At 58.4% G+C, this 57,671-nt stretch carries 48 protein-coding genes and 1 other RNA gene (2 of these 49 cut by a window edge); 13 read left to right on the forward strand and 36 right to left on the reverse strand.

The window, feature by feature from the left end; translation table 11 throughout:
- Both NLU14_RS09205 and NLU14_RS09210 read right to left on the reverse strand, forming a co-directional pair.
- Window positions 1-328: the 5' portion of a transglutaminase TgpA family protein gene (locus tag NLU14_RS09205; protein WP_275705932.1), read on the reverse strand. 1,751 nt of this gene lie to the left of the window's left edge; 328 of the gene's 2,079 nt are visible here — the first part of the coding sequence; the start codon lies at window positions 326-328; its stop codon lies off the left edge, out of view.
- Window positions 325-1,368 (reverse strand): DUF58 domain-containing protein, encoded by a 1,044-nt coding sequence (locus NLU14_RS09210; RefSeq protein WP_275705933.1) that lies wholly within the window; start codon window positions 1,366-1,368, stop codon window positions 325-327. Before NLU14_RS09210 ends, NLU14_RS09205 begins: the two co-directional genes overlap by 4 nt.
- A gap of 226 nt (window positions 1,369-1,594) precedes the next feature.
- Here NLU14_RS09210 and NLU14_RS09215 point away from each other — a divergent pair, with 226 nt between their 5' ends.
- Window positions 1,595-2,227, forward strand: a complete 633-nt coding sequence (locus NLU14_RS09215; RefSeq protein WP_275705934.1) for a hypothetical protein — start codon at window positions 1,595-1,597, stop codon at window positions 2,225-2,227.
- Between the two features lie 141 nt (window positions 2,228-2,368).
- On the opposite strand, the gene NLU14_RS09220 is transcribed toward NLU14_RS09215, so the two are convergent.
- The gene (locus NLU14_RS09220; RefSeq protein ID WP_275705935.1) at window positions 2,369-3,319 is read right to left on the reverse strand and encodes a DUF6160 family protein; all 951 of its coding nucleotides are present in this window, start codon (window positions 3,317-3,319) and stop codon (window positions 2,369-2,371) included.
- Between the two features lie 173 nt (window positions 3,320-3,492).
- Window positions 3,493-4,059, reverse strand: coding sequence for a hypothetical protein (locus NLU14_RS09225; protein WP_275705936.1), 567 nt, complete (start codon window positions 4,057-4,059; stop codon window positions 3,493-3,495).
- A gap of 163 nt (window positions 4,060-4,222) precedes the next feature.
- On the opposite strand from NLU14_RS09225, the gene NLU14_RS09230 reads away from it, so the two are divergent.
- Window positions 4,223-5,527, forward strand: a complete 1,305-nt coding sequence (locus NLU14_RS09230; RefSeq protein WP_275705937.1) for an anthranilate synthase component I family protein — start codon at window positions 4,223-4,225, stop codon at window positions 5,525-5,527.
- 58 nt (window positions 5,528-5,585) lie between these two features.
- Here the strand turns inward: NLU14_RS09230 and thrH are convergent, their stop codons facing one another.
- Window positions 5,586-6,197 (reverse strand): bifunctional phosphoserine phosphatase/homoserine phosphotransferase ThrH, encoded by a 612-nt coding sequence (thrH, locus tag NLU14_RS09235; RefSeq protein ID WP_275705938.1) that lies wholly within the window; start codon window positions 6,195-6,197, stop codon window positions 5,586-5,588.
- Between the two features lie 200 nt (window positions 6,198-6,397).
- Between thrH and NLU14_RS09240 the strand changes: the two genes are divergently transcribed.
- The gene (locus NLU14_RS09240) at window positions 6,398-7,120 is read left to right on the forward strand and encodes a phosphoadenylyl-sulfate reductase (RefSeq protein WP_275705939.1); all 723 of its coding nucleotides are present in this window, start codon (window positions 6,398-6,400) and stop codon (window positions 7,118-7,120) included.
- 5 nt (window positions 7,121-7,125) lie between these two features.
- Here the strand turns inward: NLU14_RS09240 and cysB are convergent, their stop codons facing one another.
- A complete protein-coding gene (cysB, locus tag NLU14_RS09245) occupies window positions 7,126-8,103 on the reverse strand; it encodes an HTH-type transcriptional regulator CysB (RefSeq protein WP_275705940.1) in 978 nt (325 codons plus the stop codon).
- Between the two features lie 278 nt (window positions 8,104-8,381).
- Here cysB and NLU14_RS09250 point away from each other — a divergent pair, with 278 nt between their 5' ends.
- The gene (locus NLU14_RS09250) at window positions 8,382-11,111 is read left to right on the forward strand and encodes a winged helix-turn-helix domain-containing protein (protein WP_275705941.1); all 2,730 of its coding nucleotides are present in this window, start codon (window positions 8,382-8,384) and stop codon (window positions 11,109-11,111) included.
- A 259-nt stretch (window positions 11,112-11,370) separates the two neighbouring features.
- Here NLU14_RS09250 and dinG read toward each other — a convergent pair whose 3' ends face one another.
- From dinG to NLU14_RS09275, 5 genes are all read right to left on the reverse strand, one after another.
- Window positions 11,371-13,560: an ATP-dependent DNA helicase DinG gene (gene dinG / locus NLU14_RS09255; protein WP_275705942.1), complete on the reverse strand. Its 2,190-nt coding sequence runs from the start codon at window positions 13,558-13,560 to the stop codon at window positions 11,371-11,373.
- A complete protein-coding gene (locus NLU14_RS09260) occupies window positions 13,560-14,321 on the reverse strand; it encodes a general secretion pathway protein GspB (RefSeq protein WP_275705943.1) in 762 nt (253 codons plus the stop codon). Before NLU14_RS09260 ends, dinG begins: the two co-directional genes overlap by 1 nt.
- Window position 14,322: 1 nt before the next feature.
- The gene (locus tag NLU14_RS09265; protein WP_275705944.1) at window positions 14,323-16,038 is read right to left on the reverse strand and encodes an ExeA family protein; all 1,716 of its coding nucleotides are present in this window, start codon (window positions 16,036-16,038) and stop codon (window positions 14,323-14,325) included.
- Window positions 16,039-16,136: 98 nt separating this feature from the next.
- Window positions 16,137-17,624, reverse strand: coding sequence for a DUF3336 domain-containing protein (locus NLU14_RS09270; RefSeq protein WP_275705945.1), 1,488 nt, complete (start codon window positions 17,622-17,624; stop codon window positions 16,137-16,139).
- Between the two features lie 10 nt (window positions 17,625-17,634).
- Window positions 17,635-18,426, reverse strand: coding sequence for an MlaA family lipoprotein (locus NLU14_RS09275; RefSeq protein ID WP_275705946.1), 792 nt, complete (start codon window positions 18,424-18,426; stop codon window positions 17,635-17,637).
- A 92-nt stretch (window positions 18,427-18,518) separates the two neighbouring features.
- On the opposite strand from NLU14_RS09275, the gene NLU14_RS09280 reads away from it, so the two are divergent.
- A complete protein-coding gene (locus NLU14_RS09280; protein ID WP_275705947.1) occupies window positions 18,519-18,926 on the forward strand; it encodes an acyl-CoA thioesterase in 408 nt (135 codons plus the stop codon).
- A gap of 25 nt (window positions 18,927-18,951) precedes the next feature.
- On the opposite strand, the gene NLU14_RS09285 is transcribed toward NLU14_RS09280, so the two are convergent.
- The 3 genes from NLU14_RS09285 to NLU14_RS09295 form a co-directional block, all read right to left on the reverse strand.
- Complete coding sequence (locus NLU14_RS09285) at window positions 18,952-20,073, reverse strand: beta-ketoacyl-ACP synthase III (protein ID WP_275705948.1); 1,122 nt, start codon at window positions 20,071-20,073, stop codon at window positions 18,952-18,954.
- Between the two features lie 161 nt (window positions 20,074-20,234).
- Complete coding sequence (hrpA, locus tag NLU14_RS09290) at window positions 20,235-24,161, reverse strand: ATP-dependent RNA helicase HrpA (RefSeq protein WP_275705949.1); 3,927 nt, start codon at window positions 24,159-24,161, stop codon at window positions 20,235-20,237.
- A gap of 9 nt (window positions 24,162-24,170) precedes the next feature.
- Complete coding sequence (locus NLU14_RS09295) at window positions 24,171-25,844, reverse strand: long-chain fatty acid--CoA ligase (protein WP_275705950.1); 1,674 nt, start codon at window positions 25,842-25,844, stop codon at window positions 24,171-24,173.
- Between the two features lie 196 nt (window positions 25,845-26,040).
- On the opposite strand from NLU14_RS09295, the gene NLU14_RS09300 reads away from it, so the two are divergent.
- Window positions 26,041-26,526 carry a MaoC/PaaZ C-terminal domain-containing protein gene (locus NLU14_RS09300; protein ID WP_275705951.1) on the forward strand — a complete coding sequence of 162 codons (486 nt, stop codon included), beginning with the start codon at window positions 26,041-26,043 and terminating at the stop codon, window positions 26,524-26,526.
- A 38-nt stretch (window positions 26,527-26,564) separates the two neighbouring features.
- On the opposite strand, the gene NLU14_RS09305 is transcribed toward NLU14_RS09300, so the two are convergent.
- The 22 genes from NLU14_RS09305 to NLU14_RS09410 form a co-directional block, all read right to left on the reverse strand.
- Window positions 26,565-27,512: an AgmX/PglI C-terminal domain-containing protein gene (locus NLU14_RS09305; protein WP_275705952.1), complete on the reverse strand. Its 948-nt coding sequence runs from the start codon at window positions 27,510-27,512 to the stop codon at window positions 26,565-26,567.
- Complete coding sequence (locus NLU14_RS09310; protein ID WP_275705953.1) at window positions 27,505-27,999, reverse strand: ExbD/TolR family protein; 495 nt, start codon at window positions 27,997-27,999, stop codon at window positions 27,505-27,507. Before NLU14_RS09310 ends, NLU14_RS09305 begins: the two co-directional genes overlap by 8 nt.
- Window positions 27,996-28,511 (reverse strand): ExbD/TolR family protein, encoded by a 516-nt coding sequence (locus tag NLU14_RS09315; RefSeq protein WP_275705954.1) that lies wholly within the window; start codon window positions 28,509-28,511, stop codon window positions 27,996-27,998. Before NLU14_RS09315 ends, NLU14_RS09310 begins: the two co-directional genes overlap by 4 nt.
- A 16-nt stretch (window positions 28,512-28,527) precedes the next feature.
- A complete protein-coding gene (locus tag NLU14_RS09320; protein WP_275705955.1) occupies window positions 28,528-29,172 on the reverse strand; it encodes a MotA/TolQ/ExbB proton channel family protein in 645 nt (214 codons plus the stop codon).
- A 16-nt stretch (window positions 29,173-29,188) separates the two neighbouring features.
- Complete coding sequence (locus NLU14_RS09325) at window positions 29,189-29,527, reverse strand: hypothetical protein (protein WP_275705956.1); 339 nt, start codon at window positions 29,525-29,527, stop codon at window positions 29,189-29,191.
- Window positions 29,528-30,001: a tetratricopeptide repeat protein gene (locus NLU14_RS09330; RefSeq protein ID WP_275705957.1), complete on the reverse strand. Its 474-nt coding sequence runs from the start codon at window positions 29,999-30,001 to the stop codon at window positions 29,528-29,530. It abuts the gene before it with no gap.
- Window positions 29,988-32,786: a tetratricopeptide repeat protein gene (locus tag NLU14_RS09335; protein WP_275705958.1), complete on the reverse strand. Its 2,799-nt coding sequence runs from the start codon at window positions 32,784-32,786 to the stop codon at window positions 29,988-29,990. The genes NLU14_RS09330 and NLU14_RS09335 overlap by 14 nt, the downstream gene beginning before the upstream one ends.
- Window positions 32,783-34,435, reverse strand: a complete 1,653-nt coding sequence (locus tag NLU14_RS09340) for a tetratricopeptide repeat protein (protein ID WP_275705959.1) — start codon at window positions 34,433-34,435, stop codon at window positions 32,783-32,785. The genes NLU14_RS09335 and NLU14_RS09340 overlap by 4 nt, the downstream gene beginning before the upstream one ends.
- A 9-nt stretch (window positions 34,436-34,444) precedes the next feature.
- Window positions 34,445-34,957, reverse strand: coding sequence for an AraC family transcriptional regulator (locus NLU14_RS09345; protein ID WP_275705960.1), 513 nt, complete (start codon window positions 34,955-34,957; stop codon window positions 34,445-34,447).
- A gap of 353 nt (window positions 34,958-35,310) precedes the next feature.
- On the reverse strand, window positions 35,311-36,489 hold the full coding sequence (locus NLU14_RS09350; protein ID WP_275705961.1) for a vWA domain-containing protein: 1,179 nt from the start codon (window positions 36,487-36,489) through the stop codon (window positions 35,311-35,313).
- A gap of 22 nt (window positions 36,490-36,511) precedes the next feature.
- The gene (locus NLU14_RS09355; protein WP_275705962.1) at window positions 36,512-37,354 is read right to left on the reverse strand and encodes an AAA family ATPase; all 843 of its coding nucleotides are present in this window, start codon (window positions 37,352-37,354) and stop codon (window positions 36,512-36,514) included.
- Between the two features lie 109 nt (window positions 37,355-37,463).
- A complete protein-coding gene (locus tag NLU14_RS09360; RefSeq protein WP_275705963.1) occupies window positions 37,464-39,389 on the reverse strand; it encodes a hypothetical protein in 1,926 nt (641 codons plus the stop codon).
- 34 nt (window positions 39,390-39,423) lie between these two features.
- Window positions 39,424-39,768, reverse strand: a complete 345-nt coding sequence (locus NLU14_RS09365; protein ID WP_275705964.1) for a hypothetical protein — start codon at window positions 39,766-39,768, stop codon at window positions 39,424-39,426.
- Window positions 39,768-40,214: a YcgN family cysteine cluster protein gene (locus NLU14_RS09370; RefSeq protein ID WP_275705965.1), complete on the reverse strand. Its 447-nt coding sequence runs from the start codon at window positions 40,212-40,214 to the stop codon at window positions 39,768-39,770. The genes NLU14_RS09365 and NLU14_RS09370 overlap by 1 nt, the downstream gene beginning before the upstream one ends.
- A complete protein-coding gene (locus tag NLU14_RS09375) occupies window positions 40,211-40,504 on the reverse strand; it encodes a YcgL domain-containing protein (protein ID WP_275705966.1) in 294 nt (97 codons plus the stop codon). Before NLU14_RS09375 ends, NLU14_RS09370 begins: the two co-directional genes overlap by 4 nt.
- Window positions 40,501-41,649, reverse strand: a complete 1,149-nt coding sequence (locus tag NLU14_RS09380) for a ribonuclease D (protein WP_275705967.1) — start codon at window positions 41,647-41,649, stop codon at window positions 40,501-40,503. The genes NLU14_RS09375 and NLU14_RS09380 overlap by 4 nt, the downstream gene beginning before the upstream one ends.
- Window positions 41,650-41,666: 17 nt before the next feature.
- A complete protein-coding gene (gene recR, locus NLU14_RS09385) occupies window positions 41,667-42,269 on the reverse strand; it encodes a recombination mediator RecR (protein WP_275705968.1) in 603 nt (200 codons plus the stop codon).
- Window positions 42,270-42,281: 12 nt separating this feature from the next.
- Window positions 42,282-42,605: a YbaB/EbfC family nucleoid-associated protein gene (locus tag NLU14_RS09390; protein ID WP_250091179.1), complete on the reverse strand. Its 324-nt coding sequence runs from the start codon at window positions 42,603-42,605 to the stop codon at window positions 42,282-42,284.
- 50 nt (window positions 42,606-42,655) lie between these two features.
- The gene (dnaX, locus tag NLU14_RS09395) at window positions 42,656-44,560 is read right to left on the reverse strand and encodes a DNA polymerase III subunit gamma/tau (protein ID WP_275705969.1); all 1,905 of its coding nucleotides are present in this window, start codon (window positions 44,558-44,560) and stop codon (window positions 42,656-42,658) included.
- 110 nt (window positions 44,561-44,670) lie between these two features.
- A complete protein-coding gene (locus NLU14_RS09400) occupies window positions 44,671-45,402 on the reverse strand; it encodes a substrate-binding periplasmic protein (RefSeq protein ID WP_275705970.1) in 732 nt (243 codons plus the stop codon).
- A gap of 164 nt (window positions 45,403-45,566) precedes the next feature.
- An RNA gene (gene ffs, locus NLU14_RS09405) (signal recognition particle sRNA small type) lies at window positions 45,567-45,663 on the reverse strand.
- 70 nt (window positions 45,664-45,733) lie between these two features.
- On the reverse strand, window positions 45,734-46,432 hold the full coding sequence (locus NLU14_RS09410; protein ID WP_275705971.1) for a 2OG-Fe(II) oxygenase: 699 nt from the start codon (window positions 46,430-46,432) through the stop codon (window positions 45,734-45,736).
- Window positions 46,433-46,575: 143 nt separating this feature from the next.
- Here NLU14_RS09410 and NLU14_RS09415 point away from each other — a divergent pair, with 143 nt between their 5' ends.
- The 7 genes from NLU14_RS09415 to NLU14_RS09445 form a co-directional block, all read left to right on the forward strand.
- Complete coding sequence (locus tag NLU14_RS09415) at window positions 46,576-47,469, forward strand: D-hexose-6-phosphate mutarotase (protein ID WP_275705972.1); 894 nt, start codon at window positions 46,576-46,578, stop codon at window positions 47,467-47,469.
- Between the two features lie 17 nt (window positions 47,470-47,486).
- On the forward strand, window positions 47,487-48,302 hold the full coding sequence (locus NLU14_RS09420; RefSeq protein WP_275705973.1) for a lysophospholipid acyltransferase family protein: 816 nt from the start codon (window positions 47,487-47,489) through the stop codon (window positions 48,300-48,302).
- Window positions 48,302-49,255, forward strand: coding sequence for an SDR family oxidoreductase (locus tag NLU14_RS09425; protein WP_275705974.1), 954 nt, complete (start codon window positions 48,302-48,304; stop codon window positions 49,253-49,255). Before NLU14_RS09420 ends, NLU14_RS09425 begins: the two co-directional genes overlap by 1 nt.
- 61 nt (window positions 49,256-49,316) lie before the next feature.
- A complete protein-coding gene (gene prsK / locus NLU14_RS09430; RefSeq protein ID WP_275705975.1) occupies window positions 49,317-51,449 on the forward strand; it encodes an XrtA/PEP-CTERM system histidine kinase PrsK in 2,133 nt (710 codons plus the stop codon).
- A 120-nt stretch (window positions 51,450-51,569) separates the two neighbouring features.
- Window positions 51,570-52,943, forward strand: coding sequence for a PEP-CTERM-box response regulator transcription factor (prsR, locus tag NLU14_RS09435; RefSeq protein ID WP_275705976.1), 1,374 nt, complete (start codon window positions 51,570-51,572; stop codon window positions 52,941-52,943).
- A 54-nt stretch (window positions 52,944-52,997) separates the two neighbouring features.
- Window positions 52,998-55,703: a tetratricopeptide repeat protein gene (locus NLU14_RS09440; protein WP_275705977.1), complete on the forward strand. Its 2,706-nt coding sequence runs from the start codon at window positions 52,998-53,000 to the stop codon at window positions 55,701-55,703.
- Window positions 55,704-55,868: 165 nt separating this feature from the next.
- Window positions 55,869-57,671, forward strand: the 5' portion of a protein-coding gene (locus NLU14_RS09445; protein WP_275705978.1) for a PA14 domain-containing protein. The gene runs 162 nt beyond the window's last position; the window shows 1,803 of its 1,965 coding nt (coding positions 1-1,803); it begins with the start codon at window positions 55,869-55,871; the stop codon falls past the right edge of the window.

Below are 57,671 nucleotides of genomic sequence, written 5' to 3' on the forward strand. Positions count from 1 at the left end.
TCAACCCCACCGCCAGCACAAAGAACGAGGCGGCTGTTTCAACGGTAAAGCGCCCCTGCACCGTGGCTATATAGACAGCAACCAGCACCAGCATGATTCCGGTGCGCATCCACCTGCCCGGCAACCTGACACGCCCGGACTGGGCCAGCCAGCGCCAGCCGGCAAGCACGGCACAACTGGCCATCAGCCAGATCGGTAACCGGTCCCATTGGGGCACCAGTAACAGCGCAAAGCTTGCAATCAGCCAGATCAATGCCCGGCCAGACACCAGTTCGGCTGGCTGCGTTGATACGGCAGCGCGAGAACGGTTTAAAAGCCGGCGAATCATGCCTGGCCCTCCCCGACAAAAGAGGCAGAGCCAGCCGCTTTTCCGTTTTCATTGGCGCGGGTGCCATGGGGCAACGGCCCTCCTTCCCGGGGCTGCTCCAGGCCAAAAATAGCCAAGGCCTTCAGGCACCGGTTGGCATGGGCGGCGCCGGTATCCGGCCCAATCACCTGCCCCGGCAGATTCAGCCCGAAACGGCTGTTGGTCCTGGCCCGCTCCATAACCTGATGAGCCAGGTAAGCCAACCGCAGTTCCCGGTCCACACCCTTGAAGGCATCGAAATCCAGCCAATGGGGGCTGCCCTGCTCGCCTTCCCAGTCAGTGATCATCATTTCCCCGGTGCGGGCGTAGCGCTTCCACTGCACGCGCTGGCTGAGATCCCCCTCCCGCCAGGGCCGGATATCCGCATGGTCATTACCATCCACCGACCGGGCCTGGGACTGCTCCTCCCCGTCCTCAACGGTGCTGATCACATCCGGTGCCGCTATCGGGTTCGGATAGACAATGCCGGAAGTGACCGGGCGCAACCACGACCAGGCTTTGAACAAGCCAAATGGAAACCGGGTTTCAACCAGGATACGTTCCGGCTGCAGGTAACCGCGCTGGTAGGACGGTATCGCGAGAGTCACATCCTCCTGCTGGCCAGACGCAATGTGCTGTTGGTTAAGCTGGCTGTCGTCGCAGGCCAGAGAAATCGCCAGGGAATCATGGCGGGGTGAAACGGCCCGCAGTCGGAAGGGAATCATATCCCCCGCGAAGCCCTCCCCGGCCTGGATCACGGTTAACTCAAGGCCGGAAAGATTTCGATGGGTCTGGTGCATGGCCGCCACAACCACCGCACCCAGCAGGAAGGTCAGCAGGTAAATCAGGCTGTTCTGATAGTTAATGCCGGTAATCAGCATGATCAGCAGCAGGCCACCAAACACCACACCTGCGCCTGTGGGCAGGATAAAGATATTGCGCTGCCCGAACACCCGCTGGTCAGCCCGCGGAATCCGCTGGTTAACCCAGCGCTGCCAGCGTGAACGAAATGCCTTCAACATAAATGCCCTGTTACTAACCTGGATGGACCATGCCCTTCATATAAACATGTTTGTCCGGTTTTACAGAAGAATACTGACCATAGTCGAATTCTGATCACAAACACCGCAGAATCGCCTTGAAATCCACACCCATGAGCAGAATACTGCTTAATAAGGAGCATACTGACCGCAGTAGATATTCAGCAGCGCCTCAATTTCGCGTTTGGATACGGCAAGAGGCTACGTCATGAACCGCCGAACACCCCTTTATATCGCCCTGGCTGGTACCGCCAGCCTGGCTGCATCATTCGCACCGCCACTAATGGCAGGCGTACAGACCCTGACGTCCGACGAGATGGTTGAAACCTATGTGAAGGATTCCGCCGTTATCGTGGTGCCCAAAGATCGGCAGAAGACAGAAGCAGACCGGCAGCGCATCATCCGCTCCCTGACCATATCTCCGGGCGAGCCGGTGCTGACAGAAGCGGAAGAGGAAGCCTACCGCGAAGCCCTTGAGCGTTTCCAGCGGGAAGGCAAAAAAGGGGCACTGGAAAGCGCGGAAGAGGAATTTCTGCGGCGCGCCCTGCTTTTGCCCCAGGAAGAACTGGCCCGGGCACAACCACCGGCGGAGTTCACGCCAACCATTCCACCGATTATCTTCGGACAACAGGCAGAGATACCGGATGAGCCTTTTACCCAAACCTTCCTCAACGACCAGTTGGGTGTCGGGTTTGATGGGCAGAACCTGAACTTCTCCATCGGCAACCCGCCGGGAATTGATAACATCCAGGTGCCCCATGGCATCAATGAGGGCCCGGTTACACTGACACCCCGGCCAGGTGGCGGGTTTGATCTTTCTATCGCGGTGCCTGATCGGTAAGGCTATCGCTACCACCCCGAAACAGAAAGAGCGGTGACCCTTGGTGAGTCACCGCTCTTTTTTTACGCCTGTACTTTTCTCGGGCGTAAAAAAACGCCCCGCAGTACGGGGCGCCCACACCAGAGGTGTTATCCCATCAGCTTAGTGACCGTAAACAGCCAGCTTGGTGTTGCTGATGTGCAGGTTGTCGATACCGATGGTACCGATGTTTGCACCGCCGATAACAGTTTCGGCAACGTTGATGTCCATCAGGACGTCATCAACATCGATGCGCAGTGCGCCAGTCGCTGCTGAATTCGTGCCTAGACCATCGCCCTTGTAGATGTCCAGACCAACAATGGCAAAGCCGGCCTGAGCCAGAGCTACCTTGGTCTGTTCTTCCGCAGTCGGAGCAGCAGCATCTTCTGCGAAGATCGCGAGAAGACCATCTTGACCCAATTCAACTCCACCAGCTTCAGAGCTATTGATAGTCATTCCTCGAACACCTATGCCGAGGAACTCGACATCAAAGTTCATTTCATTCACGGTGAACGCGGCATCTATGTTAAGAGTACCGGTGCCGGCTTGGCCGTTTACATCGTCAGTATCAACTCGAATGTCGAGTTGACCAAGCAGACCCCACGCGTCCATATTAGAAACAAGAACCGTATTCTCGCCTCCGTTACCTTCAAGCTCCATAGAACCGGCTGTGAAACCCCAGTCAATGGGCACTGGGTCAGAGTTCGGATCAGCGGGGTCACTCAGTTGCTGAGAGCTCACGTGAATGACCGCATCACCGTCATCTTCAACATCAATATCGATCCGCAGTTCATCCAACAGAGTGCCAGCACCTGTAGCTGAAGCATAAGCAGCTGCTGATGCTGAGCCACTTGTCAGCGCACCGCCCAACTCGATGTCCTTCACAGCGAAGGTGCCTTCGTCCGTGTAGGTGAACTGACCAATGCTTACCTGGGTTTCCAGCTCGATGGTTACACCAGCCTGACCGGTGACGTTACCCATCATGCTGTCGTCCATCGCCTGCAGCTCGGCTTGAGCGGCGAAGGGCGCAGCGGCAACGGCTGTTGCCAGTGCAAGTTTCTTCAGGCCTTTCATATTGTTCTCCTTGATTGAACTTATTGTTATCCGGTTGAACTTTTTAACTTTGTTGTGAGGCTCAACCTCACCACTCCATTTAAGATTGTTTTACACTCTGGTTCCGTGAATGCATTCACAAATTGTCACAAAACAACGCAGCCCGTAATATATCTGGAAATATTCTTTTAATATCAATTACCTGAAGAATCACTTTCACCTTTGTCATCGTAGAATATCTGGAACGGCTTTTCCTGGGACATGGGCTCTCCAAAACTGGCTTTCCCATTTTTGAGGTCGAGAGGAATCAGTTTGAAGCCCGATATGCCAAGACGGTGCTCATGCTCAAGAACCAGAGCGCGGATGGTTTCTCCATCTTTTTCCACGCTTCCGGGATAAGCGATCACGGATGCATGAATTTCGCCACGTCGGGCAATGGATTTGAGCCCGGCCCGATACATCAGCACCTTCACCTGGCCTGGTGCTTTCTCGGCTTTTTCTTCCAGCCTCATTTGCTGCACCTTATCGGATTTCATTACCATGAAAGCCATCGGGCGGAAGATGCCGGCTTCTTCGAGTTCAGCACCTGCTTTTTTTATCACCGCATCGGTCATTTCCTTGAGATGCCGCTGAGCAACTGCAACCACCGCTGCCAAATCCTTGTCATCCAGCTTGCCATCCGAAAGCACATGATCCTCTCGATCAATCGCATCCTGCGCCAAAGCTCCTGCTGGAATCGCAAAACCGACGATAAGTGCCAAGACAAATCGCTTACCAATGCCGTTACAAGTCTTCATACTGGTTACTGCCCTCGGGATTATTGTTTAAAATGCACCGGCCAAAGCCTTTCCAAGCCCGAAAATCGGTGACTTGCCGCACAGGCTACCGTGAACCCATGCAAGATTTTGTTAAGTATGTAACATCGTGAAAACATTAAGTGCGGAAGAGGCTGAAAGCCTGGTTTCACAGATCACCGGCCAACATGGGTTTATCGATTACACCGACGCCGGCAGGCAGCGGCGGATTGTTACGGCGTTCCCGCTAAAAAGCTGGCAGGTGCCCAGGGATGAACTGGCTTTTTCGAAGCTGACAACTGACATCGGGCACGCCTGGGAGGAATTCGCCTCGGGGGCAGATCAGGCAACAGCCGGCGGTGTCATGGGCACCCTGTTCTACGAGGCCGGAAACCACACGGTGCCGGGGTTTTCCGGCCAGCTCGGGAGCGACGACGGGGACTATGGCTATATTGGTCTCTATCTTTGGCAACTGACCATCGATACTTCCGGCACCCAACTACCGAGGCTGGACTTCCACCCCGATTGCGCCAGCCAAACCATGGAGCGGGTCCTCCACCTCGCCGGCCAGGATCTTGATCGCCCTGCTCCCTTCGTCATGAGCCAGGGTTTCAGGGCGGACCAGCCTGCCGAGCACTACCGCGACGGTGTGTCCGAGGTACTGCGCTACATCCATGCCGGGGACTGCTACCAGGTCAACCTGTCCAACAAGTACACCGGCGGCTATCAGGGCGAACCGTACACGGCGTTCCAGGCCTTATGCCGGGCCGTACCTGTTCCCCACGCGGCGTATATAAACGCAGGCCCCTACCAGGTACTCAGCATTTCACCGGAGCTGTTCCTGAGTATCGAACAGGGCCGAAGGGTCGTCAGTAAACCCATCAAGGGCACCAGACCCCGGGATTTGAAGTCGGCCGAGAATGACCAGCGCATTGCCGACTCCCTGGCCGCGGCCGAAAAGGACCGTGCCGAAAACCTGATGATCGTGGACCTGATCCGCAACGACCTGTCGCGGTTCTGCGAGCCCTTTTCCGTTTCGGTGCCGCAGCTGTTCAGTATCGAGAGCTACGAAAACGTCCATCAACTGGTCAGTACCGTGGAAGGCAGGCTGCAGGCGGACATCACACCGCTTCAAGCCCTTCTCTCCGCCTTCCCTGGCGGTTCGATTACCGGTGCTCCCAAGCGCCGGGCGATGGAAATCATCGACAGCCTGGAGCCACATCGCCGGGGGCCCTATTGTGGATCCGTCTTCCGCTGGGATTTTTCCAATAACCTTGGGAGCAATATTGCGATCCGCACCTTGATGACGGATTCCGAGGGAAAGATTCACTGCTGGGCGGGGTGTGGGATTGTCGCGGACTCGGCCCCGGAGGATGAATACCAGGAATCCGTGGACAAAGTACAAAAGCTGATGAACGTACTAGAGGCCCTGTAAGACGGGAAACCAGGAAAGCCGGGACAACACCCGCCCCGGCCGGGCCGGGCCGGCGCGATCAGTTGTGGATGGCGCTGGCCTTCAGGAACTCACCCTTCAGCTCCTCAAAGGTATGAACCGCCGGGAACTGTGGAAACTCCTCAATCACATTCTTCGGCGCATGGAACAGGATGCCCGCCTCCGCCTGGCCCAGCATGGTGGTGTCGTTGTAGGAGTCGCCTGCCGCAATCACCCGGTAGTTCAGCAACTGGAACGCCCGCACGGACTGGCGCTTGGGGTCACGCTGGCGCAGCAGGTAATCGGTAATCCGTCCCTCGTCGTTCACTTCCAGCTTGTGACATAGCAGTGCCGGGTAGCCCAGCTTGGCCATCAGCGGCATGGCGAACTCATAAAAGGTGTCTGACAGGATCACCAACTGGAACCGCTCCCGCAGCCAGTCCAGGAATTCCCTGGCGCCGGGCAACGGGTCCAGCTCGCCAATCACTTCCTGGATCTGGGGCAGGCCGTAGCCGTGCTGGTCCAGCAGCTTCAGGCGTTGCTGCATCAGCACATCGTAGTCGGGAATGTCGCGGGTGGTCGCCTTGAGCTCCTCAATGCCGGTTTTTTCCGCAAACGCGATCCAGATCTCCGGGATCAGTACTCCTTCAAGGTCAAGGCACGCGAGTTCCACAATGGTCTCCTGATAAATTGAACGCTGGGCAGACCGGCGGAGCACCGCCGGGGATTGGAATCAGGCGGTATGATAAGAAAATCCGGGCCGGAATGCATCGTGGATCTGCCTGGCTATAACGATATATTCCGGCATTCCTTCAGACTGGCGCGTGTTAATGGTAGATTTATCACACATTTACACCCCAGGTGATCCTTTCAATGACGGATATTTCACAGCTACAGACGGAGCTTGAGGGCCAGAGCCCCAGGGCCATCCTCAAGGCCGCCCTGGCGAAGTACGACAACATCGCCATTTCCTTCAGTGGTGCCGAAGATGTCGCCCTGATCGAGCTCGCCCACAAACTGACTGACAACCTGCAGGTCTTCACTCTCGATACGGCCCGCCTGCACCCCGAGACCTACGAGTTTATCGACAGGGTCCGCGAGCACTACGGCATTAAAATCGAAATAATGTTCCCGGACGCCGAGGAAGTGCAGGATCTGGTCACCCGCAAGGGCATGTTCAGCTTTTACGAGGATGGCCACGGCGAATGCTGCGGTATTCGCAAGGTGAACCCATTACGCAGAAAGCTGTCCACCGTGGACGCCTGGATCACCGGCCAGCGCAAGGACCAGAGCCCCGGTACCCGCAACGATGTACCCGTGGTACAGATCGACGACGCTTTCTCCACAGAGGATAAACAGCTGGTGAAGTTCAACCCGCTGGCAAACTGGAGCTCAAAGGAAGTCTGGGACTACATCCGCATGACGGAGGCCCCCTACAACAAGCTGCACGAAAAGGGCTTTGTCAGCATTGGTTGCGAGCCCTGCACGCGCCCTATCCTGCCCGGACAGCATGAGCGCGAGGGCCGCTGGTGGTGGGAGGAAGCCACAAAGAAAGAATGTGGCCTGCACTCCGGGAACCTGATCGCCCGGGAATAAACCCGTCAGTAGGTCGGCAGATCGATGTCTTTGAACAGTTCCTCGATCTCCGCCCTGCTGCCCTGATGGGTGACGGCTTCGTCCACCCGCTCCTTTGTCAGGTGGGGCGCAAACCGCCGGATAAAATCGTACATATAGCCGCGCAGGAAGGTTCCCTTGCGGAATCCGATACGGGTTACGCTGGGTCGGAACAGCTTGCTGGCGTCCAGGGCCACCAGATCGGTGTCGTTGGCTTCGTCGAAGGCCATGCTGGCGATGATGCCAACTCCCAATCCGAGCCGCACATAGGTTTTGATCACATCCGCATCGGCGGCCGTGAACACCACTTTCGGGGTCAGCCCGTGGGCCTGGAAGGCTTCATCCAGTTTTGAGCGGCCGGTAAAGCCGAATACGTAAGTGACCAGCGGAAACTCCGCCAGATCCGGCAATGTCAGCTCCGGCTTCTTCGCCAGCGGGTGGTCCTTCGGTACGATGATGCTGCGGTTCCATTTATAGCAGGGCATCATGATCAGGTCGTTGAACAACTCCATGGCCTCGGTGGCAATGGCGAAATCCACGGCACCGTTGGCGGCCATTTCGGAAATCTGCATCGGAGTGCCCTGATGCATGTGCAAAGACACCTCCGGGTAGGACTCAATAAAGCCGCGAATAATGGGAGGCAGTGCGTAGCGGGCCTGGGTGTGGGTGGTGGCAATGCTCAGGTCGCCCTTGCGCTGGTTGCTGAACTCCTGCGCGATTTTCTTGATGCCTTCCACCCGGCGCAGGATCTCACCCGCCTCGCGGATAATGATTTCCCCACCGGGCGTGATCCGGGTCAGATGCTTGCCGCTGCGGGCAAACACCTCCAACCCCAGTTCATCTTCCAGAAGACGGATCTGCTTGGATATTCCCGGCTGTGAGGTGAAAAGGCTCTGGGCAGTGGCGGATACGTTGAGATCATGGTGCGCAACTTCCCAGATATAGCGCAACTGTTGTAATTTCATCTACCCTGTCGCTCCCCATAAGGCCCGGTAAAAACCGGGGCATGTATACGCTGGTTTATTGTAGAAGAATACGCATAAAAACGTGATTTTTCATTCTTATTGAGCATACAGAATCCCTTCCACCACAGTTTAGACCAAAATAGCGATAACGCCGCATGACGACGGGGTCGTTTGTCTTTACGGCCCTTGACTTAACGGTGACAAAGCACACAATCCGTTATCTGGTTAATTCGTTAACCAGGCGGGACACTACCCATTCACCGGCATTCAGGGAAACAATGCTGCTAACCACCAAATTCCTCAGACCAACCGCCGACCCCCGCTCGGTGCAACGGGAGCGCCTGTGCGCCCTGCTGCAACCGGAAAGTGTCAAGCGGCTGAACCTGGTGGTGGCTCCGGCAGGCTTCGGCAAAACCACGCTGGTCAGCCAATGGTGCTCCCAATCCCCTTCCACCGTCGCCTGGCTGTCCCTGGATGAACACGACGACGATCCCCGTCGCTTCTGGCAATACGTCGTGGGTGCCTTTGAACACAACGGCCTGTTGGGACTTGAGGAATGCAGGCTGCAGCTGAGCCACTGCAGCCTGCAGGAGCTGGAAGGCCCGATTACCGCACTGATTAACGTCCTGGCCGCGGACGGGGCACCCTGGACACTGGTGATCGACGACTATCATTTTATCCGCGACCCACAGTTACAGCGCCAGGTTTCCTACTTTATTGATTACCTGCCTCCGGACATCCTGGTGACACTGGCTTCCCGAACCGAACCCGCACTGCCGCTTTCACGCTGGCGGGTACGTCGTTGGGTGGAAGACATTCACCCGGGCCTGTTGGCGTTCTCCGAGGAGGAGTGCCAGCGTTTTTTCCACGACACTATGGGGCTTGAGATCTCCGAGCAGGAAGTGCGCAGGATCTGCAGCAAAACCGAAGGCTGGGTGGCGGCGATGCAGCTATCAGCCCTTTCCGGCGGCAGCATCGACGAACGCAAGCCGGATGAAGGTGGCAAACAGCGAATCGACCTGGACGAGCGTCGCATCAGTGATTACGTGCTGACGGAGGTCCTGGAACAGCAACCGGCGCCGGTGCGGGAGTTCCTGCTGGATACCGCCTGCTGCCCACGGCTTTGCGCTTCCCTTTGCGACGCGGTTCGTGGCACCACCAACAGTCAGGTGCTGCTGGAGCAACTGCTGCGGGAAAACCTGTTCCTGATCCCCCTGGACACGCGCAACGAATGGTTCCGCTACCATGACCTGTTCCGGGATGCGCTGCTGCAGCGGGCAAGGCAGTTCAAGGCGGAAGATACGGAAAAGCACTGGCAACGGGCCGTCAACTGGCTGTTGACCCACGGCCATGTCCAGGAGGGCATTTCCCAGATCGTACGGCATGAGGACTGGCACTGGCTGGCACAGGTCCTGGCGGAACATGGCAACAATCTGATCCACGGCGGTTTTCACCTGCCGGTTCTCAACTGGCTGGATTCACTGCCCGCCAACGTTCTGCAGGAAAGCCCGCAGCTGCAGATGTTGAGGGTGTGGGCCCTGTTCTTCGCCAATCGGGTAGACCTACTGGACCCACTCCTCGGTGATCTGGAAGACATGCTGGATAAGCGCGTGGCGGACTCCCACCCCGACGCCGAGGGCGCCCTGGGCTTGCAGAGCGAGATTTCGCTGATCCGCTCCTACCTTGCACGCTCCAAAAGCGATGACAAAAGCGCCAGCGACCTCACCCAGCAGGTATTGCGGGACATCGACCACACCCGGATTCCGCTGAAATCAGTGACCTATTACGGTGTGGGGCTGGACTACTACGGCAAGGGCGACCTGGCCGCCGCCGAAGACGCCCTGAAATCGGCCGTGCGTTACGGCGAACTGGAACGCAAGCCCAGTACCGTACTCTCGAGCGGTGGCCTGCTGGCCTGGATCCAGTACAACCGGGGCGATATCGACGAAGCCCTGGATACCTGCACCCGCGTGCGGCAGTGGGTCGATCAGCACCACAGCGACCCCCGCCAGCCGATGCTGATTTCATGCTGGCAGAACAGTGCCCTGATCGAGATTTACCGGGAGCGTAACGAATTCCAACTGGCCACCTCCTATCTCGCGCCTTTGCTGGACCACGTCAACAACGGTACCGAGCCCGGCCAGCATGTGGTTATCCAGTATGTTCGTGGTCACCTGGCCTTCAGCGAGGGCCGCTACCGGGAAGCCACGGAGGCGCTGGAAGACGCCGCCAGTGTGGCAAGGCGCCGACGGGAGCATATCCTGTTCGAACCCCCGGCCTGTTCCGCCATGCTGGCCCGTTGTTACCTGGCCACCGGGCATCTGGAGCTGGCAGGGGAATGGCTGGATCAGGTGAGTCATGACCGCTTCACCAACCCGCTGAACCGGGAACAGAACCAGATCAGCATTGCGCGGGTTCAGGTTGCCCTGGGCCACCCTGAAGCGGCCATGGCTACGCTGGTGCCCTTGCGTCTGAGCGCCGAGCACGACCAGCACTACCGCCACCTGGTGGAAATCCAACTGGTCTACAGCGAAGCGCTTTACGCCGAAGGCAAGATTAAAGAGGCAGAACAGATGCTGGCCCAGGCCGTCCAGCGGGCATCGGAAGCAGGCTTTATGAGACTGCTGGCGGAAGAAAGCCCGACCATCCGCCGGCTGTGCCTGGAACTGCCCACACTGAAAGCACCGGGGCGCTGGAACAGCCGGGTACTGAGCATGCTGACCGAGCAGGCAGAGACGAAAATTCCAGATTCGGCCTCACCAAAGGAGACCGAAGAGGAGGCCCCAACGGAGTCTGGCAACACCGATCTGCCAGAACCCCTGAGCCAGCGGGAACTGGAAGTGCTGGACCTGATCAACCGTGGCCTTGCCAACAAGGACATCGCCAGCACCATGGGGGTAGCGCCCACCACGGTGAAAGCCCATATCCGCAATCTTTATGGCAAGCTGGCTGTGGGGTCCCGTACCGAAGCCCTGGCGCGGGCCCGGGAGCTGCGGTTACTGGCGTAGACAGCAGACTCCTGGACAACATTCCGCTATCAGTTTGTGAGCCGCGTCACGTTTTCTGCGATTTTTGTACGCCCACTACGCCCTTTGGACGATCCGGATACGCCCCCTCCTCCCTTATGATTCTCCCAACGCTGAGGGAAACCTCGGTGAGAATTCTGAAACTTCAGGCCTTCAGACTTCTTGTTCCGCGTTGTTTCGACGCCCCGGGTTCATTAAGGACCCACTCTACAAGAGCCACTCCTATGGGTTGGCTCTTTTTTTATGGCTCGATGATACGCCGGAAAGGCGGCAGTGCATCCAGCAGCAACTGTCCGTAACGGCGGGCAATGATGCGCCGGTCCAGGATGGTAACGCGGCCGGTGTCGGACTCGGTCCGCAACAGACGGCCAACGGCCTGGACCAGTTTGATGGACGCATCGGGTACGGTGATCTCCATGAACGGGTTTCCGCCCCGGTGTGTCACCCACTCCGCCAGGCTGGCTTCGATGGGATCATCCGGCACCGAGAACGGCAGGCGGGTGATCACCACGTGGCTCAGGTACTTGCCGGGCAGGTCGATGCCCTCGGCAAAACTGGCAACGCCAAACAACACGCTGGGCAGCCCCTCATCCACCCGGCTGCAATGGCGGCGCAGAACCTCCCCTTTCGCCATGTCATCCTGGGTGGTGATCAGGTCCGGGTATTCCGGTGCCAGGGCGTCACGCACCAGTTGCATCTGGCGCCGGGACGTAAACAACACCAGGGTCGCCTTCTCTCCGGCCCAAAGACCCGGCAGCCGCGAAACCACCTGATCGGTAAAGCTGTCGTCCGTGGGCATGGCGGTCATGGCCGGCACTTCCACCGTTGCCATATCGCCGTAGCGGAAGGAGCTGGGAACCACCACAAAGCGGCTGGTTTCCGGCAGTCCCGCGCGGGATTTCAGGCGGTCAAACCGGCCCAGGGCCGTCAGGGTCGCGCTGGTCAGCACCGCGCCGTAAGCCCGGGACCAGAGCCTGGAATACAGTAGGTTATCCGCCAGTACGGGGCTGCTGTAGAGGGTAATGTCTTCGGCATGCTCCCAGCGCTGCCGGACTGCCCAGCGGGCGGCAGGTGGCCCGGAGCGTTTGTTCGACTTCGCCGCGTCCTCCTCATCCTTTTCCGGATCCTCCGCCGGTTGGCCCGGATTGTCACTCCAGGCCGCCCATAACCGCAGCTGGTCCTCGGCGCGGCTGTGGAAGGAGCCAATCACCGGATACCAGGATTCCGCCGTATCCCGGTCCACGTCGCTGGCCTTGCGTTCATCGAAGGCCGTCTGTAGTTCGTCCACCATAACGCCAAGCTGGCGAACCAGGGTTGCCGTTGCCACCCGGGTCTCCACCGCCAGCCCGGCCAGCACCTCCGGCAACGCCCCTTCCGGATAACGCCACTGGGCGGACCGGCGCTCTTCGTTGAACTCCCAGCCGGTGTTCTGTTCAGCTTCGTCGTAAACCTTCGCCAGGGAGATATCCACTTCCCGGGAAGCCGAGCTGATCCTGTCGATGGTTTTCGCGGCCTGGGTGCCGGGTGTCAGGAACGGCTGCATCTTGCCCAGCGCCTGGGACAGCTGTTTCAGCCATTGGCGTGTCGAATTCAGGGGCACCGAGGCTGCAAAATGATTCAGTGCCTTGTCCGGGAGGTGGTGGGCTTCGTCGAAGATAAACAATGCGTTTTCAGGCTCGGGCAGGATGGCACCCCCACCCAGGGCCAGGTCCGCCAGTACCAGGTCGTGGTTGGCGACGACAATATCCGCATCATCCAGATCCTTGCGGGCATCAAAGAAGGCACAACTATCGAAATAGCTGCAGTGGCGATTGGTGCACTGGCGGTGGTCGGTGGTGACCTGGCGCCACACATCGTCCGGTATCTGGTCGGGCCAGTGGTCGCGGTCGCCGTCCCACTTACGGGAACCGTAGCTCGCCAGCATGTCCTCGAAATAGGCCCGGGTGCCGGGCTCTTCCTTGCCGGGCCCATCCAGCAAAAATAAAGGCATGGTATCGCTGTCGCCGTTGCCCTCGTCATGCAGTCGCGCTTCCAGGCGGGACATGCACAGGTAACGGCCGCGGCCCTTGGCCAGGGTCCAGGTAAAGTCCAGATTGCTGTGTTTTTTAAGGTCCGGCAGGTCCTTGTGCACAATCTGGTCCTGCAGGGCCACGGTGGCGGTGGAGATCACCAGGGTTTTGCCCAGTGCCCGTGCAACGGGAATGGCGGCAATGAGGTACGCCAGGGTCTTGCCGGTACCGGTGCCGGCCTCCACCACACAGGTGCCCGCCGGCGAGGTGCGCTGGCCGTCGTTCTCGGTGATGTCGCCCATGTAGCGGGCAATCTCGGCGATCATCAGGCGTTGGCCATAACGGGCGCGGATATCCTTGCCGGCAAGCACATCGCGATAGGTCTGTTGTATCTGCTGTTTGACGTCGTCGGTAAGTGCCATTATTCCGGACTCACCCAGTTGCGGACCACGCCAACCCGGAACCGACGGCCGTCCATGCTCAGCTCCACCCCTTCCTCGGTAATGCGCTCAACGGTGATGCCGGAGAACGACTCCCCGGGCCGCAGATAGTTGTCGTTAATCATTACCCGCCTGGAAGACGGTTCGGACGCGTAGATATGGCTGTTAAAAATCAGGTCGGGCACCCTTTTCTGGAAAGAAAGTGGAAGTTCAACGAGGTGTGGCGCTCTTTGTGTGGCCGTGGTTTCATCATGGCTGGGGTTAACCGCGCTGGGAGTACGCGGCGTCGGGACGATTACCGTGGGCCGTTCCCTACCCTCCCCATCGCCGGTTTCCGCAACTGCCTCCATGGGCGCGTCCGCAGTCACTCCCGGCGTTGGAATTTCAATGGCACCCTCAAGCGTACCACTGCCCTGCGCTGGCGGAGCCTGATCTGGAGCGGTTGTTTGCCGGACTGGTTCGGGTTCGGGCTCAACAATCTCCGGTTCTAAAGCTGCTACCGGCGCCTCTGTGCCGGTTGGCGAAGCAGACGGTTCCGGTGCCTGCGCAGGCGAGCTCTGGGGCCAGAAGACCCAGGCCAACACGGCCGCATTGAGCACCAGGCCGATGGCCACCCACACCAGGACTGGAACCGACTTCTGCTTGGGCTTGTGGATCAATTGAACCTGCTGCCCAAGATCCGGTATCCGGCCCTGGCGTCGTTCAGTTTCTGACTTCCTGAGAGCATCGAGGATATAGGACATGTCAGTTAACCACCTTTCCAGACGTTAGCCGTGGAACGGGAGACCCCAGGTCGTTGTTCATCTGGATAATGGTCATGGCGCCTGCAATACCGTCCACCGTGAGGCCCTTCTGCTGCTGGTACCAACGCACCTGTTCTTCAGTGGGCATACGGTTGACGCGGTTCTCTTCTTCCCGGCTGCTGGCGTAACGGCTCGCCAGTTCCATCATCCGCGAGCCCATCCAGATCTGCTCCGAAACCCGGCCCGCACCCTGCTCGCTATCGCTCGCCCCCTGTGCCATGTGGTCAGGCGCTTCCCACAACACCGTAAACTCACCAAACCAGTAGGGTTCCAGGCTGGAAAAAGCCACGTCCTGGCGGCCGCCGGGCAGTTCAATGCTTGCACGATTGTCTTCGAGGCCACTCAATACCGCGTAGCGACTGTCGCCTTCTTCATTGCGCAATTGCAGGATGGCTGGCCGGTCCAGGTACTCCAGGCTGCGACGGGAACCTCGATTTTCAAGGCACCGCAATCCTTTGTCTTCGGCGAACTGGCAGGCAACAGGGTTTTGGGAAACCCGGTATTCCCACCCCCAAAGCCTGAACAGCTCCCGGAACGCCGCCGGCAATGCCACTGACTGGTCCGGGAACTTGAATTCCGGCAACGCCTCTTCCTGCTCCGATTCATCAGCATCAACGCTACTTTGCGGCACAGCGTCCAGCGGGCCAGGGACGGCCTCCTCGGGTTCAACCCGTTCAATGGCACCGATCAGGGGTTGGCTTTCATCGCCGGCGGACGCATCCGGAGTCATCCAGCCGGAGCCGGGGAGCCGGTCCAGTAACCAGGCGGTCATGATAAACGCCATCAGGATGCTCGCGGCCACTACCAGTATATGAGACTTGCCAGACATCGTCCCTGAGCGCCTTGAAGCACCGCCTCCACTCACTTCGCGGGCCGCATTGCGGATATGGGCAGCGGTAATCTGGTGCTCCCCTTCGGCGTAGGCTCCTAATAACGCGCGGTCGCTGATCAGATTAATCAATCGGGGCACACCCTGGCTGGCGCGGTACAACGACCGGGCCGCGCCTTCGGTGAAAATCTCACCCCGAAGGCCAGCCACGCTCAGCCGATAACGCAGGTAGGCTTCAATCTCTTCGCGGCCCAGGGCATCAAGATGATAACGGGCCGTCACCCGTTGATTCAGTTGCCGCAATTCCGGCAATGCCAGTATATCCTGCAGCTCAGGCTGGCCCAGCAGCACGATCTGAAGCAGCTTTTTCTCGGCGGTTTCCAGGTTGGTGAGCAGGCGCAACTGCTCAAGCACTTCCGCGGACAGGTTCTGGGCTTCATCGATCATCAGAACCTTGTGGCGGCCGGCGGCGTGGGCCTTCAGAAGGTCATCGTTGATCAGCCCCACCAATTCCTTGATGGATGACCCGACCGGATGGGGAATCTCGAGCTCGTCGCAAATGGAAGACAACAGCTCACGGGCGGACAACCTGGGATTCAGGATAAGAGCTATATCCACATGGTCCGGCACATTCTCAATGAAACAGCGGCTGACGGTGGTCTTGCCAGTACCGACTTCGCCGGTAATCACGATAAACCCGCCCTGCCCCTGCACGCCATACATCAGGTGCGCCAACGCTTCCTTGTGGCGCTCACTGAGATACAGGTAGCGTGGGTCCGGGGCAATCGAAAACGGGGGCTCCCGGAAACCGAAAAAATCGTAGTACATGAGTGTCCAGTCAGGTGCTCAGGCGGAGCTTGCGGGAGCCGCCATCGGGCTCCCCGGCTATCGCGGTATCATACCGCCCGGCTCCCGGGGCTGTCATCTCATGATGTGCCGGAATCCGCACTGCTTACCAGTCTCAGTTCGGCGGTGGAACGGCGTTGCTCGGACTTCAGCCGTCCGATGCAGCGCTCCAGGGTCTTGGAGATTCGCGCATGGGAGCGGATCATGGAGATTTTGGGCCAGGTTGCCCGCTCCCCCTGCAATATCATTTCCCGAACCCAGGCTGGATCCGGGTTGGACAGCATGCGCCGGTAGTCCTTCAGGCGGTACGACGGCGAGATGGTCACATCACCGGAATACCTCTGCCCCATGATGGTATACATCTGGCCCGACACCTGCCGCAGGATTTCCGGCTGCACCCGTTTGCGCAGGTAGTCAAACAGGCCCTGGCCATGGTACTGGATTTCCGATTTCAGCAGGTGCATGGGCAGGTTGGCTATGCTGATCTTCTCGTCCCGGCCGCGACGGTTCAGGAAAGGCACCACGTGGGGGTTGGTCTGGCTGACAATGGTGAAATTCACATCGTAGAGGTGCATCAGCCGCTCAATCGGCAAATCACTGACCACCGAACCGTCCACGAATTTCAGGCGGGACATATAGGGCAGCACATTGCCGTGGATATCCTTCTTCATCAGCGGCACCGGTGGGAAAATGCCCGGTACCGCCGCACTCGCCAATACCGCACTCCACACCAGCAGGTAAGGCGACGTGTAACCACACAACAAACGGGCTTTCTGGTGAGTCTGTACCGGGGACACGCTCACATTAATGGAGCGCCCCGTTTTCTGGAACGCCTCCTCGAAGGTATATTCCCCGATATTGGCGCGCAAACAGGCTTCCAGTTGCTCCTGGTCCATCAGCCCGTCGCCACGGACGGCACTGAGTAACCCGCGCCATTTCCAGGCCTTCAGGTCGTGGTTCTCCGGCACCAGCATGTCCGGGATCTCGGCGTCGCTGTGGACCCCCAGTATGCCGGCGATAATGGCACCAATGCTGGAGCCGGCAATCACTTGCGGCAACAGGCCCTTTTCCCACAGCGCCTTGATGACCCCGAAATGAAACATGCCCAGCGTTGCACCACCGCTGAGCAGCAAAGCCGGGCGGCCGTAGCTGGTCAGGGTATCCCTGAAAAACTGGAGTTTGTCGACAACCGGGAACCCGGGCACCCTGGTGTCGCACAGGAAATCCAGCGACTCACAAACCTGGGCAATGTATTCCTCGATCAGGTGCTTGGTACCAACCCGGGAGCGGGTATACAGGGCGGTGTTGCCCATATTACCCAGGTCGTGGTGCAGCCCTTCCCGTAAAGCCCGCTTCAGGCGCTCGAAGTCGTTCTGCTGGCGGTAGTTGCGCAGGTTACTGAGCCGGTCGTAAATCAGCTCGTAGTGGTAAAGGTCGGAACCGAACTCCTCCTTCCACTCGACGTTGCCCTCGAGGAAATCCAGTTCGAGGGCGGCCGCCTTCCACATCTCGTAGTTGGTCGCCTCCGCCAGCATCCTGCGGAATTTCCGAATTCGGTCATCGACCATCAGGCTCCCCTCAGAAATCCTCGAGCATCAGATCCTCATTGTCGTCACTGGCGAAAGGATCGTTCACGGTTCTGCCATCATTGATCAGGTACGCCCGCCGCTGCAGGTAGGCATTCCTGACGAAAGTATAGCCATCACCAGACATAAATCCCTCTGCTGGAATGAGGTCGGCGCGCTTGTCCACGATCTGAAGGGCCCTGGCATAGTATATGTCCGGACTTTCAGCAAGATCCCAGGCGGATGGCAACAGCAGGTTATCGGACGCGAAGCCGCCGAGGTCCCTGGGGTTAGACGGCCCCAGTAGCGGCAACATCAGGTAGGGGCCGGATTCCACGCCCCAATAGCCCAGTGTCTGGCCGAAATCCTCGGGCTGTTCCGGCAACTCGAACATGGTCGCAACATCGATTAACCCGCCCAGGCCAAACACCGTGTTGTAGGTAAACCGGCCGGCCGCAACCACTGCGGATTCACCTTTCAGTTGAAAGATGCTGTTTGCAAGATTGCGAATTTCAGTCAGGTTATTGAAGAAGTTGGTGACCGCACGGTCAGCAAAACCCGGCATAATGCTCCGGTAACCACTGGCAACAGGACGAAGGAACCAGTTATCAATGGTCTCATTGAAGCGGTAGACCTTGCGGTTCCAATCCTCGTACGGGTCAACCTCGCTCGGCGGAACATCAAGTTTTCGTTCTGCCATGTCCGGGTTCGCCGGCTGCACGGTCTGCGCGGCCACGTCGCCCGCGAACAGGCATATAACAATCAGGGCGCCAATCACCGGGTGCCGGGAAAAAATGTCTCTCATCTTCAGACCTGAGGTTGTTAAATCTGTTGCTATTCGTCGAAAATACCGGCGCTTTGTTTTTTTGTTATTAACCCCTTTTCAGGAGCAACCCGATGTCAGTACCCGGGAATCTGGTCAGCACCCTTTCCATGCCTCTTCGTTGGGGCGATATGGACGCCTACGGCCACGCCAATAATACCGTTTATTTCCGCTTTTTCGAGGAAGCCCGCATAACCTGGCTGGCATCCCTGGAACTGGGCGCGGAAAACGCCCCCGACGGCCCGATCATTATAAAGACGAGCGCCACCTTTCTGAAGGAGCTGGCTCATCCGGCAACGGTTGAGGTAAGAACATACGCTGACAAAGCAGGCAATACCAGCCTCGACACCTATCATACCCTGACTGATATCGAGTCCGGGGAACTGTACGCGGAAGGCTACGCGAAGATTGTCTGGTTTGACCGCATCAAACGCACATCGACGCCACTACCGGACAAACTCAGGGCGCTGGCAGCGCAATAACCGCACCGCCAACGCTACTCTCGCTCTATCGGCGGCGTACCACAACGCTGCCGATGGAATAGCCCGCCCCGAAGGAGCAGATTACGCCCAGATCGCCAGAGGTGAAATCTTCCTTGTGTTTGTGAAAAGCGATGATGGAGCCGGCTGAGCTGGTATTGGCGTACTCGTCCAGAATGACCGGGGCCTCATCCGTATCCGCATCGCGCCCGAGCACCTTGCGGGCAATCAGCTGGTTCATGTTCAGGTTGGCCTGGTGCAGCCACATGCGTTTGAGGTCACCCGGCGACAGGGACAGACTGGAAAGCTGTTTGAGAATGGTTTCGGCCACCAGTGGCGACACTTCCTTGAACACCTTTCTGCCCTGCTGGACAAAGAGCTTGTCCGGCTTGTTGATACCCTCTTTATCGCCTCTGTTAAGGAAGCCGAAGTTGTTACGGATGTTGTTGGAAAACTTCGTCTTCAGGCTGGTTCCAAGGATCTCGAACCCCTGGCCTTCGGACACATCCGCATCACGTTCCACCAGAATGGCCGTGCAGGCGTCGCCAAAAATAAAGTGGCTGTCACGGTCGCGAAAGTTCAGGTGGCCGGAGCAGATTTCGGGGCTGACCACCAGTACCGCCCGGGCGGTGCCATTCTCAACGGCGTTCACCGCCGCCTGCAGGCCGAAGGTTGCCGAACTGCACGCCACGTTCATGTCGTAGGCGAAGCCATCAATACCCAGGGCCTCCTGGACCTCAACGGAAATGGCCGGATAGGGGCGCTGCATGTTGGAGCAGGCAACGATGACAGCATCCACGTCGGAGGCGGTTTTGCCAGCCTGCTCAAGCGCTTCATTACAGGCAGCGAGGGACATCTCGCACTGTACGGAGGGTTCGTCGTTGGAACGATCCGGAATATTCGGACACATGCGCTCCGGATCCAGAATGCCGTCTTTGTCGATCACGTGGCGGCGTTTGATGCCGGAAGCTTTTTCGATAAAAGCCGACGACGACGGCTCCAACGGTTCCATGTCACCACTGGCAATCTCGTCGGCATGACGCGCATTGTGGAGTTCGACAAAGGCGTTGAACGCCTCCACCAGCTCTTCGTTGGTAATGGTTGCTGGCGGTGTATACAACCCGGTCCCGCTGATAACGGCTTTAATCACGCTAACCCCACGTCGTAGTGATATAAGTAGTGATACAAGTAGTGATAAAAAAGGTAATAAACAGGTTCTGGAGAAGGCTGTAAAAACGACACAACCTGAACGCACCAATATTGCCCAAATACTAACACAGTCTCAACGTTTTGCCCGCGACAACGACTGTCTCAAACCCGGGTTTTCTCCCACTGCCTGTCGAGGCGCTTGACCGATACCGGCACGGCCGTACCAAGCTGCTGTGCAAAGAAGGACACACGGAACTCCTCCAGCATCCAGCGATAGAGCACCAGTTCCGGGTCTCTCACCCCCTGGCGCTGATGCTCATCCCGCTTACTGGCGTAGCGTGACCAGAGCGGTTCCATGGTATGCAGGAATTCCCGCTCTCGACCCAGCTCTCTCGGCATTTTCTCGAAACGTATACTGGCCGCTTCGAAATAGCGACCAAAGTGGGCCAGCCATTCCGGCGGCGTTGAAACAAGAAAACCTGGATAAACAAGGTTCTGAAGCTGAAACTTCAAGTCAGTCATGCTGTTTGCAAGGGCCAGGTTGATCTTACCCTTGAGCTGCTTCATCACCCCGTGGTATCCGGTCATGGCCTGGTGCAGGCGTTCATCGGCCGCTTCCAGTGCCGGTATGAAATCCGCCCTTCCCTTGTCAAAGGCCTGATCGAAGGCATCGGAATCCCTGGGCACTTCTCCAGCCACAAAATGCTGCATCGCTGTGGCCAGCAGCAGGTCATCCAGCAGGACGCGGGCCTTTCCTACCGGCGCAAACATCAGGGCAGAGGCCTTGAAGTGCGGCAATTTACGGTCAATATCATCCAGCCTGTCGCCGAGCCTTATCAGAATCAGCCTTGCCACCGCCTTCCGGGTGGCGTCCTCCGCCGTCAGGCGATCCAGGAAGCGGGTCTGGCGTACCGAATCCCCCAGGTCCTCGAGCGCCGGGTACACCGTGACCTCCATGCCGCCCTTTTCGGTGCGCACTGATTCTGGCAACCGCCCAAAGTCCCAGGCGCTGGATATTCTGTCAGGCGCATCGCCTGGCTCCTTCCTGGCCGCCGATGACAGGGCCGCTTCCGCGCGGCCTTCCAGTTCGTCCTGGAGCTTTTCCGTCTCCCGCCCCTCGGCGATGGGCTTGCCGGCGTCGTCCACCACCCGCAGGTTCATCCGTAAATGTCTTGGCAACTCCTCCTGCGGCCACGCCTCGGGATCAATCCGTACACCCGTCATCCTCCGGAGCTGTTCCCCAAGCTGAAGTGCCAGGGGTTCGTTGGAGGGCTGAAGGTTCTCCAGGGCGGCATCCACAAAGTCCGGCACCGGCACGAAGTTGCGCCGCAACGCCTTGGGCAGGCCCTTCACCAGTGCAATGCATTTCTCCCGCAGCAATCCGGGCACCAGCCATTCAAGCCGGCGGGCCGGCAGTTGCTTGAGAGCCATTACCGGCGCCTGGAGTGTCACGCCGTCCCTTTCGCTGGTGGGTTCAAACTCATAGCTAAGCGGGTATCTGACCCCCTCCCATTCCAGGTAATCCGGGTACAGGGCGCCAGCTTGCTCGTCCACTGGCCGCTGCAGGATGTCCGCCTCGGTCAGTTCCATCTTGCGCAGTTCGTCGGCGCTCAGCTGCTTCCACCAACTTTCAAAATGGCGTCCGCTGACGATGTCGTCCGGCAGGCGCTGATCATAGAAATCCACCAGCACCTCGTCCTCCACCAGAAGATCCCGGCGCCGGGTCTTGCGCTCCAGGTTCTCGACGGTATCCAGCAGTTCCCGGTTGCGGGCAATGAACGGTGCTTTGGACTGGTAATCCCCCTCCACCAGAGCACGGCGGATAAACAGGTTGCGGCACTCAACGGGGTCCACCTTGCTGTAGGGAATGCGGCGTTTGGCAATGATATCCAGGCCGTACAGACTGACTTTTTCGTAACCCATTACCTGGGCGCGTTTCTGCTCCCAATGAGGTTCGAAATAATGATGCTTAACGACATGGCCGGCCAGGGGTTCGATCCACTCCGGCTCGATCTTCGCCACCACCCGGGCAAATACACGGCTGGTTTCGACGATTTCCGCCGCAACAATCCACTTGGGACCGGTTTTCGACACCTTTGAACCCGGGAAGATCATCACCTTGCGATTGCGGGTGGCCAGGTATTCCTTCTTTTCCAGTTTGACCGCCACCTGCCCCAGCAGGCCTGCCAGTATGGCCTTGTGGAGCGACTCATAACTGGCCGCTTCCTCGTTGAGCTTAAGCTTTTGCTCGCGGCAGATCAGCGTGAGCTGACGGTGGATATCGCGCCATTCCCGCATCCGCATCCAGGACAGGAAGCTTTTCTGGCACACTTTCTTGAGCTGGTTCTGGGATAACTCCTGGCGCTGCTCCTCATAGAAGCTCCAGATATTCAGCAACGTCAGGAAGTCAGATTCCTTGTCATTGAATGGCGCGTGGGCCTGGTCGGCAGCCTGCTGCTTGTCCTGGGGCCTTTCCCTCGGGTCCTGGACACTCAGGCCGGCGATAATCACCAGGGTTTCCGCCAGGCTGCCCTGTTCCGACGAGGTCACCAGCATACGGGCCAGCCGTGGATCCAGTGGCAGCCTTGCCATGGTACGGCCAAGGCCGGTCACCCGGCGCCTGTCATCCACCGCTCCCAACTCTTCAAGCAGTTTGTAGCCGTCGTTGATCAGCCGCGCATCGGGTGGTTCAAGGAATGGAAAGTGGCGGATGTCCCCGAGCCCGGAGGTGGTCATCTGCAGGATAACCGACGCCAAATTCGTGCGAAGAATCTCCGGATCGGTGTACTCGGGACGGTTGATGAAGTCGGTTTCGTCATAGAGGCGGAAACAGATACCCGGCGCCACCCGGCCACATCGACCGGCACGCTGGTTGGCACTGGCCTGGGATACCGGCTCGATAGGCAAACGCTGGATCTTGGAGCGAACGCTATAGCGGCTGATCCGTGCCACACCGGTGTCGATCACATAACGTATGCCAGGCACCGTCAGGGAGGTTTCCGCCACGTTGGTGGACAGCACCATCCGCCGGCCCCGGTGGCTCTGGAAAATCCGGTTCTGTTCCTGGTTGCTGAGGCGAGAGTACAGCGGCAACACCTCGGTATGGCGCAGGTCCGCGTGGCGCAGCACCTTGCTGAGGCTGCGGATTTCCCGTTCCCCGGGCAGGAATACCAGCACATCACCGGGCGGCTGTTTTTCCGCCCGCTCATGCTGCTCAATTTCCTCCATGGCCCGGAGTACGCCGTCGGTCCAGCCCTGGTCCCGGTCGTCCTCATCGCCGGTCAGGGGGCGATAGCGGATATCCACCGGGAAGGTGCGGCCACTGACTTCAATTACTGGCGCGTCGTTGAAAAACCGGCTGAACCGCTCCACCTCAATGGTGGCGGAGGTAATGATCACCTTCAGGTCCGGCCGTTTTGGCAGAAGCTGCCGCAGGTACCCCATCAGGAAATCAATGTTGAGGCTGCGTTCGTGGGCCTCGTCGATAATCAGGGTGTCGTAGCGGTCCAGGAAACGGTCATGCTGGACTTCCGACAGCAGGATGCCATCGGTCATCACTTTCAGCCGGGACTGCTCGGAGGTGGTGTCGGTAAAACGAACCTGATACCCCACCTGACCGCCAGTTTGCCCCCCCAACTCTTCTGCGATGCGGCCTGCCACGGTACGGGCGGCAATCCGCCGGGGCTGGGTGTGGCCGATCAGCCCGCGAATGCCACGGCCACTGTTCATGCAGATTTTGGGAATCTGGGTGGTTTTGCCGGAACCGGTCTCGCCGGCAACGATAACGACCTGGTTCTGCTCAATGGCCTCACGGATGTCATCGACCCGCTCGGACACTGGTAGCGACGGAGGGAATGTGGCGGGCTTATGTTGCGCCTGGCGTTCACGAACACGGGCGAGGCCGCGATCAAGCCATTGCGCCATCTTCTCCAGGTCTTTCTGCCCCGGGCGGCCCTTCTTGCGGGCCACCAGTTTGTGTATACGGGCAGCCTCCAGCTGGTTACAGGCGTCCAGCTGTTCCATGACGGCCTTGACGACCGCCTTGGAGTCTGGAGTATTCGTCTGCTTTTCAGGTGGAGCTGAAGTCATGGATCCGTTTTATTGGTTGGCCTCGTCCCGAAGCTCGCGCCGCAGGATCTTGCCTACGTTAGTCTTGGGGAGCTCATCGCGGAATACAAAGGATTTGGGCACCTTGTAGGCCGTCAGTCGCTCGCGACAGAACTCTTTCAGTTCATTCTCGGTCACGCCTTCAGCGGTGGCAACCAGATAGACCTTCACCGCTTCCCCACTCTTGTCGTCAGGTACACCAACGGCGGCGCACTCTACCACTTTCGGGTGCCCGCTGACCACGTCCTCGATTTCGTTCGGGAAAACATTGAAGCCAGATACGATGATCATATCCTTCTTGCGATCCACAATGCGGATGTAGCCGTCCTGCTGGATAAGGGCGATGTCGCCGGTCTGCAGGAAACCATCGTCGGTGAAGGACTTCTGGGTGTCCTCCGGGCGCTGCCAGTAACCGCGCATTACCTGCGGGCCCTTTACGCACAACTCGCCCGGCTCGCCGAGAGGGGTTTCGTTACCGTCATCGTCGATGGTTTTGACTTCGGTGCCCGGAATTGGCAGGCCGATGGTGCCGAGCTGGATTGCGCTATTGGGGTTGAAGGTAACAACCGGAGACGTCTCGGTCATCCCGTAGCCTTCACTGATTTCACAACCGGTGACGCGCTGCCACATCTTGGCGGTGTCGCTGGTCAGCGCCATGCCGCCGGAGGACGTCAGTTTCAGCCCACTGAAGTCAAGGGCCTTGAAATCCTCGTTGTTACACAAAGCCACAAACAACGTGTTCAAACCCAGGAACGCCGTAAAGTGATAGTTCTTGAGTTCCTTCACGAAGCCAGGAATATCGCGAGGGTTCGGGATAAGAACGTTATGGGCGCCGGCTTCCAGCATGATGCCGCAGTTCAGGGTGAAGGAGTAGATGTGGTAAAGCGGCAGCGGCGCGATCACCACTTCCTTGCCCTCTTCCACCGTGTCTTCCATCATCGGGCGAACCTGCAGCAGATTGGCCACCAGGTTGCCGTGGGTCAGCATGGCGCCCTTGGCCACGCCCGTGGTGCCACCGGTGTACTGCAGAACGGCAATGTCGTCCTTCTTGCATTCCACTGGGGAGAACTTTTCCCTGGCACCGGCACTGAGCACAGCCGGGAGTTTGTGAGCCTGGGGCAAACTGTAGGCCGGCACCATTTTCTTCAGGTGTTTTACGGCCGCGTTCATCAGGGTGCGCTTCAGCGGCGAGTGCATGTCGGCGATTTCGGTCACAATCACATGTTCAATGCCGGTATGGGGAGGCACCTTCTCCGCATTGTGGGCCATATTGGCCAGCACCACCAGCGCCTTGGCACCGGAGTCATTGAACTGGTGTTCCATTTCACGTGTGGTGTACAACGGGTTGGTGTTCACCACAATCAGGCCGGCCCGCATGGCACCGAAGACGACAACAGGGTACTGGGAAACGTTGGGCATCTGCACCGCAATCCGGTCCCCCGGCTTGAGGTCGGTCTTGTTCTGCAGCCAGGCGGCGAAATTCCGGCTCTGGGTGTCCAGGTCTCGATAGGTGAGCGTGGCACCAACCGCGCTGAACGCCGGTCGGTCGGCGTACTTCTTCACAGCCTGGTCGAATACATCAACCATGCTACTGTATTTGTCCAGATCTACTTCACGGGACACACCAGCGGGGTATTTGTCCTGATAGAACTGCTCAAAATCCATCACCATCTCCTGTTTGGCATTTGTGCTTATAATGTTTACCGATGTCGTTTTGATCAAAAAATCAACCAGACAAAAGTATCAGCCTCAAAAAGTCGGGAGAGAATAGCAGTTTTGTGAACGATGAGGTAGTTTTCAGACCAGAACGGTAGCCCTTGTAGCCATCAACATTCTGATTAACCACGCAGTGGAGCCCATCATGAGCGATACCCTGGACACGCTTGAGAACATCACCTACGAAGAACTTCAGGAAGGCGACTCCGCAACCTATGTGAAGACACTGACAGAGGACGAACTGGTCCTGTTTGCCGCGGTGTCCGGCGATGTAAACCCGGTGCACCTGGACTCCGAATTCGCCGCCGGCTCCATGTTCCAGGAGCGTATCGCCCACGGCATGTGGAGCGGCTCACTGATTTCCGCCGCCCTGGCCACGGTGATGCCCGGGCCGGGAACCATTTACCTGGAACAGAGCCTGGCCTTCAAACGGCCGGTCAAGCTGGACGACACCCTGACGGTGAACCTGAAAGTACTGGAGAAGGGGCGGAAAAACCGTGTCACCCTGTCCTGCGATGTCCGTAACCAGAATGATGAACAGGTGGTGACGGGCGAGGCAAAGGTGATTGCCCCTACCCAGAAGATGTCGCTCAGCAAGCCGCAACTGCCGAAAATCACTATTGAGCATTAAAACCTGTCGATAGCGGAACCGGGCCCCGGGCACCCGGCCTAGCCCGGCAGGAAATCGATGGGAAACCGTACCGTGCGCGGTTCCACATCATCCTGGCCGAAATTGAACAGGCGTACTCTTGTGGCGATGCGTTGCTCCAGGCTTTCGTTATCCAGTTCCGAACTCACCACCTCACAACTCGATACCGACCCGTCCGGCTCGATAACCAGCTCCAGCATGACCTTGCCTTCCAGGGTCGGGTCCTGCCTCAGTTCACGACGGTAGAGTGAATAGAGCGCGGTTTTCTGGGCATCGAAAACCTGGCGGATGTTACTCATCCCCCGCTGTCCGGGCCCGCTGGCTGGCTGGGGCGAAGGTTCCGGCGCAGCTTGCTGTGTCACCTCAACCTCTCTCACGTCATGGCCTGCGACGGCCACCTCCGTTTCCGGGGCCGATTCCCGGCTGACGCCGCCACTTCCCGCCAGCGCCTTGTCCGTGTCGGCCTCCGCACCGAACGGATCACCCGCACCCGTGCCGCCTTCTGCATCCACATTGGCTGTCATGGTTTCAACAACGTCCGGCTCGGGTGCGCGCATACTGGCAAGCTTGTCCTGCATTGCCAACAGGCCCGAGCGCGATGCGGTTTCCCGCGCCTGTTCCACGGATTGCGAAGGCGTCGACTCGGGAGTTGAAGGCTCTGGAGGTGGCGTTACTTCAGCCAGTTTCGGTTTGGGGGGGGCGGGCTCAGCGGCAACCGGCTCGGGTTCTGGCTCAGGCAGGGTAACCGGCTCAGGCGGCTTCCGTTGCTCCACCAATCGGGCCAGTTGCGGTGGTATTTTCTCCACCTCATTGCGATCCGGTTCCGGGAGTTGCAGGGCCGGGATGAGAAACGCCGGGGGCAGGAACAATGCCAGCATTACCAGAAGTGCGAGCACAAACCGGCGATTTTCGCCCTTCTCAGGCCCCCACGGGAGACCCGAATTCGGGTGGTTCCGGCGATCAGCCATTACCCACCTCCTTCGCCGACTCGACGGCCAGCCTTACCTGCCTGAACTCCTCATCAATACAGGTCTGCATGATCTTTCGAAGCAACCGGTAGTCGGTCGAGCGCCCCGCCATGATGGTCACTTCATGGCCCTGCTCCGGTACCTCGCCACGGCAGTTCCGGGCCCAGGCGAGCTCCTCCGCCAGGCCGCTGATGGTCCTGTCACCGGTCTCAATGCCATCCAGCCGCGCAACCTCCCGGCCCTGCACCAGGATGGACTGGCCGATAACCTGCACCATCAGCGCCTCCACCGCCTCCTCGTCCGCTGTTGATTCCGGCAGGGGAACGTCGGCGGTGTTCTGCATGACCTTCACGTCGGACGAGTTCACCATCAGGAAGAACACCAGGATGGTGAAGATGTCCATCAGTGATACCAGGTTCAGACCTCCAGGCCGGTGCATACGGCTGTAATGGCGTTGCATCCTGCGGGCACGACGGGAGGTTTTCATACACCCTCCCCGGCTGCGGACAATGTCCGGTTTTCGGGGGCGTCCGCCAGGGCAACATCGGGGAACAGCTCGCCCTCCACCACGCTTGCCGCAACCACGGCGGGATACGAGCGGAGGGTGTCCATTGCGGTCACCAGGGTCTGGTAGTCGATGTCCGGGCTCACTTCCAGCACAATGTCGGTCTTCTCCGGCACCCGTTTCTTGACCTGTTTGAGGGCTTCCCTCAGACCATTGAAATCCTGCTCGCCTTCGACCAACGGCAAGGTTCGTATAACGCCGCGTTCGCTGTCCAGTACCTCCAGACCTTCCGGTATCAGTGCCACCACCAGCCGGAGTTCGTCCGCCTCGGGCGCTTCACCGGCCTCCATGCCGGGGAAGTTCAGCTCAATCATGCGGATCTGGCTGAACACCATGCCCAGCAGCAGTACCGGTACCAGCACAATCATCAGGTTCAGGAACGGGGTGATATCCAGTTCCGGATTGCTGACAAGCCTGCGATGCTTTCGTCTCATACTGCGAAACCCTGGCTCAGGCGGATTGGGATGCGGGCTGCTCGGAAATGATGTTCAGCAGCTTTACCCCCGCCATCTCGAAACTGTCGACAATTTCATTGGTGCGGGTCTGAAGCAGGGCATGGAACATCAGCAGCGGGATAGCCGACATCAGCCCAAAGGCTGTGGTGTTCATGGCCACCGAGATGCTTTCCGACAACAGCGAGGCCTTCTGGGAAGGGTCCGCTGCGGCCACCGCCGTGAACGCGGCAATTAACCCGATGATGGTGCCAAGCAGTCCAAGCAGTGTTGCTATGTTGGCCAGGGTGGCCAGGTATTGGGTGCGCTTTTCCAGCCGTGGCAATACTTCCATCAGCCCCTCTTCCATGGCGTATTCCACATCTTCGCGGGGGTGATTGTTCAGCAGCCGGCCAATGCCGGCGCTCATGATGGAGGCAATGGCACTGTCGGAATTGCTGGCGGCTTTCATCGCGCGCTGGTAATCCCGCTTTCGCAGCAGCGGCAGAATGCCTTTCTCAAAGGCGAGCCGGTTGCGGCGGCGTACGGACGCCAGGTACACAAAGCGTTCAATGGTAATCGCCAGCCCTACGGCCAACACGAGGGCAATCGGGTACATGAAGGGGCCACCTTCCTGAAAAAAACGAACAACAGTTTCCAGCATATTCAGACTCCCGGTTCTACTGCAGGGACAGAGTGGAATCCAGCAAGGGATTCAGGGTTTCGCGAAATTTACGATGGCGCTCCAGCGTCAACGGATCTTCGGGTTCAAGCAGCTCCTCACTGCCGGCCTCCAGCTCGGCCCGGGACCGCCGGGGCAAGGTTGGTGGCTGCCAGGGCAGGATGTACAAAACGCCGGGGTCATCGTCCCCGGTATGCCGGGTGATTCCCTCAACGCCAAGAGCAACTGTCTCAGCAGGGCCGGTTGCAACAGGCTTGGTCTGGGCCGTCACCAATGTCGGCAACACCGCCGCCAGGGCAAGAGAGCCGAGTACCGTTTTCAATCGAAAAACGCCCATTCAGTCCAGCCTCCTTTCCAGGTCCGCAATCCAGCCTGCAACCAGCTTTCCTTCCGGAGCCGCCAACTCGCGGTAGCGCCGGTAATGCTCAAGCGCAGTATCCAGATCCAGCAGGTAAAGCTCTGAGATAACCGCCAGGTTGTAATGCAGCTCGGCAGTACCCGGGGAATGCCCAAGCCCCTCTTCCAATACTGCAACCGCCTCCGCGAACCGGCCCTGCTCCCGCAACAGCAGTGCCAGATTGTTTGCAGTGAGTGCATTTCCGGGATTGAGCCTGAACGCTTCGCGGTAACGCTTAAGGGCATCACTGGTCCGGCCCTGTTGCTGCGCTTCCCAGGCCTGCCGGGTGAGCTCTTTGGCCTCCGCAATATTGACGACAACAGGCTCGGGTTTCGGCTGGCTGGCACAACCCGCTACCAGTACCGCCAGAAGAACAACCATCAGAACAGTGCGAACAGCCTCAGGCCCCATCATTTGTCTCTCCATGCCATGTCATCCAGCGCACCTCCCGGTCGTAACGGCCCGGGAACAGATCGGCCAGCACCTGAAGGCTTTGCTCTATCCACTCGTCGAACTGCCCTTTAGCCAGGCGCTGGTGGTTCCTGGCATGCAGTTCAATGGCTTTCTCTTCGAACGGATAGGCTTCTTCCTCAAGCAACATCCGGTACTGGGTGGCCTCCAGTTCGCTCAGTTCGGCCGGGGCTTCCGACGCCATGAGATCCTTCGCCATCACCCGATAGAGTTCGGCCCGACGGAACAGGATTTCCGAGTGCATGGGATCTCCAGCCAGCTTTTCGGCCTGGCCAAATCGCTCCCGGGCGGATGCCAGGGCGGTCTGCTTTTTCTCCAGCGAATCCGCCAGTGGCAGCTGCAACGGAATGTCCGCGAATCGCCTGGCCTCCTCTTCACCAAGGACAACGGCCGCACGGCCCGCCCAGGCAAGGGTCTCTTCGGAATGCCATGGGCTTGCCAGCTCCCGGTCCACCAAATCGATTCGATATCGGCGCGGTTCCACTTTAGCCAGCACGAGGCGGTGCCGGAGGGTCTGGTTGCGAATATGGCTGTCAGCATCCTGGGCCGGTCCCCGGGCACCATCACCGTTCAGCCAGGCAACGTAAATGCGGTTGCGCTGATCGTAAGCTTCCGCCTGGTGGTAAAGCTCCGCCGCCCGCAACTGTTGCTTCCTGAGCGGTGTACCGCCGGATACAGCCATGATTTCGTCCGCCGCCCTCACCGGTTGGCCGGACGACTGGTAAGCAAACACCAGTTTCTCGCTCACGGTGCCGGTCAGGTCATGCCGCGGGTAGTCCGCCCGGAAACGGGTCAGCTCATTGACCGCAGCCTGCCAGCGTTCAGCCTTAAGAAGGGTGTTGGCGGCATCGTAGCGGCCCTTGATGGCAACGTCCGAGCCGGGAAGTACCGATTCCACCCGCTGGAAATGCGCCACTGCGATGTCGACCTGGCCTTCACCTGCTGCCTGTTCACCCTGGTAGTAAATGCTGCCCGCCAGTTGACGCTGGAGGCTGTCGATATCCTCTCCTTGCCTGTCCGGCAATTGGCCTGAGTTCAGCAATGCCAGGGATTTGCGCCAGGCGTTTTCGGCAAGCCCGAACGATTCGGTGGCAACAAGCGCCTCTCCGGACACCAGCCAGGCGCTGTACTTTTCACCGGAACTGGCAGCAGGATGGCTGATAGTCACTTCCGCGAACCGAAGGGCCTCGGCATAACGATTCCGGTCCCGCAATCGATTGGAGATATCGGCACTCAGGCCTGGCAGGCGCTGGTCTTCGGGAAAGCCTGCAGCGAAACGGTCCGTGGCCGCTGTGAGATCGTCCAGGGTTCCAGTCAGCGAATTGCGGTTATCCACGGCGTCCCGCTGCAGCAGAATTGCAGCCCAGGCGGCATCGGCAGCGCCCGGGTAACCGTTGGTATCGTAGGCTGCCTGCCGGTAACGGTCGAGAGCCTCGGAGTGCTCACCGGCCTGGAGGAAAGCATCGCCGGCAAGCCTGAGGATCTCTCCCCGCTTGTTCACACGAGCTGCCAGTTGACTGTAGTAGCCGGCCGCCAAACGGAAATGCGCCTGCGCCCCTGCCGCTTGCGCCTCCTCCGCCCGATCATAGTGATAATTCGCCAGTGACCGACTGAAGTCTTGCCACCGCTGTTGATCCGGAACGGCGAGTTGCTGATAGCGGTCATCACCCGCGAACGCCCGTACATAGCTGCCCCTCGCCTCCCGTGCGCTGTCTGAACGACCGGCCATACGCCAGACGTCCACATTCTGGGCCAGAAAAGCCGGGACGGCAGAGTGAGCCGGATACTCACGGACAAAAACACGGTTAACCGCAACGCTGTCTTCGTAGTGACGGTTGCTGGCGTAGTAATCCGCCAGGCGGTCATACAGCAGGTAGCCATAATCCCGGCCCCCTGCCTTCCGGAGCCACTCCTCCAACGAATCCACACCCCGGGCTTTCGCTGCCATTAACGCAACAATCCGGAAGGTGTCATCGACCAGTTCGGCATCGCTGGCGGGAATGCGACGAAAACCACCGGTTTCAGCGCTGAACGCGTCCAGCACCGCCAGGAACGTATCGCCAGCCCTTGGCCAGGCGGCAGGGCCCTGCTTGTACTGGCTCCAGCCCTGCATGTAGCGGGCCTTGGTTTTAAGGCTGCCTGCGTCCTCGCCAGAGATGACGCGGCTGTACTCGGCTTCGGAGGTGTCATAGTCGCCTGCCGAGAATGCTGCCTCGGCAATGCGGAAGCGGGCTTCCGGCACCAGCGGGGACGACGGGTAAAGGCCAACCAGTTGCCCCAGCCGGTCAATGGATTCCTCGGCCTGACCGGTATAGGCATGGGCTTTCGCCATCTGGTACAGGAGCTCATCAAGCCGGCCCTGATAGGCGCCCCGGTCCAGGATGGATTCGTAACTGTCGAGGGCCTGACGGTAGACCTGCTGTTCCCGCTCGTCGCTGAAGCTGACATCCTCGTCCGTGACCTTCTGGATATTGGAAAGGCGGTTCAGCGCGTCGATCCTCACCTCAGGCTCGTCGGAATTATCAAACAGCCGCTGGTATCGCCGGGCCACCTCCTTGGGAGATATGGCCGGCATCGGGCGAGACTGGAACTCCAGGAACACCGGGCGCATGTCGGCGATGGTTTCACCGTCGCGCCCCAGTTCCACCCGGAAGGATTCCTGTGCCTGGATACCGGATGCCAATGCCGGCAGGATGACCGTCAGGGAAATTGACACCAGCCGCTTCATGGTTGCCCCCGCTCGATATTCCGCAAGGCCAGGTATTCATACAGGTGGGCAATCTGTTGCTCGGTCCGGTCCAGCGCAAAGGCCAAGCGACGGTCCTGCTCTTCCACAAAAACCAGAGCCATCTCGTTCAGCGCGGCTTCCGCCTGCTCAAGCAGAGCGCCCGCCCTGTGGCGAATCGAGCCTACCCGTTCCAGCGCACTGTCGGTCTGGTCCAGCAGGTTGTTCAATTCGCGGTCTTTCTTCGCCAACCGGTCATCAAGTCGCGCGATGGAGGTTTTTACATCCGAAAGGGTCCGGGCTGCGCTTTTCAGTGCCTCTCGTTGTACGGTGGATGTAGCATGGGCATTCAGGTTCGCAACCCGGTTGGCCAGGGCTTCTATGCTGTCGTCGAATCCTTCACTGGGCAGGTTAACCGTGGCTCCGGGGCCAAGGCGCTCACGGATGGCTCCCCGAAATACCGTCAGGCTGCCTTCATGCTGGTCCAGCGTCTGCCCGATCTCCCTTAACTCGGCCACCCGGTTAACGGCTGCCTGGGCGTGGGGCTGCTCCATGAACCGGAGAAGGTAGGCGGTGCGGGGTTGCGTCAGGGTTCGGCTGTCCGCCAGGAACCATTGGGCTTCAGAGTTCCTCGCGTCCAGCACCAGGGCCTGAAAGGCGCCCTTGTCACGAATCTGGTCAGTCAATTTGCGGAGGGTGACCCGCTCACTTTCATAGGAAGCGTTGGCGGCGAGATAGGCTTCCCCGGCCTGCCCCAGGTAGCCGGCAAGATCGTATCCCCTGCCGGTTCCCAGCCAGGCATTGGCAACGCCGGGATAGGCCAGCGGGTATTTCCTGGCGCGATGCCATGACTGCATGGCAGCACGCTGGTTGCCACTGGCCGAGAGCGCAAGGCCGTGCAGGTAGAGCCCCTGGGGGGTGCTGTAACTCTCGAGCGGCACTTTTTCCAGAAACCCAATGGCCTTTTCATAGTCTTCGTGTTCATAGGCAAGGTGGCCGGCGCGCACCAGAAGGCGGCTCCTGAGCTCCTGGCTGCGATGACCGTCGCTATCTTCCCCGGACATCGCCAACGCCACACGAAGGGCCACAAGGGCCCGTGACGGATTCAGGTCCCGCTTGCCGTAATCGGCAGCGATATTCATGTAACCTAACGCCGCCCAGTATCCCGGCTCCATTAGCGCCAGAACCTGGCCTGCGCGGTCCGCATTCCCTGCTTCCCGCTGTAATTCCGCCAATCGGTACAAGGCCTGCTGGCGGGCCTCACCATGGGCAAGCCTGGCTGCGGTTTCAAGGCGCTGCCTTGCCAGTGCGTCGTCTTTCCCGGCTGCCAGATCCGCCAGCAGCAAAGCCGCCTGCCCCCGGTAATATTGGCCTTCCAGAAGTTGCTCCAGTATCGGCCGCGCTTTACCGCCGTTTCCTGTCGCCATGAGCGCCTTTGCACGAACCAGAAGGCCGGCTTCGCCAGACGACTTCCGGGTGTAACGCAGGGCCCCCGCAGGGTCGCCGGAGTCGAGTGCAAATCTGGCGAGGCCATCCCGGAGTTCCCGCAGGTCGCCGTTATTGTTGGCTCCTGTCGCCCCCGACGCGCAGAGCATCGCGAAGCCAAGGGCAACAAGATAGCCAGATTTCCACAGCCGAACCCGCAAATCCATCACTCCGCCCTACTTCCATTCCTGGAATGAAACAACCGGCTCATAGTCCGGAGCCTTTGCGTCCAGGGTCATCTGGATACGGGATTCGCCCGGCCGCTTGCGGAATTGATGAACGGCCTCCCGGCGGACAAAACGTTCGTTTGCGGAGCGGGCCGTCAGTACGGCCTTTAGCTGATGTGAGCCATGGGGAAGGTTGCCGATATAGAGCCTCTGAACCCCACCCTGCTTCAGGGAATCGCGCTCCCGGTCGGTATAGAGATGAGAGGCCACCGGCTTATCGTTCAGATACAGCTCCACCGAGTCCAGGTCCAGCCCTTCCCGGTTACTGAGTGTCAGGAAAACTGCCACCTGGGTATCAACAGGATAGAGAACACTTTCCTCCAGCTCGTACAACGTCTGGCTGAGCTCCGCCACATCCGCTTTCAGGCGGTCAATGTCGCTGTCCAACGATCCAGCCGAGGCGTTACTCCCCACAGCAAGGAAGATAAACGCCAGCATTGCCATTGAGGTCGGCAATGACATTATGAATCCGGGCCCAACCGGCACTGTTTCCCGCACTCCGGCGACCATACGCTTCCTGCCCCCTGCAATGTTCTGTAACAAATCCGGCAAGAAGAGTAACACTTGGTAACAGGCAAGAACGGTATCCAGATCACCAATTGGAAATCCGAAAGCGTCGGTTTTTTTGACAGGGCGAAAATACAGGAGAGTGTCACGTTCCGGGCGAAAACCCAGAGATAGAGATAATTTATTGATTTTTATCGTCTAATATTACCTGGCCCCGGATTTGCTGGAATAAGGGCGCGGGGTGTCGAGATAGTCACCCCGTTTGATATGCCGAGCTTAGCCGATGCCCTCAACCGCATCGGCTTTTTTTATTTGCTCAGTTGTTTCATGGCCGATTCCAGGCCTTCGATGGTCAGCGGGTACATGTGGTCGTTCACCAGTTGCCGCGTCATGCCCAGCGAACCGCCCTGCCCCCAGTAGCTCTCCGGCAGCGGATTGATCCAGACCACCTTGCGGAAGTGATCGGTCACTCGCTGGAACCATGTGGCCCCCGCTTCCTCGTTCCAGTGCTCGATGGAACCACCGGGATGGGATATTTCATAGGGCGCCATGGTGGCGTCTCCCACAAAGATCACTTTGTAGTCCGGGGTGTACTTGTGGAGGATGTCCCAGGTGCTTGTAGTCTCGTTCATCCGGCGGATGTTGTTCTTCCACACGCTCTCGTAGATGAAGTTGTGGAAGTAGAAGTATTCCATGTGCTTGAACTCCAGCCGTGCGGCGGAGAAAAGCTCCTCGCAAACCCGCACGTGAGGGTCCATGGAACCGCCGACATCGAAGAAGATCAGCACCTTGACCGCGTTGTGCCGCTCCGGAACCATTTTCAGGTCCAGGTAGCCGGCATTGCGGGCGGTGGAGCGAATGGTGTCGTCCATATCGAGCTGGTCCGCCGCGCCCTGGCGGGCAAATTTCCGCAGCCGGCGCATGGCCACCTTGATGTTGCGGATACCGAGGGTCACGCTGTCGTCCAGGTCCTTGAACTCGCGCTTTTCCCAGACTTTCACGGCGCGACCGTGGCGGCCCTTGTTCTGGCCAATGCGGAAACCTTCCGGATTGTAGCCATTGGCACCGAAGGGTGAGGTACCGCCGGTACCAATCCACTTGTTGCCGCCCTGGTGCCGTTCCTTCTGCTCTTCCATGCGTTTCTTGAAAGTTTCGATCAGCTCTTCCAGGCCGCCCAGGGAATCGATTTTCGCCTTGTCCTCCTCGGACAGCTGCTTTTCGAACTCCGCGCGCAGCCAGTCGTCCGGAATCAACGCCTGCATCAGGTCGTCGAGGTTCTCAATGCCTTCGAAATAGGCCTGGAACGCCCGGTCGAACTTGTCGAAATGGCGTTCGTCCTTGACCAGACACACCCGGGCCAGATAGTAGAACTCTTCCATATTCGCAAAGGCGAGCCGGTTCTGCAGGGCTTCCAGCAGATCAAGGAATTCGCGCAGGCTGGCGGGCACCCTGGCCCGCCGGACTTCGAGAAAGAAATCAATCAACATAGGATGCTGCTCTTACTGAATTTCAGCTGCGACGGCGGGCCATGAAGGCCAGCTTCTGCAACAGGTGGACATCCTGCTCGTTCTTCACCAGTGCGCCGTACAGAGGCGGCAAGGCGGAACTGGTGTCCTTTTCCTGCAGCATTTTCGCAGACAGCTCATCCGCCATCAGCAGTTTCAGCCAGTCTATCAGCTCGGAGGTGGAGGGCTTCTTCTTCAGCCCCGGCACCTTGCGCACATCAAAGAAGACTTCCAAGGCATCCCGCACCACCTGCTGCTGCAAGCCCGGGAAGTGCACGTCCACAATGCTCTTCATGGTGTCGTGGTCCGGGAAGCTGATGTAGTGGAAGAAGCAGCGGCGCAGGAAGGCGTCCGGCAGTTCCTTCTCGTTGTTACTGGTGATCACAATGATGGGACGGTGTTTGGCACGCACGGACCGCTGTGTCTCGTACACGAAGAATTCCATGCGATCAAGTTCCAGCAGAAGGTCGTTGGGGAACTCGATATCCGCCTTGTCGATCTCGTCGATCAGCAGCACCACCTGCTCCTCGGACTCGAATGCTTCCCACAGCTTGCCCTTGACGATGTAGTTGCTGATGTCCTTGACCTTCTCATCGCCGAGCTGGGAATCCCGCAGACGGGAGACCGCATCGTATTCGTACAAGCCCTGCTGGGCCTTGGTGGTGGACTTGATGTGCCAGGGGATCAGGCGCAGGCCAAGGGCCTCCGCCATTTCTTCGGCCAGCAGGGTTTTACCGGTGCCGGGCTCACCCTTGATCAGTAGCGGGCGTTGCAGCGTTATGGCTGCATTCACCGCCATTTGCAGGTCGTCAGTGGCTACGTATTTCTCGGTACCGGTAAACTTCATGCTGTCAGTGTCCTGTTCAATCTACGGTTAAACGTCTGTTTGAAATAAGCGTTCAAGTATAGAGAACCCAAGCGGCCCTGATAAGCCCCCTTAACATCATCACCACTGTTTACCGATCCTTTTTGCTCTCGTCATCATCGTCGGGTTCACCCTCATCGTCGAGCGCCCCTTGTTCATCCTCGGTATCCGGCAAGTCATCAAACTCGGACAGATCGAAATCCTCAAGGCCGAATTCGTCGTCGCCTTCTTCAACTTCCGTATCCGCCACCGGTATCTCGTCTTCCGGAAGCTCTAGTTTCTGATCCTCGCTCTCATCTTCCCGAATTTCTTCATTGGGTTCCGGCTCAGGCGGTTCTTCCGGCTCAGGCTCAGCGACAGGAATCTCTTCCTCTTCAGCTGCTTCTTCTGCAACCACCGGGGGCTCTTCGTCCGGTTCCTCCTGCTCCGGCTCCGGCTTCTTCCGTCGCATGACCAGGAATACGGCTCCGGCAATGACAATCAACCCAAGCCCTCCCGCTGCTGCCATCATCCATACGGGGATAGCGGACGCATCATCGCTCTCACTGGCAGGCGATCCTTCCTGTTCAACCGCCGTGTCATCTACCGGTTGTTCTTCAGCCGGCTCCGGCTCGGGTTGGGGTTCCTCTGCCTGGCTTATATCGATAGGGCCGGGTTCAGCGGCCGGTGGCTCCGCCTCATCCGGGGCCGGTTCTTCCTGAACGACTTCTTCAGCCTCATTTACCGGGTCGGTGGGCGCGGCCAGTCCCTCGGGCAAAACATAACGGGTGGCGGCACTGAAACGCCGGGAAAAGGTCTGGCCGTCGGCGACAACACTCAGTTGATATTCACCGGCATCCGGCAGGCGCGTAATGGTATCGGTATACACACCGTCTTCCGGTGGTTGATCAGTGGAGAGTGTCTTACTGCCACTACGCCCGTCGTCAGACGTTAATGTGACACTTACGTCGATAACGCCCAGGAAATCGGGGTTCTCGATTTTCTGGTCTTCCTCGAAGAACGCCACCTGCAGGGATATGGGCTCACCCTCCGTGAAGGTGGGAGGAATCGGGCTCACCACCATTCGCAGGTCGCTGACGACAGTCACACGGCTGCCCTTGCCCAGTTCACCGTTGATCTTCCAGTCACCGGCTTCCGGTCCAGTGACCGTAATCAGGTCGTACTCCGTTTCCCGGACCCAACGCATGCCATCGATAACGGATTCAGGAGTAGCTTCCGTTCCTCCGGGGGTGACCAACGCGAGCTCACGATCAGCGGGAGATTCGTCGCCAGCGCGGAAAATCAGCGCGGTAAACTCCTCCACGCCGTCGTCCACCGTGAACCCTTTACCCTCAATAGGAATCTGTTGCTGCGGAACAGCCGTGTTCAGTGCCTCCAGAAAGGCGAGGGTCAATGCGTCGGCGGAAGCCGCCAGGGAATAGCTGCCGCCGGTCTCGTCCGCCAGCGCCTCCAACAGGCCCAGGTCTGCGTCCCGGGAAAGCGCTACTGTGTGTAGGGTGGCGCCACGGGCACTCAGTTCTTCAAGCAACGGGCCTAGAATCCGCTCGCGCTCCTGTTCGTTGGCGCCGGCGTCCGCGGAGATATCCACTTTGCCGTCGGTCAACAGGATGAAATCGGTATTGGAGAGGTCCTCGGTACCCAGCAGGTAGGGATCACTGGCCACCCGGATTGCCTCACCCAGGTTGGTCCGAAGGGCAACGGAATTAATCTCATCGGAGCGAGTGATTGCCAGGCCGCGCCAGTCATCGCTGACTTCGCCGTGGGGAACCAGCATGTTCACATACTGGCCAAAGGTCCACACCCCGGCGCTGGCGCCTGCGGGCAACATTCGCGCCAGCAGTCGGACAGCGGGACGACGAAGGTTGTCCGGATCATTGGTTTTCATGGAACCGGAAATGTCCACGATAATGCGAACATCCGCGCTATCCGGCATTTCCAGTGCAGGCGCCTGCTGCGCAGACACCGTGAAAGGCATGAGGAGAAAAATGACAGGCAGACAGGTAAGAAGTCTTCGCATCAGGGCTCCGGCAACAGGTCGGTTCAGGAAGGTTTCAGCGTTTCACCAGCCGGTATCTGACAAGGTCGAGAATCCAGACCAGCACCATGACCAGAGACGCAATACCCAGGTTTACGAACGCACGGCCCGCCTCACTGGCATTACCGAGTATGGATTCATAACCACCGTGCAACCAGGCGGGCATCCACCAGCCCGCAACCTCGCTGGACTCCACCGGTGTCAGCAGGATGACGATCAAAGCGGCCTGCAACAGGGTGCGAATGGCGTAAACCGGGATAACCCGGAACAAACGGGACGTGGTATAGAAGAAAATCACAAAGGCAACCGCGTAAAGTACCCAGAATATTCCGTAAGCGAAGTTCGTTTCAGCGTCTATCATCAAAGGATCCAGTGAATAATGTGTTCTTCCCAGTCATCTTCCGGCACATCGGCTTCCGACATTACCCTGTTGCGAACCGACACACCGGCTTCATGAACAGTTTGGGGGTCGCCCGAACGCAGAGGGTGCCAATCCGCCAGTGCGCGGCCTTCCGCCAGTGTACGATACGCGCAGGTATATGGCAGCCAATGGTAATCGTTCAGTGTATCCGGTGTCAGTACAGTGCACGCAGGTACTTTTTGCAGCCGCTCGGAATACACGGTGCACTGGCACGTGTTCTGATCCATGTAACGGCATGCCAGGTCAGTGTAGTAGACGTCGCCGGTGTCCTCATCTTCAAGCTTGGCCAGACAGCATTTGCCACAGCCGTCACACAGGGATTCCCATTCCGTTTGCGTCATCTCGTGCAGACGCTTGCGCTGCCAGAACGGAATCTCCGCAATCATTCCCGGCTCTGCTCCGGCTTACGCCGAAAATCCACCACGTAGCCACTGGATTCTTCCGGCATCTGCAGGAAAAAGTCCTTGTCGACAATGGCATCCAGCACCTGCTTGCCGGTGGTCCGCGCCAGTTTTCGCTCCGGGGTAATGACCAGGTCCATTGCATGTACGGGCTGGCCGAAAATGCCCCGCAAGCTCTCGGGCAAGTCGTCCCAGGCCTGGCCACGGCGGACATAGACGTACGTATCCAGCTTCTTGCTGCTGCGAAACACCGATACAAAGGTTTTCTCGGTCATGATTTCAATAATTCCTCAATGGGTTCCCGCACGGGTTCCAGCGTCTCGCGGCGCCACCCCTCCTCGAACAAGCCGGCGGCGAGGTTCCGGTGTTGCACCACGGCTTCAAGGCGCTTCCTGGGGGCCAATAGTTCCACCGGTATATCCCGGGCTTCCGCTGCATGAATCATGTGTCGCTTGAGCTGCTTATAAAACATCTGGTCCTGGCGGCTCAGGGGCGGCGCAATGGTTTCGATACCGGAATTATCCGCTGTGGACGCATTCGCGACCATTTCAATGATCGTTTCGCCGTATCGCCGAACCACTGGCGAAGGCAGGCCCTGGATGTTCGACAGTTCGCGAACGGAACCGGGCAGTTTCTGGGCAATGGCAATCAACAACGGGTCGGCCACAACCCGGTTTCTGGGCCGGTTCCTCAAACGTGACTCATTTTCCCGCCAACGCACCAGATCTTTCAACACGCCTTGCTGTTGACGGCTCAGCGTCCATCCACCGCGCAACTTCAGGTAGTGGGTGTCAGGGTTGTCCTGGGAAGCCAGTTCTTTTGAGAACCGGGCCGACTCGTCCGCCAGGGCAGTTTCCAGGCCCCGTTCCCGCAAGCGTGCGATCACCCAATGGTACATGGGAACCAGAAAGCGAATGTCGTCCAGGGCATAGCGTTCCTGGGCTTGCGAAAGCGGGCGCGAGACCCAGTCCGAGCGGGTGGCGGACTTATCCAGGGATTCGCCAAACAGTGTTTCCACCAGCCGGGCGTAGCCCACGGAAAAGCCAGCACCAGCCAGCGCCGCGCCTATCTGGAGGTCAAGCACGCCTTCCGGATCCAATTGCAGCCAATGGCGGAAGAGTTCGAGGTCTTCACTCATGGCATACAACAGTTTGGGGACGTCCGGGTCCGTCAGCAGTTGGCGAAACCCCTGGGACGACTCTGCAACCGAAGGATCCACCAGGCAGAAGTTCTCTCCCAGCCCCAACTGGACCAGGCCCGGAATCGGGAAGAAGGTATTCACCCGCTCAAATTCTGTATCAAGCGCAAGCGGCTGGCCCTTGCCCTGGGCAATCCAGTGGTCAAGGTCGCCCGGCTCCCGAATCCAGGTAACAGTCTCGGAAGCCGCAGGAACAACTGCGGCCGGGTTGTTGGAATCCATAAAAAGGCCCGGTCAGTTTATTCGGTCAGGGGTTTGCGGCCACGGAAGGCATGGGTCAGGGTGAAGCCGTCCACGTAGCCCAGTTCACCACCCACGGGAATACCATGGGCAAGGCGGGTAATCAGGATATTGCGGCCATCCAGTCTGTCGGCGATATAGTGGGCTGTTGCCTCACCCTCCACCGTGGGGTTGGTCGCCAGGATAAGTTCGGTCACCCCTTCCCCGTGAATCCGTTTCAACAGGCGTTCGATACCGATTTCCTCGGGGCCCACGCCATCAATGGGCGACAGATGCCCCATCAACACGAAATAGCTGCCGCGATAGTCGCCAGCCTGCTCTATGGCCAGTAGATCGGAAGGGCTTTCAACCACACAGAGGGTGCCGGTACGGCGCTCCGGGTTCTCACAGATATTGCAGGTAGGTGTATCGGCAAAGTTCTGGCAACTCTCGCAACGCCGGACACCAGTCATGGCACGATCCAGCGCATCAGACAGGCGCGCGCCACCGGAACGCCCACGTTCGAGCAGATGGAACGCCATTCGCTGTGCTGTTTTCTGACCGACACCCGGCAGACAGCGCAGTGACTCCACCAGCTCATCCACCAACGGACTAAAAGCCATCAGCAATCCTCGTCAGAAAGGCATCTTGAAGCCGGGAGGCATGCCCATACCGGACATCATGCCGGACATTTTGTCTTTCTGGTTTTCCTCGACGCGGCGAACGGCATCGTTGATGGCCGCCGCCAGAAGGTCTTCGAGGACTTCCTTTTCTTCGCTCAGCAGGGAGGGATCGATGTCCACCTTCCGTACATCGTGGCGACCGTTCATGGTCACCTTCACCAGGCCCGCACCGGACTCGCCGGTTATCTCGGCCTTGGCGGCCTCTTCCTGGGCCTTCTTCATCTCTTCCTGCATCTGCTGGGCCTTTTTCATCAGATCGCCCATATTGTTCATCATGCTCACCTTCTCCAGAGTTGCATCATACAGGGCTACTACGTCCGTAGCCGTTATCCAGACTTGGCCTGATGCGGCGGCCGGATACTGTTTTCGACTACCCGTGCCTCGAATCGTTCAACGATAGACTGCACCGCCGGGTCGTTACGAATCGCTTCTTCGGCCGCCTTCTGGCGTGCCTGGCGCTGGCGCTCTTCCCATGCGGCCGGTGTTTTCCCGCCGGCATCGCCCTGCTCTACACGAAGTGTGATGGTGTCGCCGAACCGATTCCTCAATGCCTCAACGATTTTTTCTTCATGGCGGGCGTTCAGTAGCCGGGCATGGCCCTCATCAATGGTCAGTACGATTTCATCGCCATTACGGGTCATGGCAGCGTTACTGGCCAGGTTTCCCGGCATGCCGACAATCCCGAGGTTGCGGAAATCCCGCTCCCAGAAAAATTCATCGGTGGCCGGCGGCTCTTCAACACGCTCCGGCTCCGTCGCCACTGGTTCCTCCGCTTGCGGAACGGTGGGCTGGGGCGGCGGTTGTTCGGGCTCCGGCTCGGAAACATAGTCCTCGCCACCGGCTGCTTCCGCCGCCTCATCCAGGATTGCCAGCCAGGCATCATCGTTTTCCACCGGTGGAGGGCCTGCTTCCGGTTCCTCTGCAACAGCTTTGGACGCAATCTCTTCAGGCACCGCTTGCTCAGGCTGTTCAGGCTCTTCAGGCACAGCCTGTTCAGGTTCTTCAGACGCAGCTTGCTCGGTGACAGGCTCAGAGGGCTGTGCTTCCGGCGCTGCCGGGCCAGGTTCAGGGTCCTCCCGTGACTCCTGCACCCCCTGCCCGGACGACGAACCACCGGAGGCTACCGCCGGCGGCTCGCGGCGATCCGCTCCCGGCCGGAATGCCAGCATGCGCAGCATGGTCATTTCAAACCCCATGCGCGCATCCGGTGTAACCGCCAGGTCTTTGCGGCCCATCAGCGCGGCCTGGTAAAACAGTTGCGCGTCTTCAGCACTCAGCCGGCGCGCCAGGGATTCCACCTGGGCGGCATCCCCCAGGGCGTTGTCGACGCTCCCCGGCACCACCTGTTCCATGGTAACCCGATGAAAGAGCGACAGCAGGTCCGCCAGGATAACGCTGTAATCCGGCGCGAAATCGGAAATGCGGCTGATCTCGGAGAGCAGAGCCGGCCCGTCGTTCTCCACTAACGCATCGACCAGGTTCTCGATGTCGCTCTGGTCGATGGTACCCAGCATGTTGCTGACATCGCTGCCGCTGAGTTTCTGGTTACCAAAGGCTATGGCCTGGTCCGTCAGGCTTAGCGCGTCCCGCATACTGCCATCAGCGGCCCGGGCCAGCAGCCAGAGGGCCGGCTCTTCAAAGGGAATGCCTTCCTGCGTCAGCACATGCCGCAAATGCCCGGCAATATGCTCCGGCGTCATCCGCTTGAGATTGAACTGCAAACAGCGGGACAGCACGGTAACAGGCAGTTTCTGGGGATCGGTGGTGGCCAGCAGGAACTTGACGTGCTCCGGGGGCTCTTCCAGCGTTTTGAGGAAGGCATTGAAAGACTGGTTGGTCAGCATGTGCACCTCGTCAATGAGGTACACCTTGAAGCGGCCACGGGTCGGTGAGTACTGAACGTTGTCGGTCAGCTCCCGCATGTCGTCCACACCGGTTCGGGAGGCAGCGTCGATTTCGATCAGGTCAACAAAACGGCCTTCCTGGATTTCCTGGCAACTGGAGCAGGTGCCACAGGGCGTGGCGGTAACGCCGGTTTCACAATTCAGGCAACGGGCCAGCAGGCGGCCAATGGTGGTCTTGCCCACACCCCGGGTACCGGTAAACAGATAGGCGTGGTGCAGCCGCTGGTTATCCAGGGCGTGGATCAAAGCCTGGAGCACATGCTCCTGGCCGACCATATCTTCGAATGTCCGGGGGCGCCACTTACGGGCAAGTACCTGGTAGCTCATGTTCCGCCAACTACAGTCAAAAAAACGGGCTTAACCTTAGCATGCCCACGGCATGATAAGAAGCAGATCGGGCTTCGAAAAACAGCACTGGCAGGGCATCGATTCGACGGTCAGCGGTGCACCGAAGCCATGCCGGCCGCCAACTCCGCCTCAAGCCTCTCCATGATCTCAAGATGCCCCGGTGTGCTTCGGGACACCACGAACGCGAGGCGGGAGGTCATTAACTCGGACCGCACCAGCCCTTCCACCGGCTCCTCCTCAAGCACCTCGCTCGTTGGCTCAACGTATGCCAGCATATAATCACCTCGCCCCAATTCCAGCATCTGCATACCCGACCGGTGCCCGGGCGTGGTATGGGTTTCGGTATTTTCGTCGTCCATCAGGTGATCGATCGCCCCGAGGTAGGTATAGCCTGCCATGAGAATGAGATGGTTGCCGGCCAGATCGTCAAAACTCTTAACCGGTGGAGTATCGTCAAAATGGTAAGCTGCCAGGGTAAGGTTTCCGATCGGGACACTGGATTCCACCACTGAGGCCTGGATATGCGGCAGCCCGCCAAGCCCGGCCCAAAAATCAATCTCACCACTTTCAAGGAATAGGTAGATTCGCCCAATGGGCAACTCCTGCCACCTAAGGCTATAGCCAGCGTTCGCGGCAACCTGCTCACTGAGCTTTATGTAATAGCCAACTGGATTGCCATTGTCATCGGTGTATGTCAGCGGAGGAAAATCCACATAGGCAGCACGCAGAACGCGGTGCTCCCCCATTTCCGGCTCGCTCGCGACGGGGAAACTGAGTGCCAGGGAGGCAAGAGTAATGATACTGCACAGAAACCTGTTCATAGAACTCTGAGCCCATGTCTGGCGGCCAATCAATAAAGGTTGATTGCAAGCGTGTCTTTAATCATGAGCAGGGAATGGAGATTTGTAAAATGACGGTTTTGAGATGTTCGAAGGAATAATCGGAGGCAGGAACAAATGAGAGAATAAGGAAAATCTGGGGGTGACTCCATCAGCGACACTCCGGCACACAAGTCCACCGCTTCGGCTGCTCCCTTCCGGGCCTGACCGGGTTCACGGTTTATCGTTGCGGAGGCACCAATGGAGCCACCATAACGGGCTTCGGGGCCAAATCCCTCAAAGCGGCGCGCATATTAGCAAAAGGGTCCCAGCACTACAATGGCAACGGCACTTCATCACAGCGAAACCAGCAGGCAACGCTGTAACGGGTGCGATTGGCAGGCAAAACCTCGTGGGGGATTTCCTCACTCATGAACAGCGTCATCCGCCCCTCCTGCGGCAACACGGTGCCACAGACTTCGTTCTCGTTTTCGCGATTGTAGACCCGCAACACCCCGCCATCTGTTTGCTGCCAGCTTTCATTGAGGTAGAGAACCAGGCTGACTACCCGGGACGCCCTACCCCGGAAACTGTCCACGTGGCGACGGTAGAAGTCACCACTATGATAAGTGGCGTAGTGGGCCTCAAAACGCTTGAGGCCGAGGAACAGCCGCTGGTTCAGACCCAGCCTCACCGATTCGAAAAAGGCGAACAATTCAGCCTGAACCGGCGTCACTCCCTGCAACCACGCGATCTTGTCCCTGCGCACGGAACGATCCGTAAGCAGGCCCGAACCGCGGCCCACCCCGGCTTTCCTGAGCGCTTCGGTACGGTCCAGTATCTGTACTTCACCGCGCAGGCCTCGCAACAGCTCCGTACTTAAACGGCAACCCGCATCCAGTGTCATCCAGCCGTGTTCCGTCAGGCCATCGGCGAGCTCATCCAACCATTGATCACCGGCAAGGGGCGACGCCGTCTGATCAATATCGATCGACAAGGTCTCATGGATGGGGGCAACTGACTGATCAATCATTAATCAAACTCCGACTGTGACGGTCGATTTTAAGACGGTTTCTCGCCGTAAAGACAGTTTTAATTTACCCTGAGAGTAAGGACATGCCGTAACAGATACCTGTATTCCTCCACCAACGATATAAAGCAGTAACGAGGCACCAAGTGACATTGAAACCCGGGCACTGGTCGTTTACCCGCTGGGCAACCATCGGGCAGCTGGAAGCCATGGAGGTACATCACCCCTTGTTCCGCGCCCGCCTGTTTTTGCAGGGCGCCCACCTTACCCATTTTGCGCCCCACAACGAGCCTGACTGGGTCTGGATGAGTGACTCCGCGCGGTTTGAACCAGGCCGGGCGATCCGTGGCGGCATCCCCGTTTGCTGGCCCTGGTTCGGGATACCCGAAAAGAATCCACCGGAAGTGCGCCGGCGGATACTCACCGATGCCTCCCATGGTTTTGCCCGTACAGCTGTCTGGAAACTGGAAGACGTGAGGGAAACGGCACACGATGTTGAAATCAGCTTGTCCCTGAACGCCAACAGTGATTTTGCCGACGCCTGGCAAGGCCGTGCCCTACTACTGATGACATTCAGCTTCTCAATCCGGGGCTGCCAACTGGTTTTGACAACCACCAATCCCGGGCTTGAGCCGCTGGCATTCACCCAGGCACTCCATACCTATCTGCCAACCGCGGACATTTCGCGAACCCGGGTCCGGGGTCTGGAACGCTGCGGATACGTGGACTCGTTGAAAGACTGGAGTTACCACACCCAGGAAGGCCTGATCCAGTTTGACGGCGAAACCGACCGCATCTACGAAAGCGGCGGGCCATTAGTTGTTGAAACTCCGGCAGGAAACCGAAAGATCACAGCCATTGGCAGCGACTCCACCGTCGTATGGAACCCAGGCCCGGAGAAGGCAGCACGCTTGTCGGATTTTCCCGACACCGCCTGGCAGTCCATGCTGTGCGTGGAAAGCGCCAATGCCCTTGGCGACTACCGGGTGCTTAATGAAGGCCAGAGCCATACCCTTGGCGTTATGATTGGAAGAGTATAGGAACTCAGGGAGCCCACATGGGTCTAGCATCGATTCTGAAATCCAGGCTGATTCCGGCGGAGCTGGAGAACCACATCAATCGCATCCGTAAACCGATTGGTTCGCTGGGGTATGATCCCTGGGGCTACAACAACGAGGTCATGAAGTACGGCTTCTCCCTCACCCGCCAGATCTATGAGAAGTATTTCCGGGTGGAAGCCACCGGCGTTGAAAAGATACCGGCTGACGGCCCTGTCTTGATCGTTCCCAATCACAGTGGCCAATTGCCGATTGATGGCTTGTTGATCGCCTACGCCCTCGCCTCCCGCAAGGAGAAGCCCCGCATCCCACGGGCAATGATCGAACGCTTTTTCCCGACCGTACCCTACCTGGGCAACCTGCTGAATGAGTTTGGAGCGGTTCTTGGCGACCCCACCAACTGCGCCAAGATGCTGGCCAATGGTGAAGCCGTCATCGTCTTCCCCGAGGGGGTGCGAGGGTCTGGCAAGCTGTACCAGGACCGCTACCAGCTCAAGCGGTTCGGCAACGGCTTCATGCACCTTGCAATGAAATACAAGGCGCCCATTGTTCCGGTGGGTGTTGTGGGATGCGAGGAAACCATTCCCGCTATCGCCAACATCAAACCCCTGGCGAGATTCCTGGGAATCCCCTATGCGCCCCTGGCCATGCCTTTGGTGTTGCCCGCCAAGGTACACCTGAACTTTGGCGACCCCATGGTCTTCGATGACCTGGAAATACCCGAAGAGCAGGTAACGGAGCGGGTGGAACAGGTGAAAGCAGCCATTAGCGAGCTGATTGACACCGGACTGAGCGAAAGGAAAAGGCTGTTCTGATGGTTGAGGTTGAGAAAAGCAGACCCCAGATTCTTGTGACAGGTGCGGCCGGTGCCCTGGCCCAGCAGGTTATTGGCCGCCTGCGGGAAGACTGCGACCTCGTAGCCGTCGATTTTCGTGAACAGGTCTACCTGGGTGACGACATCCCCAGCTATTGCATTGATTTCAACAAGCGGTCTTTCGAGGACCTGTTCCGGCGTTACCAGTTTGACGGCGTAATCCACCTGGGTCGCATCATGTCGAGCCAGCTCACCCGCATGCGCCGATACAACGCCAACGTGCTGGGCACCCAGAAGCTGCTCGACTTGAGCCATAAGTACGGCATCAAGCGAATGGTCGTGCTGTCCACGTTCCACGTTTACGGCGCGGTAGCCTACAACCCGGCGCTGATTGATGAGGAGGCGCCTCTGAAAAGCGCAGGGCTAAGCGCTGACCTGATCGACTCCGTGGAACTGGAGAACCTGGCCAACATCTACCTGTGGCGCTATCCGGATCTGAACATCACCATCCTGCGACCCTGCAACATCGTGGGGCCGGGGGTACGCAATTCCATCAGCACCCTGCTTGGCATGGAACGGGCGCCGGTACTGGCCGGCTTTTCACCGATGATGCAGTTCATTCATATCGACGATATGGCCGACGCTATTGTGCTGGCATACAACAAGCCGCAGAGAGGCATCTTTAACGTGGCACCGCAGGACTGGGTGGCCTACCAGCACGCCCTGAAACTCTGCGGCTGCAAACGTATTCCCATACCGTCTATTCCACCGATTCTACCTCGTTTAATACTGCGCACCCTGAACTTGCGAAGTTTTCCTTCGTATCTGATGCACTTTTTCAAGTATCCTGTAGTCATTGACGGCAGAGCGTTTGCCCGGGAGTTCGAGTTCAGCCCCAGGCGCCCGCTGAAAGAAATTTTCCGGTTCTACCGGGAGAACAAGAAGCCGGTGTAAACGGCACATAATCAAATACGGTGCCGTTATGGAGAGTGGCGCTTAGCGCAGGAAGCGAGGCATGTTGAATAATTTCAGCCTGATCAGTCATTCCACGGCAGCCATTGCCTTTGGGCTGCTATCGCTGCTTATTGCCACGCGATACCTGCGCCGGGACATCGACCGCTCCCTGTTGCTGGCCGCCCTGGTTAGCGTGTTGTGGGCGGGCTCACTCGTTACCCAGAGCCTCTGGGGCGAACCCGGCTTTTTCATTCGTTACATGCTGGAACTGCTGCGGGACGCCGCCTGGATTACCGTACTCTTCGCCCTGCTCAGGGATTCTTTCCGCTCCGCCAACCTGGAGGGGCGCCTGCGTCGGGTGCTGGCCGCCGCCACCCTGATGCTCGTTACCATCCTGCTCGCCAGCGGGGCACTGGAGTATTTTCTCGGGCTCAGCATTCTCAACGGAAAAACCAAAGTCGTTGGGCAGATTGCGCTCTCGCTCATGGGGCTGTCGCTGGTTGAACAGATCTGGCGAAACTCCCTGTCATTCGGTCGCTCCAGCATGAAATATGTCTGTATCGCCGTTGGCAGCCTGTTCGCCTTCGACTTTTTCATGTACGCCGACGCCCTGCTCTTCGGCCAGGTTTCCGAGTCCTTCTGGAATGCCCGTGGCCTGGTGAATGCTGCCCTGGTGCCCCTGTTCGCAGTCAACGTGATTAACACCCGCAAGCAGCCTGTGGATTTCCAGCTTTCCCGTTCGGCGGTCTTCCACGCTGGCACCCTGATCCTGGCCGGAGGCTACCTGCTATTCCTGGCCCTCGGCGGCTATTATGTGAAGACCCTGGGAGGCGAATGGGGCGATGCCTTGCAGGTTCTCTTCCTCAGCATCGCCCTGGTCTTCCTGGTTACCCTGCTTGTGTCGCGCCGCGTGCGCTCACGGCTGATGGTCTTCATCAGCCAGAACTTCTTCGACTATAAATACGACTACCGTGAAGAATGGCTGAAAATGACCCGGGAGATGGCCGATCTCAGCAACAACCCGCCACTTCCCGAACGGGTTATACGCATTCTCACCAGCCTTGTGGAAAGCAACGCCGGCGCGCTGTGGATACGGGAAGATCGGGGAGACTTGATGCTGAAAACGGCGGTCAACATGGTTACTCCAAAGTACACCACTATTGACGCCAACTCGGAACTTGTTCGCTTTTTCGGGGAGCGGGAGTGGATCATTGATCTCCATGAGTATCGCAGCGATCCGGTCAGCTACAATCTGCTGGAGATTCCGGACTCGATCTCGCAAACACCCGATGGCTGGCTGGTGATTCCCCTGTATCTCAGTAACGATCTCTATGGCATCGCCATGATCGGCAACCCCTACGCCCGGGTGGAACTGAACTGGGAAAACTTCGACCTGATCAAGGTAGTCGCACGGCAGACCTGTAACCTCCTGGCCCAGGCAGACGCCCAGAACCGGCTTTCAAGGGCCATGCAGTTCGAAGCCGTCAGCAAGGCCTCCGCGTTTATGGTTCACGACCTGAAAACGCTTATTGCCCAGCTTTCCCTGCTGGTGAAAAACGCACCCAGACACCGGGACAATCCGGCCTTCATCGACGACATGATCAACACCACCGACCACGCCGTGCGCAAAATGTCGAACCTGGTGGACCACATCCGCAAACCGGCGGACGAGACCATGGTTACCGAAGTGATAGATCTGACAGACGTTGTCATGCACCTGGCAGACCATCATTCCCGCCGCCAGCCAGCACCGCGGGTGGCTGAGAATTCCGCAAAGATATTCATCAACGCGGACCGGGAACAACTCTACAGCATCCTCGGCCACCTGATTCAGAATGCACAGGATGCCACACCACCGGACGGTGAAATCACCCTCACCCTGAAAACCGCCAAGGGCAATGTGGTGCTGTTTATCCAGGACACCGGGTCCGGTATGACCGAAGAGTTTATCCAGACCCAATTGTTCAAACCGTTCGAGAGCACCAAGGGGCTGACCGGCATGGGTATTGGCGCCTACCAGGCCCGGGAATATGTTCGTAATGTGGGCGGCAATATCGATGTCACCAGCGAACCCGGCCTGGGCTCGTGTTTTTCAATCCGGTTCCCGCTTGCCCGGTTCACTCCGGAACCAGCCGAGCGAAAGCCAGAGCGACTGATTACCGACAATGCTCAGCCAGAACAGAATGCCAAATAATTGGCGAATAAAAAATACAGCGAACACTATCATTGCAAAGTGTCAATGTTCGGTTAAGAATCAGGGGTAAGAGGATTTACCGAGAAACCATCACAATACTGAAAGGGATTTGTAGCCGTTGTGAGTAGAAGACTGCTAATCGTAGAGGATGATCCGGGCCTGCAAAGCCAGATGCGTTGGTGTTTCAGCGAAGACCTGGAAGTTGCCGTTGCGGCAGACCGCGAGTCTGCCCTGGCCGCCCTACGGCGGACCGAACCGGATGTGATCACACTCGACCTGGGGCTGCCCCCGGACCCCGGCGGCGCATCGGAAGGTTTTCTGTTACTGGAGGAAATCCTTCGGTTGTCTCCCATGTCCAAAGTCATCGTGGTGACTGGCCGGGAAGACAAGGAAAACGCCGTCAAGGCCATTGGCATGGGAGCCAGCGACTTTTACCAGAAACCCCTGGATGCCGACATCCTCACTTTTGTGGTCAACCGCGCGTTCCGATTGGCCGAACTAGAGCGGGACAATCGTGAGCTGGCCCGCCAGCGCAATGGTACCAGCATCAAGGGCATTGTTGCCGCCAGCCCGCAGATGCTTTCTGTCTGCAGGACCCTCGAAAAAGTTGCCCCCACGGACGTCACCACACTGATCACCGGTGAAACCGGAACCGGGAAGGAGCTGCTGGCACGCGCGCTTCACGACCTGAGCCATCGCTCGGAAAAACCGTTTGCAGCGATTAACTGCGCCGCCATTCCCGAAAACCTTCTGGAAAGCGAACTCTTTGGTTTCGAAAAAGGCTCTTTCACCGGCGCTACCCAGAGCAAAAAAGGCAAGATTGAAAGCGCCAACGGCGGCACCCTGTTCCTGGACGAAATCGGCGACATGCCAATGTCGCTGCAAGCCAAGCTATTGCGGTTCCTACAGGAACGTATGGTAGACAGGGTTGGCTCAGTAAAGCCGGTTCCAGTAGACGTACGCGTGGTATGCGCTACCCACCGGGACGTTGAGCAACTAATCAACCAGGGCACCTTCCGGGAAGATCTCTACTATCGCATCAGCGAAGTCACCCTTGATGTCCCGGCGCTCCGGGAACGGGACGGCGATTCCCTCGTTATCGCGCAATCGTTGCTGCAATCTCTCGCCAAACAGATGGAGCGGCCAAACCTGGCCTTTACCGAAGACGCTATCAAGGCAATAAAGACCCACCCCTGGCCAGGGAATGTTCGCGAGATGATTAACAAGGTGAAACGGGCCACCATCATGGCGGACGGCAAACGTGTTACTGCCGCTGACCTGGAGATCGATTGCAACCTGGATGGCCCTGCAGGCCAGCTGAACCTAAGACAAGTGCGTGAGAATGCCGAGCGTGCGGCGATTATACAGGCGCTTCAGTCCAGCAATTTCAATATGGCCCAGGCTTCGCGCTTGCTGGGTGTTACCCGGCCAACACTTTACAACCTCACCGATAAATACCGGATAGAGACATCACCCGAATCATCAAATGCCTGAGCAACAGGCAGGGAATCCAAAACAAGACCCAAAAAAAGGGAAAGGAACAGGGCCATGAAACCAGTTTTAGCAGTACGTGCCACCCTTCTTTCAGTTGCCATCTCGCTGGCCCTCGCCGGTTGCAATGGCGACGACACTGAAATGAGCCAGGAGGACATCGAGTATATCAGCCACCTGGACCAGTCACGCTTTTTCCAGCGCCAGGGTGAGCTCAAAGCCAGTACGCTGGAGGCACGAAGCGCGATTGAGATGCAACCTGATCGGATCGAGCCCTACCTTGTTATTATTAACAACCTGCTCACCGCCGGTGACGCCCGCAATGCGGAACGCCAGCTTGATAAGCTGCTCTCGGACTCGGAGGTTGGCAAACAGTCCATAAGCCAACAAAATCTGAACGAAGCCGCACTTATCCGAGCCAAAGCCAGACTGATGCAGCAAGAGTTTGACGAAGCCCTCGTCGCCCTTGAAAAACTAAAAGAGGCCGACCGCGTGCAACAAATGGAAGGCGCCCTGATCAAGGGGGAGATACACTTGGCGGCAGGCCGCCCGGATGCAGCCAGGGAAGCCTATTCCGCTGCCCGAGACATTGATTCAGGTGAGGCAGCACCACTGATCGGGCTGTCGAAAGTGGCGTACAGCCAAAATAACCCCGAGCAGGGTGACGAATACATCGCGCAGGCCGAAGAACTGAATCCGGATAATGTCGAGCTCTGGCTCTGGAAAGCCAGGCTGGCCCACGCCGCCGGCGACTGGCCTGAGGCCGAGCAGGCCTACGTCAACGCGCTGGAAACCATCGGCCAGTATGACGTAATGACCTACCAGAAATTTGAAACCATGTCGGCGCTGATTAATGTCCTGCGGGAACAGGGCAAATCCTCTGAAGCCTTTGTCTACGAGGAAATACTTGCCAAGTCAGCACCTGGTACTATCAGGAGCAACCTGATAGCAGCACAAGAAGCATTCAACAACGGTGAACTGAATAACGCTGCACGCTATCTGGAGGAAGTACTGGCCCAGGCACCTGGCCAGGGACAGGCCGCCTTGATGCTGGGCATCATCCGCTATCGCCAGGGCCGGCCAGAGGAAGCGGAAGCCCTGCTGGCCCCGGTTGCAGCTATGGAGGACTCCGAACAAGCCAGAAAGCTGCTCGCGGCCACCCGCCTCCAGATGCGCAACCCAGAAGGCGCAAGGGAAATCCTGGCCAACCTGGAAGACCAGGATTCGGACCCGGAAACCCTGGCGCTGGTGGGCATCGCATCACTGGTCAGCGGCGACACCGAGAGCGGTGAGCAGTTCATCGAAAAATCCCTGGACCTGGCCCCCGACAACAACAGTTTGCGGTTGCGGTATGCGACGTATCTGGTGCGCACAGGTCAAACCGACAGAGCCATCAAACAGGCCAATCAAGTACTGAAGAACGACCCGGAATCAGAGCAGGCAAGACTGCTGGTCGTCCAGGCCCATGTATCCGCCGACAACAACGATGCAGCTATCGCCGCTGCTTCCGACTGGGTAGATGAACAACCAAAAAGTGTTGCCGCATTGGTTACTCGCGGCAATGTCGCCGCCAACTCTGAAAATATCGAAGAGGCCAGGCAGTATTATCAGAGAGCTGTAGAAACGGATAGCGAGAACCCCGCCCCGCTGAACGCCCTTGGCAATCTCGCACGGTTACGCGATGAACCAGATCAGGCCAAGGATTACTACCGCCGTGCCATTGAACTGTCTCCCGACAACGGCCAGGCACTGCAAGGACTGTCTTCAGTTATGGCGCGTGAAGAACTTACAGCGCTGATGGAAAGGGTCCGGGAGAAACACCCGGATGCATACGGCCCCAGGTTGGTATTGCTGGAATCAGCGCTGATCGACAATAACACCCAACAGGCCGACGATCTGACCGCAAGCCTGCTTGAACGGGAAGACCAATCCAGTCCCGCCCCCGTTGAGTCACTGGTTGCGTCTGTGTATCACGGCATCGCCACCCAACTGGCTGAGCGGGAACACTTGGAGCAAGCATCCGATGTGTTACGCCGGGGACGTATACTTTTCCCCAAAAACGAAGAGATCGGCATCCAGGCAGCTGCCATCCAGTTCACCGAAGGCAATACCGAAGAGGCCCGAGACATTCTCAGAGACGTCAAACAACAGCACCCCGAATCAGCAACCCCGTTCCGTATCGAAGCCCGCTATTTCGAAAAGCAGGGAAAATACCAGGAAGCTGCCGAGCTCTATCAGCTTGCCCTTGAACTGGATCAAACCGCCGAGTTGGGAATCGCCCATGCACGGGCTCTTGCCCGCTCCGGCCAGCGCAACAAGGCTATCGAAGCCCTCGAAAACGCCCGCGAGGCGTTTCCGCGCAACCCTCAGATTCTGATGAACCTGGCCATGCTGCATCAGGAAAACGAGGCACCGGAGAAGGCGATACCGCCCTACCAAGAACTGCTTGAGGTGGCACCCCGGAACGTGATCGCCCTCAACAACCTTGCCTGGATCTACCACCAGCAAGGGGACGACCGCGCCATAGAACTGGCCAGGCAAGCCTTCGAGCTCAACTCCAACAATGCGGCCATTGCCGACACCTATGGCTGGATCATGTTCAAGGCGGGGCAAGCAAAAGAAAGCCTGCCAGTGCTGGAAAAAGCACACCAACTGCAACCGGATTCAGAGGAAATTGCGATGCACCTGGCGGAAGCCTATCGCGCCACCGGTCGGGATGCAGACGCAAAACGGGTACTGGAGAAGTTTGGTGACCAGGGATAAAAGCCAAAAGAAACAAAGGCTATAACTACAACCTCACCATATCGAAACGTTCCTAGAACCCGGTGGCAGCTACCGGATTGCCCAACAATACTTACCCAGTGGAACCATTGACCTCAAGCCTGCGGAGACATCTCCCGCAGGTTCTCATGGAAGGAAGGGTAGCTTATGTCGGTAAGCAAAGTTCTGGGCCTTGGAAGCGCCGTCGTTCTCATCACTGGCTGTCAAAGCTGGCAGTTCAGGAACATCGAAAAACTCCCCCCAACTGCGTCAATCCCTGCTGAAAGTGAACCCGGGAAGGTGGACGTATGGTATTTCGACGGTATTACTGGAGAAACCGTAGACACCCTAACCAGCTCAGACGCCTATCCGGATTCACCTAGCGACGCCAGTGAGCTGAACCAATTACAGCGGCTTGAAGACAGGACCAACAGTTACGGCACGCTGATACGGGGGTTCATTGAGGCACCAGCAACCGGGGAATACACCTTTTATGTCAGCGGGGACGACGAGACACAATTCTGGTTGTCGGAGTCACAAAACCCTGATGGCGCCGACCAAATAGCGACAACCGGCCGCGCCACACGCATTGAAGACTACGATCGCTACTCGTCACAAACCTCCCCGGCTCGCTACCTTGAAGCGGGAAATCAATACTATTTCGAAGTACTCCACAAGGAAGGCAGATACGACGACCACTTCAGCATCGCATGGGAAGGCCCGGGAATCAGTCGCCGGGTCGTCAGTGGTGCTCACCTCCATAGCTGGGCACAGCGCACGCCCTCCGCAGGTCAGGAACTGACCCCGAAAGAAGCCTATGAAATGGGCTATCGGATTGGCTTCTTCGATGCTGAACAGGGGCTGGCATTCACTCCCACCTACCCTGTCCTTGACGAAGACAATGACGGCCTTTATGACAATTGGGAGGTAATCCACGGCCTTAATCCGGCAGATCCCGAGGACTCCAACTCCGACCAGGATGACGACCTTCTCAGCGCCCTGGACGAGTTCTGGAGCGCAACCGATCCCGCAAACGCTGACACCGACGGTGACGGTATCCCTGACGGCTACGAGTTCGCCTATGGCCTTGACCCACGGGAGCCATCCGATGCATCCACTGACCTGGACGGTGACGGTTACAGCGTACTGGAAGAGTACCTGGCCGGCACCGATCCGAACGACCCGAGCGACAGTCCGGTTCAGGGGCCGCAGTATACCGCCGGCTTTGTTGGCCAGTATTTTAACGGAACTGGCTTTGACGAGTTTCTTTACGCCCAGAAAGACCAGTCCATTCGGTTCAACTGGGGCAGCGGCAGCCCCTCCTCCGAGGTACCCAACAGCCGATTCAGCATCCGCTGGCAGGGATGGTTTGTGCCGCCCCATGAGGACGGCACCCGCAGCTATCAGCTCACCACCCGTACCGATGACGGTGTGCGTCTGTTCGTGAACGGCGAGTTGGTGATCGATCAATGGAAAAAGCAATCCGCCACAGAGTATTCAGCCGAGTTCAGCGTTGCAGCGAATGAACGAGCCGCCATCACAATGGAGTATTACGAGCTACTTTACGATGCCACAGCCACGCTGACGATATCGGATGTGCAAAGCGGCGAACAACTCGATGCAGCGTCGGTTATTGAAAGTCTTGACCTGGGCACCAGCCCGGCTCTCAGTTCGCTGGACGATGGCATAACCGATATCTACAAGCTGCATTACGGACTTCCGTTGGTACAGTCCAGTGCGAACCAGGTACTCAACAACGAGGGGATAACAGTGCTGGAGACTTACCAGTCCGACCTGCACCCATACACGCTGGAGACTGTAAGCGAGCCTGACGCACCAACCACCAGCCCCACGCCAACAGAACCTTCAGCTTCCACGGTAACGCTAAGCTGGAGTGCTCCGGGTACGCGGGTAGACGGCAGTAGTATCGCGCTCAGTGAAATCAGTCACTACGAAATCAACTACGGCCAA

The sequence above is a fragment of the Marinobacter iranensis genome (assembly GCF_029207565.1).
GTDB lineage: Bacteria > Pseudomonadota > Gammaproteobacteria > Pseudomonadales > Oleiphilaceae > Marinobacter > Marinobacter iranensis.

Coding starts and splice junctions, on each gene's coding strand:
- NLU14_RS09210 (WP_275705933.1), bottom strand. CDS start 1,368: ATGTTGAAGGCATTTCGTTCACGCTGGCAGCGCTGGGTTAACCAGCGG.
- NLU14_RS09215 (WP_275705934.1), top strand. CDS start 1,595: ATGAACCGCCGAACACCCCTTTATATCGCCCTGGCTGGTACCGCCAGC.
- NLU14_RS09220 (WP_275705935.1), bottom strand. CDS start 3,319: ATGAAAGGCCTGAAGAAACTTGCACTGGCAACAGCCGTTGCCGCTGCG.
- NLU14_RS09240 (WP_275705939.1), top strand. CDS start 6,398: ATGACGGATATTTCACAGCTACAGACGGAGCTTGAGGGCCAGAGCCCC.
- cysB (WP_275705940.1), bottom strand. CDS start 8,103: ATGAAATTACAACAGTTGCGCTATATCTGGGAAGTTGCGCACCATGAT.
- NLU14_RS09250 (WP_275705941.1), top strand. CDS start 8,382: ATGCTGCTAACCACCAAATTCCTCAGACCAACCGCCGACCCCCGCTCG.
- dinG (WP_275705942.1), bottom strand. CDS start 13,560: ATGGCACTTACCGACGACGTCAAACAGCAGATACAACAGACCTATCGC.
- NLU14_RS09260 (WP_275705943.1), bottom strand. CDS start 14,321: ATGTCCTATATCCTCGATGCTCTCAGGAAGTCAGAAACTGAACGACGC.
- NLU14_RS09265 (WP_275705944.1), bottom strand. CDS start 16,038: ATGTACTACGATTTTTTCGGTTTCCGGGAGCCCCCGTTTTCGATTGCC.
- NLU14_RS09270 (WP_275705945.1), bottom strand. CDS start 17,624: ATGGTCGATGACCGAATTCGGAAATTCCGCAGGATGCTGGCGGAGGCG.
- NLU14_RS09275 (WP_275705946.1), bottom strand. CDS start 18,426: ATGAGAGACATTTTTTCCCGGCACCCGGTGATTGGCGCCCTGATTGTT.
- NLU14_RS09280 (WP_275705947.1), top strand. CDS start 18,519: ATGTCAGTACCCGGGAATCTGGTCAGCACCCTTTCCATGCCTCTTCGT.
- hrpA (WP_275705949.1), bottom strand. CDS start 24,161: ATGACTTCAGCTCCACCTGAAAAGCAGACGAATACTCCAGACTCCAAG.
- NLU14_RS09295 (WP_275705950.1), bottom strand. CDS start 25,844: ATGGATTTTGAGCAGTTCTATCAGGACAAATACCCCGCTGGTGTGTCC.
- NLU14_RS09300 (WP_275705951.1), top strand. CDS start 26,041: ATGAGCGATACCCTGGACACGCTTGAGAACATCACCTACGAAGAACTT.
- NLU14_RS09305 (WP_275705952.1), bottom strand. CDS start 27,512: ATGGCTGATCGCCGGAACCACCCGAATTCGGGTCTCCCGTGGGGGCCT.
- NLU14_RS09310 (WP_275705953.1), bottom strand. CDS start 27,999: ATGAAAACCTCCCGTCGTGCCCGCAGGATGCAACGCCATTACAGCCGT.
- NLU14_RS09315 (WP_275705954.1), bottom strand. CDS start 28,511: ATGAGACGAAAGCATCGCAGGCTTGTCAGCAATCCGGAACTGGATATC.
- NLU14_RS09320 (WP_275705955.1), bottom strand. CDS start 29,172: ATGCTGGAAACTGTTGTTCGTTTTTTTCAGGAAGGTGGCCCCTTCATG.
- NLU14_RS09325 (WP_275705956.1), bottom strand. CDS start 29,527: ATGGGCGTTTTTCGATTGAAAACGGTACTCGGCTCTCTTGCCCTGGCG.
- NLU14_RS09330 (WP_275705957.1), bottom strand. CDS start 30,001: ATGATGGGGCCTGAGGCTGTTCGCACTGTTCTGATGGTTGTTCTTCTG.
- NLU14_RS09335 (WP_275705958.1), bottom strand. CDS start 32,786: ATGAAGCGGCTGGTGTCAATTTCCCTGACGGTCATCCTGCCGGCATTG.
- NLU14_RS09340 (WP_275705959.1), bottom strand. CDS start 34,435: ATGGATTTGCGGGTTCGGCTGTGGAAATCTGGCTATCTTGTTGCCCTT.
- NLU14_RS09345 (WP_275705960.1), bottom strand. CDS start 34,957: ATGTCATTGCCGACCTCAATGGCAATGCTGGCGTTTATCTTCCTTGCT.
- NLU14_RS09350 (WP_275705961.1), bottom strand. CDS start 36,489: ATGTTGATTGATTTCTTTCTCGAAGTCCGGCGGGCCAGGGTGCCCGCC.
- NLU14_RS09355 (WP_275705962.1), bottom strand. CDS start 37,354: ATGAAGTTTACCGGTACCGAGAAATACGTAGCCACTGACGACCTGCAA.
- NLU14_RS09360 (WP_275705963.1), bottom strand. CDS start 39,389: ATGCGAAGACTTCTTACCTGTCTGCCTGTCATTTTTCTCCTCATGCCT.
- NLU14_RS09365 (WP_275705964.1), bottom strand. CDS start 39,768: ATGATAGACGCTGAAACGAACTTCGCTTACGGAATATTCTGGGTACTT.
- NLU14_RS09370 (WP_275705965.1), bottom strand. CDS start 40,214: ATGATTGCGGAGATTCCGTTCTGGCAGCGCAAGCGTCTGCACGAGATG.
- NLU14_RS09375 (WP_275705966.1), bottom strand. CDS start 40,504: ATGACCGAGAAAACCTTTGTATCGGTGTTTCGCAGCAGCAAGAAGCTG.
- NLU14_RS09380 (WP_275705967.1), bottom strand. CDS start 41,649: ATGGATTCCAACAACCCGGCCGCAGTTGTTCCTGCGGCTTCCGAGACT.
- recR (WP_275705968.1), bottom strand. CDS start 42,269: ATGGCTTTTAGTCCGTTGGTGGATGAGCTGGTGGAGTCACTGCGCTGT.
- NLU14_RS09390 (WP_250091179.1), bottom strand. CDS start 42,605: ATGATGAACAATATGGGCGATCTGATGAAAAAGGCCCAGCAGATGCAG.
- dnaX (WP_275705969.1), bottom strand. CDS start 44,560: ATGAGCTACCAGGTACTTGCCCGTAAGTGGCGCCCCCGGACATTCGAA.
- NLU14_RS09400 (WP_275705970.1), bottom strand. CDS start 45,402: ATGAACAGGTTTCTGTGCAGTATCATTACTCTTGCCTCCCTGGCACTC.
- NLU14_RS09410 (WP_275705971.1), bottom strand. CDS start 46,432: ATGATTGATCAGTCAGTTGCCCCCATCCATGAGACCTTGTCGATCGAT.
- NLU14_RS09420 (WP_275705973.1), top strand. CDS start 47,487: ATGGGTCTAGCATCGATTCTGAAATCCAGGCTGATTCCGGCGGAGCTG.
- NLU14_RS09425 (WP_275705974.1), top strand. CDS start 48,302: ATGGTTGAGGTTGAGAAAAGCAGACCCCAGATTCTTGTGACAGGTGCG.
- prsK (WP_275705975.1), top strand. CDS start 49,317: ATGTTGAATAATTTCAGCCTGATCAGTCATTCCACGGCAGCCATTGCC.
- NLU14_RS09440 (WP_275705977.1), top strand. CDS start 52,998: ATGAAACCAGTTTTAGCAGTACGTGCCACCCTTCTTTCAGTTGCCATC.